This window comes from Qipengyuania sp. B-5 (genome assembly GCF_056857815.1).
The window spans coordinates 57,672-103,422 of record NZ_JBSXNU010000031.1 but is presented as its reverse complement, the minus strand read 5'-3'; the positions used below and the strand labels follow the sequence as shown (position 1 = coordinate 103,422).

The following is a 45,751-nucleotide window of genomic DNA, read 5'->3' as shown; positions in this document are numbered from 1 at the left end:
AGCGGATCGCCATCCCGGCTCAGCCGCTCCAGGTGCTCCGACAGCGAAAACAGGCTCGATGGCTGCATCAGCATTATCTCCTCGCGGAGCTTGAATCACATCATTGGCCAAAACGCGAGGGGTTATTGCGGGTGTCCAGCTGAGAAGTGGGTGGATGGAAGTAAGTCATAGACGTCGGGTCATCTATTGTAGCCCTAGCGGACAACTTAAAATTATTTATCAGATAAAATTGAAATTGAGTAAGTCGCCGGCTTTGCAAATGTTCCGACACCAAGCGAATCTCAAAGACCTACGTTGTCGAGAACTGCTAGACTGTGAAAGTGAAGGCATTCACATGGGGTTATTTACTACAAGAATATCTTAACGTCTGAGAGACCGGCGCAGGTATTCCAATTTGCTCTGCGATCAAACCGAGCCATTGAGCGACTTTCTCGATCTCTCCCATGCTCGTATTATCCATGTCATCGTCGCGAATCTCACCCCCCAATTTAGAATGTGAAGCAAAAACAGAGGTCGATAGCAGGGTGTCGACAGGAAGCGTTGCGTCGGCAGCATCGGAGAATCTCAGGATCGCTTCAATGGTCTCACCTCGGTTTTCATTGAAATAATCTCCGTCGAGCGTCCGGATTCTTTCCTTGAAAGGACTTGCGGCAAGCCGGGTGAAATAGTTCTGGTTCAACAGCCAAGCCAGCCCGGCTGCCTGGAGGTCGGTCATCGAGAACTGTTCTTCCGGCGACATTCCGAGATCTATGCCCGCATAGCTCTGCATTTCGAGATACAGGCGGCGGCCCCAGCGATGACCCATGAGGCCACGCTTGCGGACGCTCTGCAGGAATGGGGAGACCGGATTGGTCATCAGCACTGTGCGCGCATCGGGTTGTGCTCTCAGGAGAGCCGGAATCAGGCGATTGGCATGATTTGTCGGCTTAACGAAGACTGCATTGATGCCGGGCCTCTTCCTGCCCAGCAACTGCAGCAATGGCGCTATAAGCGGCTCGGCCTTGGCCCCACCGGATGCAAGGCTTGCAATAATACCGGGTTCGCTCATCCCTAGCGAAACGCCTGGAATGTTCAACGCCCGGGCCAGCAGTGTCGAACGACAGAACGCCGTGTGGAAAATGAAGTGAAGGGGCCCAGCCTCAACTTTCATTTCGATCACCTGATCGAACGATACCGACCTTCGGTCGGCGGGGTCTGTCGGTGCGTATTCAAAGAGGAACCCGGGTGCGGAATACCTTTCCTCGGGAACCCGGAGGAACTCTACGCTTCGAGTCTCCATATTGAGAGCGTGCGGTATCCATTCAGGATTGGACTCGATGTCTGAGGTCATAACTCGAGTGGGAGACCGTCCGTCGGAGCCATGAATTCAGAAGTCTGTTCGCGTGCAGGCCATAATCATCGTATGCGACTTGCCTTGACGCCGAGCGCCCCGTCCACACGCAGCCAATAAGAAGTCATTGCCGCCTTTTCCAGCTCGACTTCGTCCCCGACTTCCGGTCTGAATCGGCGCGGAGTATTTGTTGCTCTCCAGACACTGCCTTCCGCAATCTCGATTTCCCAGTGATCGCTGCGCAGGCGCCGCAAGCCAGTTATCCGCGACTGGAGAATCGTGTTCTCGTCCTCATCGTCCGAAGAGAAAATTCCGATTTTCGGAAGGCTGAATCCGAACAGGCCTCGGCGGGTCTTTTCAACGTCCTCACGATCGAGGACCTGCAGATCACCGCTGTCCTGACGGGCTATCACATTGTCAACTGCGGCATCGAAGCAGGCAAGGCGTTCTTCATCCTGTGCGATTGACCGGCAATCCCGCAGAGCCTGCAGGCGGTTTGCTCCCTCTCCATTATCTTGCGCATGCGCCGGGACGCTGAAGAAAGATCCCGCGGTCAAAAGGACAAGCCCCATCCGGGCCGCATGTGCGCTGATATATGTCACTGGGAAGCCTCTCCATCCTTTGTCGACAAGCGTATTGACCGGGAATTACGCCACAAAGTCAACTGTGACTCCATTGTCACACTCGCAAAATTCCATGTCGCTTGCTCGCATCGGAGATTGCAGTGGAACGTGTCGTTGAAGTACGCCCCGCATATTCAGAGTAGTTTCTGGATCAACTTTCTTATGGGACGTCGGTATGGCGTCCTCCTCAGAGGGGATAGAAATGTCTTACAAGTTTAACAAAGCCGCGTTGCTGACGGGCACCATCATGGCTGGTGCCATGATTGTCTCGCCGGCTTATGCGCAGGTCGATGAACAGGTAAACGAGCCTGCTACAGAGCCGGGTGCTGCCGATGTTGAAACCGCACCGATCGTCGTTACCGGTTCGCGTATTGCGCGCCGCAACGTCGAAACGGCTGCTCCGGTCGCAGTCGTCCAGGACGAAGAATTCGAACTGTCGGGTACGGTCAACGTTGAAAACGTCGTCAACACCCTGCCGCAGGTTGTTCCGGGCACGACCTCCTTCTCGAACAATCCGGGTGACGGCGCTGCAACGCTGAACCTTCGTGGCCTTGGCGCAGCACGTACGCTGGTTCTCGTCAACGGACGCCGCTGGATGTCCTACAACACGGCCCAGATCGTCGACCTCAACACCATCCCGTCCTTCCTGCTCGACAGCGTCGACGTGGTGACCGGCGGCGCTTCGGCAGTTTACGGATCGGACGCTATGGCCGGTGTTGTCAACTTCCGCCTCAAGAACGTCGAAGGCATCGAGATGGGCGGCCAGTACTCGATCACCGAGCGTGGTGATGGCGCTCGTTACGAAGTGCACGGTGCAATAGGTACCTCGTTTGACGATGGTCGCGGTAACGCAACCGTGTACGCCGAGTACTACAACCGTTCGTCGATCTTCCAGGGTGATCGCGAGTTCTCGAACTTCGCTCTGGGTGGCGAGAGCTTTGGTGCACCGTTGCAGCAGTTCGGTTCCTCGACCCTTCCGGAAGGCGTTATCCGTTATTTCGGTGATAGCGACACCACCGGCACCGATTTTGATGCCAATGGCGCGGTCGTATTCGATGAACCGGGTAACTTCCGTACGCGAGCTGGCGATCTCTACAACTATGCCCCGGCAAATTACCTGCAACTTCCGCAGGAGCGTTATCTGATCGGCGGTTATGCGGACTACGATATCGGCGGTGGTCACACGGCTTACACCGAAGTCGCTTTCGTCAACAACCGTGTCGCCCAGGAACTCGCCGCGACGCCGGTTACCGGTGATTTCGATGTATCGCTCGGCGCAATCGGTGATTTCCTAGATCCGGCCGATCTTGCCCAACTCCAGCAGTTGGAAGAGCAGGAAGGCGATGAAGATGATATCATCAACCTGTTCCTGCAGCGCCGTACTGTTGAAACCGGATCGCGTAACAGCCTTGACGAACGGAACGCATTCCGTGTCCTCGCCGGCCTTCGCGGCCCGATCAACGATTATCTGAGCTACGATGCCTATTACACGTATTCGCGTACGCGTAATGCCAACGTCCAGGCCGGTAACATCTCTCGCAGTGCTTTCCAGCGCGGACTTGATGGCACCGACTCGGCAATCAACATCTTCGGTCCGAACACGCTGACGCCGGAAATGGTCGATCAAATCTCGATCCTTGCCCAGAACGGTGACGTGTCGACCCAGGAAGTGGCCAACGCAGCCATCTCCGGGACTTTTGGCGATTTCGCCATCGGTGAGAATTCAGAGCCGGTCGCATTTGCGCTCGGTGGTGAGTATCGTAAGGTTGGTTCGGAATTCATCCCAGATACCGCCCTTTCCTCGGGTGACGTTATCGGCTTCAACGCCGGTAATCCGACCGCTGGTTCGTACAACGTCAAGGAGGTATTCGCCGAACTTAACGTTCCGATCGAATTCGGCAGTGCACGTCTCGAATTGACCGGCGCGGCTCGTTACTCCGACTACTCGCTTGAAGCAGTAGGCGGCGTGTGGACCTATGCCGGCGGCGTCGAATTCTCGCCGATCCCGGATATCACACTTCGCGGTCAGTACCAGCGCGCCGTTCGTGCACCCAACGTCGGCGAACTCTTCGGAGGTCAGTCCATCGGCTTCCCGGGTGCAACCGATCCTTGCGGCACTGCTGCTGCAACTTCGGGCGGACTGCGGGATATTTGTCTTGCCAATGGCGTTCCGGCCGGTTCGCTCGGAGATCCGTCGATCCAGCTGAACACGCAGATTCCTGCGACCTTCGGCGGCAATCCGGGTCTGCAGGAAGAAACCTCGACTAGCTGGACCGCAGGTGTAGTCTTCCAACCGACGTTCTTCCCGGGTTTCACGCTGACGGCTGACTATTTCGATATCGAAATCGAAGACGCCATCAGCACGATTTCGTTGCAGCAGTCGTTCGATCTCTGCTTCAACCAAGTCCAGGATCAGACCGCGAGCGTTTGTGCGCCGTTCTTCCCGAGCGATGGATCCTCGATCCGTAACCCTTCCGGTGTTATCACCACGGCTAACCCGCCGGCCCTTGGCGGTCAGAACATCGCAACGCTTAACGTGTCCGGTGTCGACCTTCAGGTGGCCTACAGCACGGTGCTTCCGTTCTCTCTGCTGACCGACACAGGCGAGCAGGATTTCAACATCTCGTTCCTCGGAACGTGGACGGAAGAAGCTAGCTTCCTCGCCTTCCCGGGGGCCGAACTTCTCGAGTGTGCCGGTGTCTTTGGCTTCAACTGCGGTGAACCGACGCCTTCGTTCAAATGGACGACGCGTGCTTCGTTCATTGACGGTCCGCTGACGACCTCAATCCGCTGGCGTCACCTTTCGGGTGTCGACGATGACGAGGATTCAGTCGATTTCGCTGAGTTCAATGGTGCGGAACGTATTCCTGCCTATGATCTCTTCGACCTTACCTTCTCCTATATGGCCAGCGAAGCGATGACTCTCACCTTCGGTGTTAACAACATCCTCGACAAACTGCCCATGACGCCGCGCTTCGATGGCATCATCGTTTCCAATCAGAACGATGGTACACTGCTCGGCGACAACCAGGAGCAGGCAAACACCTATCCGAGCACCTACGACGTACTCGGCCGCGACTTCTTCGTTTCGGTGAACTTCAAGTTCTAAGAAACGGCGAGTTACGAATGATTGAGGGCGGTGGACTTCGGTCCGCCGCCCTTTTTCTCTGCTTCAACGCAGCCGCTTCAAGGCGAGATCCGTCAAAGGGCCAGTGAGTTGATTCCGGTTAAAGGATAATCAGCTCGGCGAAGGCCGGTTCACCAGCTAGCCGTAGCGGGGCGATTTCGATCGGTTTACGGCCCCGCCTTTCAAAGCCTGCCAAGAGCCGCTCTCGATTGTCGGCTGTCGCACATGCTTCTGCAAGCGACGCTATCCGTCCCAGCTCGGCTTCTGCCTGCTCTGCGATCAATTCGAGAGTGGCCTTCAACTTCTCGAAGGTTCCGCCAGGTGCCAAGACCAGCGTACGCCGCACGGCTTCGGGCAGCTCCCACGCTACCGAGCCCTTGCCGAAACGCGTCGCTCCCTCATCCGCCAGATTCTGCGCGAAAGCTATTGCCTCCAGGAAAATCGCATTCTCTTGGCGAAGCATGCCCCTTATCTCGTCGAAAAAGGCCTTTTCGTCCTTAACCCAGAGAATCTGCTCTTGGCGCTTGAGATTATGAGCGAGAATAGGTCCATCGCCGAGGTGGACCATAAGGCCTATAGAGCCACCGGCTTTCACGACGCGGAGTATTTCCTCGGATATGACGGCCGTATTGCCATACTCGAAGCCGAACTGACTCACTGCCGCATCGAAATGGCCGTCGATGAAGGGTAGTTCTTCCATCGAGACACCGCCGATGAGTTCAATTCCTTCAGGCGAAGGAGGAAGGGGGGCAGCTCTATCAATCCCTACGATCGACAAGTCAGGGCGCGCCTGACGCAAGATCACTGGAAGTTTTCCGCCGCCCGTCCCGAGGTCGAGGACTCGCGAACCTTGTTCGAGTCGAGAGCAAAAGTCAGCCCAGGCATCGAATTGCGCCCGGGTGATCGGATCCGGTCCGGACGAGACCACCGATCCGCCTGGCGAGGTTTGCTGACGCTCCCAGAACGCTTTCCACGCCTTTTCCTTCTGATCCCTATCCATGGAGCTCAGGCCCAACGGGTATTACGTCGAAGGCCACTGTCATGCGCAGGCCGCTCCCGAAACTGGTGGTGCCGTGGTAAAGCGTGCTTGGAAACAGCGCGAGGTAGCCTTCCTGCGGGCGGATGGTGATGAGCGGTCCGAGGTCCAGCCCGAGGTCCGGCGGTGGGCGGCCGATTTCCAGCCATCCTCGCTGGTCCGCGGACTTCGCCTCGTCGGGAACGATAAGGTAGAGCGCGGAGCTCAACATGCCCTGGGGGTGGATATGCGAGGTATGGTAATCGCCTCCGCCATGCATCCTTACCGACCAGGAACCGGCCAGAGACCATGGCACCGCACGGTGGCGCAAAAGCGGATGCGTTTCGTCGAGGGCGGGTAAACCCGCACGATAATCCTCCAGCGTCGCCACGATGGCTTCACGCAGGCGGGCGAATTCCTCTTCATGACGATGAAACAGGATATGCCGCGTCTGCGTGCCTCCACGCAGGGATTGGCCGAGCGGCAACGGAGAGGTATCGTGCAGCCCGTGCAATGTCTCGATGGCAGGCGGAAGGACGTTGTCGCCGTTGCGCAGGGGCAACAACCGCACCAGCCCTTCCTGCCCATGTAACCAGGTTGCACGGGGATCGTCCTTTAGCCGCCAGACAAGGCCCAGTAGCGCATAGGCCGAATGCATCACTGCCTCCTCAGCGATGGCTGTATCGAGCAATGTCTCCGCACGGTCCAGCTCACCAAGCCTGATCCGGTGGCGGGCCTCGTGAATGGCGCGCTCACTGGTGTCGAGATCGAGATTGGCGAAGATTTCCTCGGCCCTTTCGTGCTGCCCGGCTGCGCCTGCATGAACAGCTTCGAGGAGAGCGAAATATGGGAGCGAACTGAATCGCTTGCGCGCTTCCGCTGCCACTTCGGCAGCCTCTTCGGCATAGTCCAGCCCTGCCAACACCGCCGCATGGGCGGAAGGGATGCCGGGGTCTGACGGAACGCGCTCTGCCGCTTCGCGATAGTGCCCGGCAAAATCCTGTTCTCCGGCCCCCAATCGCAGTTGAGAAAGGAATTTCAGTCCTTCCAGCCACTGTGGTGCCTGTGCGACGAGTTGCTGCGCAATATCCCGCGCGGCTGTGTGTTGTCCGGCTACATCAAGCGCCTGAGCCTTGCCCAGCCAAAGATCGGCCTCCGAACTGTTGACTGCCAACGCCGCATCAAAACGGGCAACGGCATCCGCTTCGCCCCGATCAAGTGCAGTGCGCGCTCGACCGTGCAAGCCCTTTGCGTGACGCGGTTCGATGGCAAGGCAGCGATCATATGCCGCCGCCGCTTCGGCGGGCTGGGCGGCGGATCGTGCAGTAGCTGCCCGGACCGACCAATAGCGGGCCTGCCTGGACCCTACTGCCTCATGTCGAACCAGCAGCGACAAAGCTTCGTCGTGCAGTCCCAACCGTCCGAGTGCTATGGCCCGGTTCACGACGAACTCGAGATTGTCCGGATCGCGTTCGAGTGCTCGGGAAAAAGCCGCTTCGGCACCTTCGGCATCTCCGTTGCGCATCGACATCGATCCCAGGGAATTGTGCAGTTGGGCATGGTTCGGATGCTCGGCCAATCCCTGCTCAAGCAGGCGGAGTCCCTTAGGCCGGTTACCCGACTGCTCGGCCGCTATTGCGTGAGCATGCCAGTCTTCCGGGGGCGTACTCACTTGTCGCGCAGCCATCCGACGATTGCGGTGCGGCCCATGGGGGCGAACGGCGGGACGTAGGAGACCATGTGACTGGTCGGCACAGCGAAGAGATTGAGCGCGTTGAACCGCGGGCGGAAGCCTTCGACTATATCGCCCTCTTCGTCGAGGAACAGCAGGTATCCGCCCCAGTCGGGATGCCAGTCCTCGGGCGCGAAGTTGAGCGTATAGGCAAAACGCCAGCCTTCGGCGACATGGCTGTCGATATGCCGTCCTAGATAATGGTTCGGTGCGTATAGCGATGCCTGTCCATCGGCCTTGGTCAGCGTAGGCGTTGCGGTGATATCGCGAACCAGATCGAGGAAGTCAGGGGCGTTGATATATTCGAGAATCAGCTCGTGAGGACCGCCAGGATCCCAGCCTTCCTGCACTGCTGTCAGGATCGGGTAATGCGCGAAGCGAAAGGCATAATCGCCTCTTGCAGACGCCTGATGCGCGGCCATTGCCGCAGCATTGACCCGTTCGGCGCCTCCGGGAGCCTGTACTTCCTCCTGTCGGAAACTTTGCGGTTTAATTCCCGGTCCGTCGCCCGCCTGTATCGCCATGCCCCATTTGGTTGCGCGCGCGAGGATCATCTGGATCTCGCGTGCAGTTTCTTCGGTAAGGACATCGCGCACCTGGACACGTCCGGTTTTCGCAAAGCGTTCGGCGAGCGCCTTGCGATCGAGGTCTGGGTTGAGTTCGAAAAGCTTCTTCTCGGCCATGCGCGCAGCCTTACGATGCGCTCTGCCTGCCCGCAAGCACGCCGGCCCGCTTGCGTTACCAAGCTCCACTTGACGTAAACGGAAAGCGGCCATAGTCCCGTATCAAATTGCAACGCAACTGGAGAGACCGATGCCCGAAGCCTATATCGTCGAAGCCGTACGCACTGCGGGTGGACGCCGGGGAGGGCGGCTTGCCGGGGTGCATCCGGTCGATCTGGCAGCGCGATCGTTGGATGCGGTTATGGAACGCTCGGGGCTTGAGGCAAAGGCGGTCGACGATGTCGTCATGGGTTGTGTCAGCCAGGGCGGCGAGCAGGCGATGCAGGTGGGACGGAATGCCGTTCTGGCCAGCAAGCGTCTTGGTGAGGGCGTGCCAGCCGTGACCATCGATCGTCAGTGCGGCTCCAGCCAGCAGGCGATCCAGTTTGCGGCGCAGGCGGTGATGAGCGGAACGCAGGATGTCGTCATCGCCAGCGGCGTGGAGAGCATGACGCGCGTGCCTATGGGTTCGACCGCGATGTTCCATATGAAAGAGGGGCTGGGAAACTACAAATCGCCTGGTCTCGAAGAGAAATATCCCGGTATCCAGTGGTCCCAGTTCATGGGCGCGGAGATGATCGTGAAGAAGCATGGCTTCACCAAGGACGATCTCGACCGCTTCGCCCTGTCGAGCCATGAGAAGGCAATCGAAGCAACCCGGTCCGGCGCATTCGAAGAGGAAATCGTGCCGATGGAGATCGAGACCGCCGAAGGTGCCGAGATGCACACGGTCGACGAAGGTATTCGCTTCGACGCCACGCTGGAAAGCATCGCGGGTGTGAAGCTGCTCAGCCCGGAAGGCACGATCACTGCCGCTTCCAGCAGCCAGATCTGCGACGGGTCGAGTGCGGTGCTGGTGGTTAGCGAAAAGGCACTGAAGGAATATGGCCTCACGCCGCTGGCGCGCATCCACAACCTCACCGTCACGGCGGGCGATCCGGTCATCATGCTGGAAGAGCCGCTCTTCGCGACGGACCGCGCACTGGAACGGGCAGGTATGAAGATTTCCGACATCGATCTGTTCGAAGTCAACGAAGCTTTCGCGCCGGTGCCGCTGGCATGGCTGAAGCACACCGGTGCGGATCCGGAAAAGCTGAACGTCAATGGCGGTGCTATTGCGCTGGGCCATCCGCTCGGTGCATCGGGAACCAAGCTCATGGCTACTCTGGTTCACGCCCTGAAAGCGCGCGGCAAGAAATACGGCCTGCAGACGATGTGCGAAGGCGGCGGTGTCGCCAATGTGACGATCGTTGAGGCGCTGTAAACGAACGCGACACGTAAATTATCCGTTCGTACTGAGCTTGTCGAAGCACCGCACTTTCTATTAGCGCTTCGTCACAAGTGAAATACGGCCCTTCGACAGGCTCAGGGCGAACGGGTTTCTGATCTTAGGAGAGAATGATGGAAGTTAGCAGCAATACACCTGCAGTCGTTACCGGCGGTGCATCGGGTCTCGGCGAAGCAACCGCGCGGGCGATCGCCGCCAAGGGCGCAAAGGTCGCAATTTTCGACATGAACGAGGAAAAGGGCGAAGCCGTTGCCAAGGATATCGGCGGCATCTTCTGCAAGGTGAACGTCACCAGTGACGACGATGTCGACGCCGGTTTCGCCAAGGCGCGAGAGGCGCACGGACAGGAACGTATCCTCGTCAACTGCGCAGGTATCGGGAATGCTATCAAGACTGCCAAGCGCGACAAGCAGACGGGCGAGATCAGCCACTTCCCGCTGCAGGCCTTCGATTTCGTGATCCAGGTGAACCTTGTCGGAACCTTCCGCTGCATTGCCAAATCGGCCGCCGGAATGATGACGCTCGATCCGCTGAGCGATGACGGCGACCGTGGCGCGATCGTCAATACCGCCTCGGTTGCAGGCGAAGACGGCCAGATGGGCCAGGCTGCCTATTCGGCATCCAAGGGCGGCGTGATCGGCATGACTCTGCCCATCGCGCGCGATCTGATGAGTGAGGGCATCCGGGTGAACACTATCCTGCCGGGTATCTTCAACACTCCGCTCATGAATGCAGCTCCGCCGCAGGTGAAGGATGCGCTGGCCGCCAGCGTCCCGTTCCCCAAACGCCTAGGCAATCCGGAAGAATACGCCATGCTTGCCATGACCATGATCGAGTGTGGCTATTTCAACGGCGAGGACGTCCGCCTCGACGGTGCGATCCGCATGGCTCCCCGTTGATGCAGCCTTTCGAATTTTCCTACTTGGCTGGCCTGTGATTGGTTTTGCCCGATGATGCTCCGCCGTGCCTCTCCGCACGCTTTTGCAGCTGCAATGGGAACGGCGGATTTTTTTCGCTTAGACTGTGTAACAAGCGGTCCAAGTGTTCTTTGATAGCGACGAATGGAGTGCCGAATCGATGACTGAATTCACCCAGATCAAGCTCGATATCGCCGATGGGATCGCCACCGTGACACTCCATCGCCCCGAGAAGATGAACGCGTTCACGCGGATCATGATGCAGGAATTTATCGACGCGCTCGACGTTACGGATGGCGACGACAGCGTGCGTGCGGTAATCGTTACGGGACACGGTGAGCGGGCATTCTGTGCCGGCGCGGACCTGACACCCGAGGGCGGCGGCCATGTATTCTCGGATCCCAACACTGTCGACGACCTCTCCGATGAGCGGGTGCGCGATGGGGGTGGGCGGCTGACCTTGCGGCTGTTCAATTCGAAAAAGCCGCTGATCGGTGCCTGCAACGGGGTTGCAGTGGGTGTGGGCGCGACGATGCAGCTGCCGTTCGACATCCGTCTTTGTAGCGAAAATGCGCGCTTCGGCTTCGTTTTCGCGCGGCGTGGGATTACGCCGGAGGCCGCCTCAAGCTGGTTCCTTCCCCGGCTCGTCGGGATGCAGACCGCACTCGAGTGGTGTATGACCGGACGCATTTTCGATGCGAATGAAGCGCTTGATCGGGGCCTGGTTCGTTCAATCCATCCGTCCGATGTTCTGATGGATGCCGCCGTGGGGCTTGCGCGCGAAATCGCCGACAACACCTCTGCAGTGTCGGTGGCAATGACGAGGGCGATGCTGTGGCGGCTTGGAGCGAGCGGGCACCCGATGGATGCGCACCGTATCGACAGCCGTTCGATCTATCGCCTAAGCCGCAGCGCCGATGCGAAAGAGGGTATTGCCAGCTTTCTCGAAAAACGCCCGCCCGCCTATCCGGATACCGTCGGCAAGAATATGCCCGATTTCTATCCCTGGTGGGATGAGCCGGAATATAGATAGTTGCACCTGTGATAGTCACGCCTGCAACCTTGTAAAACGGGGCGAGGGGACTAGACCTGTGGGCCATGTCCACTCGTAAACCAGCCAGACGTCTCGCCGAATTCCTGCCCTACCAGTTGTCGGTCGCCTCTAACGCTGTGTCGACCCGGATTGCCGAACAATATCGCAAGCGCTTTGCGCTGAAGACCACCGAATGGCGGGTCATGGCGGTACTGGGAGATAGCGGTCCCACCACCCAGCGCGAACTCACCCAGGCGACGCTGATGGACAAGGTGCCGGTGAATCGCGCGTGCAAGACGCTCGAGCAGCGCGGTCTCGCGACGCGCAAGCCTAATGCGAAAGATGGCCGATCGCATCTGCTCGAACTGACGGCGGAGGGCAGGGCGGTCCATGCCGGGATCATGCCGCTGGCGCTCAAGATCGAGGCGGAATTGTTCTCTGTCCTGAGCGAGGAAGAGCAGTCTGCTTTGCGCGATATGCTTTCCCGCTTGCGCGAAAATGCCGGAGATTTCGATGCGGAAAGCCTCGCCGACTAGCAAAGCCGGCGAGGCTTCGAGCTTTTCCGGTTTTCCCGGATCCTGTCAGTTCAAGAAGGAGTCCGAGATGTCGCAGGCTGCCGGGCCCAGAATCACGATGAAGAGGACCGGCAGGATGAACATAATGAGCGGCACGGTCATGATGGCCGGAAGACGGGCTGCCTTTTCTTCGGCACGCATCATGCGTTCGTTGCGGAATTCAGCGGAGAGAACCCGGAGCGCCGACGCGAGCGGAGTACCGTAGCGTTCGGTCTGAACCATCGTGGTGACTACGCCCTTCACCGCTTCCAGATTTACGCGATACGCAAGATTGTCGAAGGCTTTCTTGCGCTCGTTGAGGAACGACAGCTCGATGGCGGTCAGGGCGAATTCGTCGCCCAGTTCCGGGTATGCCCGGCCAAGTTCTCTTGCCACGCGATTGAAGGCGGCATCGACCGTCAGGCCTGCTTCGGCACAAATCACGAGCAGGTCCAGCGCATCGGGAAGGCCCTTGCGGATCGCATCGGTGCGCTTGCTGGCGATGTTGCTGAGATAGAGTTCGGGACCCTTGTAACTGAGGTACAAGGCGGCGCCGAGAGCGGCGACGCGCTTGAACTGCCAGTCGGGAAATATCTCGATGCCGTAGAGCAGGATCGCGGCGATCGTTCCGAACACCAGCGGCAGGACCATTCTCAGGCCGATCAGGATGACCGCGACTTCCTTGTTGCGAAAACCTGCCCAGGCAAGCTTCTGCTGCATTTCCTCGACCTGACTCTGCTGCAGAACCTTCATGTTCCCGAGGGTATCGCGGACCTTGTCGGTGGTGTTGGTCTTGCGGACCAAGCTTTGGCGCTTCTTAGCACTCGCCGCGACGAGGCCGAGTTTCAACTCCTCGCGGCGCCCTTCCAGTGCTTTCACCCGCTTGGTCATCGGGTCCTTGATCGTGATCGCAGTATAGATTGCGAACAGGACTGCCATGGCCGCCACACCCGCGAGGATCGAGCCGACGAGTATGACGTCGAAGCCTAGTAGAGTAGGGCCGGTTCCGGTTTCCATTGTATCTGTCCCTAGTCGCTTAGATTTCGAAGCTGACCATCTTGGCCATGATGAATCCGCCTATGCTCATCCAGACCAGGCCGCCCAGACCCGTGACGATGAGGCGCTCATCCACGAAGAACGCACCGACGTATTCGGGATTGATCCACCAGATCATGGTGAAGACGATGAACGGCAGAGCGCCCACGATATAGGCGGAAGCCTTCGATTCCGAGCTCATCGCCCTGATTTTGAGCTTCATCTGCGCACGCTTGCGAAGAACATCCGAAAGATTGGACAGCGTTTCGGCAAGATTGCCGCCGGTTTCGCGCTGGATCGCGAGGGTGATGCAGAAGAAGTTGAATTCCGGGATGTCCAGACGATCGGCCGTCTCCTGGAGCGCTTCCTCCATCGTGCGACCGATCTTTGTACGCTCCACGATAGCCTTAAACTCTTCCCCCACAGGACCGGGAACTTCCTGCGCGACTACGGCAAGCGTTTCGGTGACGGGTAGGCCCGAACGGAGGCCACGGACGAGCAATTCGATAGCATCGGGGAATTTCACATTGAACTGGGCCGTGCGGCGTTTGATCGCCTGGCCTACGATAAAGTGAGGTATTCCGGCGCCTGCGAAGAGACCTATGGCGAATGACAGCGGCAGAGAACCCGTGCGAATGAACAGAATGATCGCGATGAACAGCGTGATGCCGATCGATACGTAGGCATATTGGGAAAGCGTCCAGTTCTTGCCGCTACGGTCGAGACGCATGGCGAGCGCTTCGACACGCGAATTGGAACCGGCCCGCTTGAATTGCTTGGGCTTGCGAGCGGCAATCGCCTTCTTGAGTTGCGATTCCACTTTCGCATCGGTGCTTTCCGAGTGGCGGAAACGCACCTGCTGCAAACGGCGCTGACTGGCCTTGGCGGCATTCGAGCCGGATACGGCGACAAAACCAAGGATCAGGAGGGCGAAAACACCGCCGATCATTAGCACGAGCTGGATCGTGTTCATCTATCTACTCCGTCCCGTACGTTGATCGAGAGCAGGTGAGAGCGGGATGATTTTGCAACATCTCTTCGCTCGCTGCTGCCCGCCCCATCAGGCGTTCTCGCCTGCCTTGTCCTTCTTTGACATCAGCGACTTGAGGTCGAAATTGCCCAGTAGCGACTTCTTGCCGTCCGCAACGGCGGCCTCGTCGCCATCCTCTTCGGTTATACCGATGATCTTGCTTGCCACCTGCTTGATACCGGCGCTGACCTTGCTCGAAGCGTTTGCATCGATGAAGGTCTTTCCGAGTTTGGCTGCAACGCTGGAGCCTTTCTGATCGAAAGGAATGGTCACGTCGATCTTGCGCTCGATCGAGGCTTCGAAGTCGGCCTTGCTGATTTCAGCAGTGCCCGGCTGGACCTTGTTGGCGACGATCAGCGGAGTAACATGACCGGCGTTGGCCTTGAGCCAGGACAGCACGCGGATCGTGTCGCGCGCCGAAGCGAGCGTCATTTCGCACACGATCGTGGCGACGTTCACGTCGTTGAGGACATGCGGGAAATTGATCAGCATGTTGCGGGGCAGGTCGACCAGCGTCATCTCGAAAGCGTGACGGAATTCCTCCTGCAATTGCAGGAAGGCCGCACCGTCGGTCATGAGCGGCGTATTGATCGGGGCCTCGGCCGAAAGAATGGCGAGATTGTCGTTCGCACGGATCATGGCGCGTTCGATGAACAGGCCGTCGATACGGCTGGGATTGTCGATCGCGTCTGTCAGGCCGCGGCCAGGCTCGAGATCGAGGGTGAGGGCACCGGTGCCGAAATGCACGTCGAGGTCGAGCAATGCGGTCGGCATTCTCCTGTCGGCACTGTAATGCCAGGCCAGCGAAGTCGCGATTGTGGAGGCGCCAACTCCGCCGCGGGTTCCAATGACTGCGGTCGAGATGTGCCGGGTGATCTGCTCACCCTCGCCGGCGCGCGGAGCGGCGAAGACCGCCTGTGCTGAGTTGAGGGAATCCCGCAGCACCGGAGCGGACAGAGGCTTGAGTAGATAATCGTGGATCCCGCTTGCGAGCAGGTCGCGATAGAGCCTAACGTCGTTGACCTGGCCGATGGCGATAACCACAGTGCCCGGCTCGCAGACTTCGGCGAGACCATTGATGTCGTTGAGCGGATCGCCGCTTTCCGACAGGTCGACCATCAGTATGTTCGGGCTGGCCGATACCGAAAGCGACTGGACCGCATTGCGCAGGCCACCCTTGTTGCACTTTTCCGGCTGCCAGCCGAGCTCGATCACGACCGGACGCAGGACATCCAGCGCAGTCTCGTCGCAAATATAAGCCGCAAAGGGATCGCGATTACCGGGCATACCGCCGGATTTCGGAAAAGCGCTCATGGCTCAGTTGCCTCCTTCAGTGCTGCTTACTTCGGGCAGGCCGCCGGCACCCGACGGAGCCATGTCCCGATAGGCCTGAATGGCCTTGGTCGAAGTGGTTACGATGGTTTCGCCTGTTCCCTGCTGACCCTGGACCAGGTCTTCCGGATTGGCGATCATGGCTGCAAGATTTCCGTTGATGGCGCAGCCGTAGTTCGGATTGGTGGAGTTGAGCTCGTTGGATTCGTCGGTATGCGACCAGTCCGGACACCCGGGCACGGAAGCGCTGGTGCGCGTGATCACGATGCGCGCCTGTCCCGGACCGGCGGGACCGGCAGTGACCGGTGCGCCTTCGGCGACCAGCAGGCCATAGCGACCGGCAATTTCCGCGACATCGTCGCGCAAGGCAAGGCTGTTGCTGCCATCGTCGATCGACACGCGATCACCGTAGCGCAGGTCCATACTGTCGAACCAGCCGGCCAGACGTTGCTGTTCGGAAACCGGCAGGCCTTCGGAGGTCGTGTTGAGGTCGAACACATAATTCGAGCGTTCCACCACCGGTTGCTTCACGCTGTAAAGCGTCCGGTTGGACATATTGGATGGACCGCAGGCGCCAAGGGCGAGGGCCAGCGAGGCCACCATCGGAGCTGCTAGAGCGCGAGTGCTGAATTTGCTCATGGTTCTCGTGTCCCTTATTCGAAGCTGAAGCCGGGCGTGGCCGCCGCGGTTTTCTCGTTACGGCGTGCCTCGGTGGGCATCGCCACCTGCTCGGCCGGCTCGGCCGGGCCTTGCGACACTTGCGGAGCCGCATCGGTGGCCCTCGCGCCCGGAGTGGGGCGCGTGCCGCCTGACACACCGTCTGCCTCGCGCAGTTCCAGCAGGCGCTGGTACTCGGTCGGCTTGAGGAAGCCGTCCGTCGGCAGTCGGATGTCATTGGCGTTGGTCGGCTTCACCAGATACGGCGTAACCACGATCACCAGTTCGGTTTCGCCCTTGCGATAGGTGGTCGACCGGAACAGATTGCCGATGATCGGGATGTCACCGAGACCCGGCGCCTTTTCGAGCGCATTCTGTGCATTGTTCTGCAGCAGACCTGCGATCATGAAGCTCTGGCCCGAGCCGAGTTCCACCGTCGTTTCTGCGCGGCGCGTGGTCAAAGCGGGGACCTGGAAGCCATCAATCTCGATAGCTCCCTGACTGGACAATTCCGAAACTTCCGGACGCACCCGGATCGAAATGCGGCCGTTGGCCAGAACGGTCGGCGTATAGGCGAGGCTGACACCGTAGTTTTTGTACTCGATGCTGGTTGTCCCGAGACCGCCACTGGCCGGGATTGGGAATTCCCCGCCGGCAAGAAACTCGGCTGTCTCACCCGAGAGCGCGGTCAGGTTCGGCTGCGACAGCGTCGTTACCAAGCCCTGCGTTTCGGCAAGATCGAGCGCCGACAGGATATCGAGGCCCAGGAGCTTTCCAGCAAAGCCGAGCGTCGAGCCCTGTCCGCTGCTGGGAACATTGGTACCGCCTTCGACGGCGTTCGTGAATCCGACGCCCAGACCGCCCGGGCCGCCAGGCGTATAGCTGGGAATGCCCCTGGAAAAACCCTGGCCGATACCGAAGCGGAAACCGCCGGTTGCATCGACCGTAGCGAGGTTTACACCGATTGTCTTGACGACGGAGCGGCTGACTTCGGCGATACGGACCTGCAGATTGACCTGCAGGGGGGTCGCCATGCGCAACCGGCTAATGACATTGGTGCCTTCGCCGACATAGGCTTCGACCAGTGCCTGTGCATCGGCCGCATCTTCCGGTGCCGCAACGGTTCCGGTCAGGAGTACCGTGTTGTTGCCCATTGTCGCCACGTTCACCTTCGCCTCCGGCATCGCGAGGGCAAGCATCTGGTCGATGCTGGAGATGTTCGATCCGACGCGGACGTTCGCCGCCCAGACGATATCGCCTGCAGCATTGCTGGCATAGACGGTGGTTTCCCCGCCCGACTTGCCGAACAGGTATAGCTGGCGCTGGGACTTGACCTGCACGTCGGCGACATTGTCGTCCGAGATGAAGACGTCGGACATGGTGCCGGGCACATTGACCAGTTCACCACGACCGATCGAGAGGACGATCTCCTGGCTCGGGCGGACGACCGACTGGGCCGTGGCCGTGGTCGTCGGTGCAGCGGCCAGCGGTGCGAGCGCAATACTGGCAAGCAGCAATTTTGTAGTAAGACGACGTTTCATGGAATTGCCCCCTGAATGGCTTCCTGTCTGTTCTTTTCTCAACGAAGTGTGCTCAGTGCGGACGGCACGGTTTGCGCGGCCCTGCCGGTACCTTCCGCGACCGAGGCTGCAATGCCGCCGGTACGGCCGACGGGTACGGCCTGGGTATTCTTGCCCCGGGTCACGGTCACAGTCGGGCCGGTGCGTACCGGAGCAGTCGCTCCGCCAACATTGGCTGAAGCAGCGGTGTTACGAGGCGCACCTTGTGCCGGCATCGAGCTACGCTGGAAGCGCGAGACGTCGCCGCCGGTGACATAGGTGCTCTTGCTGTCGTCCGGACGACCGGCGACTTCACGAAGAAGGCGTTCTTCCTCTTCGGGGCTGGCGCCTTCGGGAATTACCAGATCGCCAGCTGCGATAGCTTTTTCCAGCTCGCCTTGGCTGTCGGCCAGCGGACGCAGTGCGAGGCTGAGTGTGCCGAGCGTCTGCGCGACTGCTACCTTTTCGGCAATGGTCGGCGTGACTTCGAGCGTCACTGTGCGGAATGCTCGAACCTGGGTCTTTCCGTCGACCGTGTTCTGTGTGGTCGTCTGGTCGGTTGCCAGTACGCGAAGGTTACGAAGGATGGTTTCCGAGGCTTTCAGCGCCTGGCCCTCGTTGCCGTTCACGGCCTGGGTCAGGACCATGTCCACGCGATCACCCGGGAAGACGAAGCCGGCAACGCCGCTTTTCGCGTCCACGGGGACGGTGATGGCCCGCATGCCAGGCGTCAGGGCGGCTGCCAGAAATCCGCGATCTCCCGGACTTACCAGCGAACCCTGCGTCACGGGCTCCCCGGCAGTGACCGGATGGCGAACCACCGTGCCGATCAGCTTGGCTACATCTGCCTCTCCATCGAGGAAGTAGGCATCCTGTACCAGTTCTTCGGGCCACAGCTGATATCCAATGGCATCCGCCGTGATGATGGTGCCGACGGGCAGAGCGCGCTGCGCGACAAGAACCTTCGGCCCCTGCGGTTCGACCGCCGCGGCCTCTGCCTGCGGAGCCGAAGCTCCCGCGAACATGCTGCGGGCAACGAGTGCGGTACCGATCGCAACGATCAGCGCGCCTACCAGCAGAACCAGCTTCTTCCTATCCATGGCCTTTAAGCCCCCTCGTATGGCCCGCGCAGATTCGGATGCGGGCAGCTATGGTTTCCATCACTAAGCGCTGAGTGGTTAAAATCGGGTTTCAGCCGCCTACTAGCGAAGGCATGCCTGAAATCAGTCCGCCGCCGACTATCCACAATCCCGCCATGGAGATGGCGAGACCGTAGGGCACACGCGGTTGGTGTTCGTGGCGGCGAATGATGCGAATCGACGCAATCGTGACGATGGCCAAAACCGCTATCGGAAGCATTGCGACAGCGATGGCAGTATTGGGGTTCGAGCCGAGCGCGTCGACAAGGTCCGGAGGAATCATCAGCTTCGGTCCACCCAGCACGGCGCTGGCGAAATTGGCCGCGATCAGCGTACAAGCTATGAGAAGTGCGGTATCGCGCACGGGCTTGGCACCCACAATTCGCGAATGCGCCACGCCCCAGATGCCCATGACCAGAGTCAGAACCCAACCGAGCATGGCCATGATCAGTATCAGTCCAAGGAAATTGGTCGGCGGAAACCACAGTGCCAGTGCGGTGAGCAGTTTGACATCGCCGCCGCCCATCTGCCGAATGGCGAAGAACAGGCAGCACACCGCGAAAGTTGCAGCGGCGATACCCAACTGGATCGCCACGCCGGGCCACAGGTCGAGACCGCTGGCCCACCAGAACAACGGTGCACCGGCGGCAATCGCCAGATTGAGCTTGTTTCCGATGGTACGGCTCTTGAGGTCGGTAAAGGCCGCAACCAGCAGCGCCATTGCCAAGGCGCCGAGCAGAACATAGGTGAAAATCTGTTGGTCCATTACCCGCCCCGAAAATGCTTCGGGCGGAGAGTTACAGAAACATGCTTACCAAACAGTAACCATGGCCGAGACGGCAACGGAGGAACCCATTTCCGATATCCATCAATCCGGGGCCGCCGCACCCATCGATCGCCGGTCCATCCCGGCGCATGCGGTGGAAAGCCTGTGGCAGGCTGCCGACGGCCATGAACTGCGCCGGATCGACTGGCCTGGTGCAATCGAGGGCAAGCGCGGATCTATCCTGTTCCTTCCGGGACGCGGCGATTTTTACGAAAAGTACCTCGAGAGCCTAGAGGAATGGCATCGCGCCGGATGGAAAGTTACAGCGGTCGATTGGCGGGGACAGGCAGGATCGGGTCGGCTGGGTGACGACAAACTCACGGGCCATGTCGAGGATTTTGACGACTGGGTGTCGGACCTGGAATACTTCTGGTCGGCATGGAAGTCGGACTCACCTGCCCCTCATGTCGTCATCGCTCACTCGATGGGCGGTCACATCGTTGCAAGGGCATTGGTCGACAGAGCGGTCGATCCGGATGCCGTAGTCCTTTCTGCTCCCATGCTGGGCATGGCTGGCCCCCCGCTGCCGCTTGCCGTGCTACATTCGGTTGCACGGGTCATGACGCGGATCGGTTCGCCGAAACGACCCGCGTGGAAGTGGAGCGAGAAGCCGGGCGAGATGCCGGCGCACCGCCGCGACTTGTTGACGCATGACGACGATCGCTATGCTGACGAACTCTGGTGGCGTGAAAACCGGCCTGAATTGGCGATGGGACCGGGTAGCTGGCGCTGGGTCGAGCGCGCCTATGCCTCGATCCGGAAGCTGGAGGCGCAGGGTGCGATGGAAAAGGTCGACATTCCTGTGCTGGTCGTCTCGACTTCCAACGACAGGCTGGTGAAGCACGAATCCGCCGTAAGGGCATCGGAGCGGTTTCCGAAGGGCGAACTGGTCGAATTCGGCGAGGAAGCACACCACGAAGTCCTGCGTGAAGTATCGGAAGTGCGTTCCCGTGCGATGCGCGCTATTGCCGAATTCCTCGACCGGGTGGCACCCCCGGGATCGTGACTATCTACGATTTCGCCATAGTCGGCGCCGGGATCGCCGGGGCCAGCCTTGCCGCCGAGCTGGGCGAGGGCGGTGCGCGCGTGCTGTTGCTGGAAGCCGAAGACCAGCCCGGCTATCACGCCACCGGACGCTCTGCAGCATTCTGGGAGGAATGCTATGGTGGGCCCGAACTGGTCCCGCTGACTCTCGCTTCGGGCGACTATCTGCGCGAGAACGGTTTCCTGACGCAGCGGGGAGCGCTCTACATCGGACGCGAAAGGGATGCTCCTGCACTTGATGCCTTCATGGAGAGATTCGGACCGACCGGCGCAACCATCCAGCGGATCGCAAGAGAACCCTTGCGCGAACTGATACCGGGATTGCGAGAAGGCTGGACGGGTGCGGTTTGGGAACCGGCTTGCGCAGATATCGACGTTGCTTCCCTCCATGCCCACTATCTTGCCCGTGCGAAGGCCGCGCAAGCAGTGCTCGAATGCCGGGCGCGTCTCGGCGAGGCTGTCCGGCGAGAGGGCATATGGTCCTTGGCATGCTCCGACGGGCGAGTTTTCGCTGCCAAGGTACTCATTAATTCGGCAGGGGCTTGGGCCGATGAGGTGGCAGGGATGGCGGGAGCGGGTCCGCTGGGGATCCAGCCGCTACGCCGTACTGTGGTCCAATTGCGCACCGATCCAGCACCGAGGCCGGACCAGCCGCTCGTGCTGGATATTTCCGGAAGGTTCTATTTCAAGCCGGAGGCAGGCCGCCTGTGGTTGAGCCCACATGACGAAGAACCGAGCGTTCCTTGCGATGCGGCACCCGAGGAACTGGCCGTGGCGGAAGCCATCGACCGGCTGGAGCAGGTGGTCGATTGGAAAATCGCGGCAGTGGAACGCCGCTGGGCCGGATTGCGCAGTTTCGCTCCCGATCGGCTACCCATCTATGGCTATGACCCACGCGTCGAGGGTTTCGCATGGTTTGCGGGGCAGGGCGGCTATGGAATCCAGACTTCGCCGGCCGCCGCACGCTTGGCTGCGCAACTACTGCTCGGGCGAACGCGCGATTGCATGACGCAAAATCTGGATGCCTCGCTGTATGATCCGGCACGATTCGGCTAGCCATGCGCTTATCATTTGTTAGGTTGCAGGCTCTTTAAGCAAGAATCGGAGAAGCTTTGCGATGGCGCACCACTTCAAGATCAAGAAGAATAAGGGCGGCGAGTTTGTGGCCTATTTCATGTATAATTCGGAGCCGATATTCTGGACCGAAGGCTACAGTTCGAAGGCCAGTGCGAAGAATGCCATAGAATCGATCAAGAAGAATGGTCCGGGCGCAGAAACCGTCGACGAGAGCTGATTGCTAGCTAGCCGCCAGCGACGACCGCTTCGGCGGCGTCGCTGGCAAGCTGATCCACACGTTCGTTTTCCGCGTGGCCCGAGTGGCCCCTGACCCAGTGCCACGTCACCTTATGCTTTCCTGCGATCGTATCGAGCTCACGCCATAAATCCTCGTTCACTACAGGCTTTTTGGCGGCGTTCTTCCAACCTTTCTTCTTCCACCCGTGTATCCACTTGGTGATACCGTCGATAAGATACTTGCTGTCGGTGTGCAGGCTGACTTCGCAAGGCTCCCTCAGTGCTTCCAGTGCACGGATGGCGGCGGTCATTTCCATACGATTGTTGGTAGTATGGGCTTCGCCTCCCGAAAGTTCCTTTTCGTTCACGCCCATGCGCAGCAATGCGCCCCAGCCGCCTGGCCCGGGATTTCCCTTGCACGCACCGTCGGTAAAGATTTCGACCTGTTTCATCGCGCCAGCCTCTAGCGAGTGATCGCTTTCAGGCAAATGCGGCAGCGCCCTTGTCGGCGTAGAAATCCCATCGCCGGACGAAATCCATGGGGTTCTTGCGCAGTACCTGGGCATCGGGAGGGGTGTCGAGCCAGTCCTCTGCCCGGCTGGCGATGAAACGGAGACACGCGCCTTGCGCCAGCACGGGCAGCGCAGCTTGCTCTTCGGGATCGAGCGGGCGTATCGATTCGTATCCCTCGATCAGCGCTTTTCCGACGGGTGCCTCGAAATTTGCGCCCAACCTGTCGAAACACCAGGCAGCATGCGTGACGGCCAGATCATAGGCCATCATGTCGTGCGCAGCGAAATAGAAGTCGATCATCCCGGAAACCCTGTCGCCCACCATCAGGACATTGTCGGGAAACAGGTCGGAGTGAATGATGGAACGCGCGAGGTGGCTCGGCCATCGTGCGACAAGTTCATGTGCCCTGTCGAGTATGGCGGGCAGGCGCTGATCGATCTCGTGCAGAGCGTCCCTGTCGCAGCTTTCGAGAATGGCCGCCGTTTGCTCAGGGGCGAGATCGTTCTCGCGCCGGGGCGTGAAATCCTTTGCTGCCAGATGCATCCGCGCAAGTTCTGCACCAACCGAACGGGCTTGGGCCGCCGTGGGCCGGGTAGGAGATACACCCGGTAAAAACTCGATCAGGGCGACCGCCTTGCCCTCGATCTGCCGGAATGCAGCGCCCGACCGATCATGGATCGTCGCCGGAACGGCGCAGCCATGGGCCGCCAAATGGTCGAGCAGGCCAAGAAAGAAAGGCAGTTGCCGGATATCTATCCGGCGTTCGTACATGGTAAGAATGAACCGGCCGGTCGTCGTTTCGATTAGCCAGTTCGAATTGGAGACGCCCTCGGCGATACCCTTTGCCGAAACCAGTTCGCCTACGTCGTACTCCGCGAGCAAACGCGCGAGATCTTCCGCACCGAGATGGGTGTAGACAGCCACTTATTCCGTCAGTTGGCGCGGCAGTTTGAAGATCATGTTCTCTTCGGCCGAGATCACCGGTTCTTCCTCTACCAGCCGCCATTCGGAAAGGCGGTCCACAACTTCGCGGACCAGTTTCTCCGGTGCAGACGCGCCTGCGGTAAGGCCGAGGGTTCCCACGCCTTCCAGCCATTCGGGCTCGATTTCATCCGCTCGTTGGATCAATTTCGCATCGGTGCCGAGCCGTTGGGCGACCTCGACCAGCCGCAACGAGTTCGAGGAATTGGGCGCACCGATCACCAGAACGAGGTCGCTGGCAGGAGCGATGATCTTCACCGCCGCCTGGCGGTTGCTCGTGGCATAGCAGATATCCTCCGCCTTGGGCGCGACGATCTGGGGATATCGTTCTTCCAGGGCAGCAGTAATCTGCGCCGTATCGTCGACGGAAAGCGTCGTCTGGGTGAGATATGACAGATTGTCGTCCTGGGTAAACGGCAACGAGGCTACATCCTCGACCGTCTCGACCAGAGTGATCTGCCCTTCGGGAACCTGTCCCATCGTACCGATCACTTCGGGATGCCCCGCGTGCCCGATGAACAGGATGTGCTGGCCCTTCTCGATCTGGCGTTCCGCCTGACGATGAACCTTGCTGACCAGAGGGCAGGTGGCATCGACATAAAGCAGCTTTCGCCGCTCGGCTTCGGCGGGGACGCTCTTGGGTACGCCGTGGGCGGAGAAAACCACCGGCGCGTCGTCGGGCACTTCATCCAGCCCTTCGACGAAAATCGCGCCCTTCGCCTTCAGCGAGTCGACAACATAACGATTATGGACGATTTCGTGCCGGACATAGATCGGCGCACCATATTTCTCGAGCGCGCGTTCGACGATCTCGATCGCCCGGTCCACGCCGGCGCAAAACCCGCGCGGAGCCGCGATCAGGAGCTTGAGCGGCAGCCGAGGATCGTGACCGCGCGAGCCTTCGCTCGGGGATTGAAAGGGAGCGTTCATGCGCGCCCCTCTAGCGCTTTGCATCGCGTCAAGCTAGGGGACGCAACGCCCGCACCGGGGTATGCATACGAACACACGAGGAATGCCGCCAAGATGACCACTCGCTATCGTCTCCTTACCGTGTTTGGACTTGGTCTTGCGCTGGCAGGATGCAGCTCTCCCGGTGAACTGGTAGTTGACGGCGGTGCTGCAGGTATCACGGCAGTGCGTACCGCGTGTCCCGCGGTCGGCATTCCCGATTACACCGGCGACGTAACCCTGTTCAGCAGCCCCACGTCGAAAACGCTGGCGGACCTCGATGTCACCGCCGCGATGACCGACCTCACTTCGACCTGCAACGAAGAGGGCGAACGGGTTTATTCGGAAGCGACCTTCAACGTGGTCGCCCGGCGCAGCGATGTAAGCGGCGCGCGGAGCGTGCAGCTGCCCTATTTCACGACCGTGCTGAGAGGCGGCAGTTCAGTCGTGACCAAGCGGGTCGGAACCGTCACTCTCAACTTCGCTGATGGCGAAGAGCGCGCCATGACGAGTGCCAGGGCCGGCGCTTATGTGAATCGTTCCGAAGCAACACTGCCTGCCGATATTCGCGAAAGGATCACTCGCAAGCGTGAAGCTGGCGACCCCGATGCCGCGCTCGATCCGCTGGCCGATCCCGAAGTGCGCGCCGCTGTTCAGCGGGCGACCTTCGAATTGCTCGTCGGCTTCCAGCTGACCGAGGATCAGCTGCGCTACAACGTCACGCGGTGATACGCTGACATCTTGCCATTTCGCGCCATTCGTCTAGGCGCGCGGGCATGTCGGACATCCAGACCCTGCACGCTGCTTTCGCGGCAAAAATCGACGCCGTTCTCAATGCTCTCGAGATGGAAGGCCACCTTCCGCCAGAGGCGAACCGATCGGGTGTCACAGTGGAGCCGCCCCGGGATCCCTCGCATGGCGATCTTGCGACCAATGCCGCCATGGTGCTGGCCAAGCAGGCGAAAACCAATCCGCGCGCCCTTGCCGAACTGATCGTGGAGCATCTGCAGCGCGAGCCCGAGATTACCGAGGCGAGCATTGCCGGTCCCGGATTTATCAACCTGCGCCTGTCGGAACAGGCATGGCTGCGCGAACTGAAGGCGATTGCAGCACTCGGTAATGATTACGGCCGTTCGCGGCTGGGTAACGGGCAGACGGTTAATATCGAATATGTCTCGGCCAACCCGACCGGTCCGATGCATATGGGCCATTGCCGGGGAGCGGTTGTCGGCGATGCGCTTGCCGGGCTGCTCGAATTTTCCGGCCACGAGGTCATTCGCGAATATTATGTCAACGACGCGGGGGGGCAGGTCGATGTGCTCGCGCGCTCGGCGCATCTGCGTTACCGCGAGGCGCTGGGAGAGGACATCGGAGCAATTCCAGAAGGTCTTTATCCGGGCGATTATCTGAAGCCCATCGGTGAGAAGCTCGCGCAGGAATTCGGCCCGGCCTATCGTGGCGCACCCGAAAGCGAATGGCTCGAGATGTTTCGCGAGCGTGCGGTTGCCGCAATGATGGATATGATCCGCGAGGATCTCGCGCTGCTGGGCATCCATCATGATCTGTTTTCCTCCGAAGCCAAATTGCAGGCCGCGAAGAAACCCGAAGAGGCAGAGGCATGGCTGCGCGAACACGGTTTCGTCTATGACGGCGTACTCGAAGCGCCGAAAGGCAAGGCGCCCCCAGAGGATTGGGAGCCGGTCGAACTGCCGCTATTTCGCTCGACCGAGTTCGGCGATGACCAGGACCGTCCGATCAAGAAGTCGAACGGAGCGTGGACCTATTTCGGGGCCGATCTCGCCTATCATTTCCAGAAAGCCGAAAACGCGGACGCACTGATTGATATCTGGGGTGCCGACCATGCCGGGACGGTCAAGCGCATCAAGGCCGCCGTCGCCGCGTTGACGAAGGGTGCAGGACGCGATGTGCCTTTCGACGTCAAGCTGGTGCAGATGGTCAATCTGGTGCGCAATGGCGAGCCGGTGAAGATGTCGAAGCGCGCCGGGACCTTCGTCACGCTGGCCGATGTGGTTGATGAAGTGGGCAAGGATGTGGTTCGCTTCACCATGCTGACCCGCAAGCCCGAAGCGCAGATGGAGTTCGATTTCGCCAAGGTGGTCGAGGCCTCCAAAGACAACCCGGTTTTCTATCTGCAGTATGCCCATGCGCGCATCCGTTCGACGCTGCGGAAGGCTAGGGTGGAACCGTCCGCGGAGCATCTCGATCGGCTCGGGGTCGATGAACTGGCGCTGGTGCGCGAGGCCGCGCAATTTCCGCGCATGGTCGAAGCCTCTGCCAAGGCGCGCGAACCGCACCGGATTGCCTTCTTCCTCGGCGATCTGGCGGCTGCGTTCCACAGTTTCTGGAACGCAGGTAACGACGATCCCGCAAAGCGGATCATCCAGGAAGCCGATGCCGAACTGACCGCCGCACGCCTATTCGTCGCAGCGCAAGTGGGGCAGGTGATTCGCAACGGTCTCGGCATATTGGGTGTCGAGGCAGTCGAGGAGATGTGAGCGATGGCGCGTTCGCCTTACGAACATGACGGAGACCGTGAAGACGCTCTCGAACTGATCAGCGATGACGAGCATCTGCCCTGGCTCGATGCCGATGATGCAGTGGATGAACGCGACGCGGGCTTTGCGACGTCGCGGCTGGTCATGCTGGGCGTGCTTTCGCTGCTGGTGGTAGGGGCGTTAGTGGGCATAGCCTGGTTTGCCATGGGCGCTGCGAGCGATGAGCCGCCCGCTGACGGCAGTCTCGTCGAAGCGCCCGAAGGACCGTACAAGACGAAGCCCGAGAACGCAGGCGGGAAGACCTATGCTGGTACCGGCGATACGAGCTTTGCCGTCGGCGAGGGGCAGACGCGCGAAGGCCGTCTTGCAGACAAGCCTGCTCCTGCCGTTCGAGAGCCTGTATCAGACGGGGAGATTGCACAGCCCTCGCTCGCCACGACTTTAAATGAAGGGCCTCGGACCTCACAATCGACGGGAACAGCCGTACAGGTCGGCGCCTTTCCGAAGCGCAGCGATGCGGAAGAGGCGTGGGGCAGGCTGATTAGGCAGACGGAAGCCCTCAATGGCGTTCGGCACCGCGTGGTGGAAGCGCAGGTAGATATCGGCACGGTCTACAGGCTTCAGGCCATGGCCGGCGATCGCGCCTCGGCAAACGCGCTATGCAACCGCCTCAAGTCCGATGGACTGGCCTGTTTCGTCAAATAGATACCCGGCAATGCTCGGCTGGGCTTGATTTCCACACCTCACGACTCCGCCGCGCTTGGCAAGTCGGACGAAAAGCAGCACTTTCAGACCCATGATACCTGCCATTTTCGGCATTTCCGGCCTCGAACTCACGGCCGACGAACGCGCATTCTTCAAGGATGCGGATCCCGCGGGCTACATCCTGTTCGCCCGCAATTGCGGAACCCGCGAACAGTTGCGTCGTCTCACCGATGATTTGCGGGAAATCCATGGTCGCGATCGCCTGATCGTGTCGATCGACCAGGAGGGTGGGCGAGTTGCACGGATGAAGCCGCCCGAATGGCCTGAATATCCTGCGGGTGAGGCATTCGCAAAGCTGTATGAAATCGCCCCGGCTTCGGCCATCGAGGCCGCGCGCGTCAATGCGGAAGCCATAGCGCGCGAGCTGGCGATGGTCGGCATCAGCGTCGATTATCATGCACCTTTCGATGTGCGCCGCCCCGAAACCGATGATGTGATTGGCGACCGTGCCTTGGGCAGCGAGCCTATGCAGGTCGCCGCGCTGGGCAGGGCGATTCTCGACGGAATGGCCCGCGCGGGTGTGGTCGGCTGTCTCAAGCATATGCCGGGCCATGGGCGCGCCACTTGTGATACGCACAAGGAGCTTCCTGTCGTGACCGCGAGCGATGAGGAGCTAGAGATCGATATCGAGCCTTTTCGCACGCTATCTGCGCATCCCCTCGGAATGAGCGCACATATCGTTTTCAGCGCCTGGGACCCGGACAATCCGGCGACGCTTTCCGAGACGGTCGTCAGGGATATTATCCGCGGCGAAATCGGCTTTGACGGGCTATTGTTGTCGGACGATATCGATATGCAGGCGCTTAAGGGCAGCATTCCCGACCGCGGCGCTGCGGCCTTGGCTGCAGGTTGCGATATCATCCTCAACTGCTGGGCCAAGATGGACGACCAGAGGGCGATCGCCGAACGCAGCCCGAGCATGTCCGAAAAGACAAAACTGCGGCTTGATCGAGTGCATGACGCCATGGGCGACGCGCCCGACGATATCGAAACGGGAGAGTTGCTCGCCAAGCGCGATGCGCTGCTCGCCATTCCGGAGCAGGCCGCGTGAGCGACGGCCTGCTGTTCGCCTCGCAGGAGGACACTGAAGACTGGGAGGGCATTGCCGCCGAAGGCGCGGTGGACAAGGACGCGCTTTACCTCGATCTCGACGGATGGGAAGGTCCGCTCGACCTTTTGCTCGATCTTGCGCGGCGCCAGAAAGTGGATTTGCGCGAAATCTCGATCCTCGCTCTGGTCGAGCAATACCTGACCTATATCGAGCAGGCCGAAGCATTGAAGCTCGAACTGGCGGCTGATTATCTCGTCATGGCCGCGTGGCTCGCCTATCTCAAATCAGCCATGCTCCTGCCGAAGGAAGAGCAGGAAGATCCGAGCCCCGAAGAACTGGCGCTGAAGCTGCAGCTCCGTCTCCAGCGTCTGGGAGCAATGCGCGAGGCGGCAGGGCGTCTCATGGGCGGTGACAGGATCGGACGGGACGTATTCCTGCGGGGGAGGCCGGAGGGCCTCGACATCGTCCGCAAGACTCAGTGGCAATGTGACCAGTTCTCCCTGATCGAGGCCTATGGCCGCGTGAAAGCGCGCACTGCGCCTGCAGTACACATGGTGCGCGAACGACCGGTCATGACACTGGAATCGGCGCTCGACCGCGTGTCGAACATGCTTGGCGTGACACTTGAATGGATGGAATTGCGCGATTTTCTCCCTCCGCATGCCGAACCGCGCTTGCGCCGGTCGGCTCTCGCCTCCAGCTTCGTCGCCGCGCTCGAACTTGCCCGGCTCGGCAAAGCGGAGATCGCACAGGAAGAAGTTTTTGGCCCTATGCGGTTGAGGCGGGTGGCGTGAACCAGCTTGGACGCGCTATCGAAGCGGCGCTGTTCGCGGCGGAAGAACCAATGAGCGTGGAGGCACTGGCCGGTTTCCTCGGCGATGCAGATAAATCGGAAGTCCGCGAAACGTTGAAAGAGCTCGCGCAGACATATGAGAAGCGCGGAATACACCTCGTGGAGCGCGGGAAGCGCTGGCATTTCGAGACTGCGCCCGACCTTGCTCACCTGTTGCGCAAGGAACGTGAGCAGGTCCGCCGCCTGAGCCGCGCGGCGACCGAGGTACTGGCCATCATCGCCTATCACGAGCCGGTCAGCCGGGCGGAGATCGAATCGATCCGCGGCGTGCAGACCAGCGGAGGCACTCTCGACGTGCTGATGGAAGCAGGCTGGGTGAAAATCGCCGGACGACGGGAGGTCCCCGGACGGCCGACCATCTATGCTACCACACCCGAATTCCTCGATCATTTCGGCTTGGCCAGTCGGCGTGACCTTCCAGGTATTGCGGAATTGCGTGCCACAGGCCTGCTGGACCCGGTAGACGACGTATATGAAGAACTGGTGGGCGAGGGCGAACAGCCTTCGGATGAGACCGACGAGCATGGCGGTTCGGTCTGACTCGCTATTGCGTACTCGAACGCCTATAATGAACCGAAGACCATACGCTTAGAAGGTATTCCCCATGTCGCTTGGCCCCTGGCAGCTCGTAATCATCGCCATCCTCATCCTCGTCCTGTTCGGGCGGGGCAGAATTTCCGAAATGATGGGCGATTTCGGAAAGGGTATCAAAAGCTTCAAGCAGGGCATGAACGAAGACGATACCAAGCCCGCGAAGCAGATTTCCCACGAGGCCAAGCCGGCCGAGGACGGGTTGAAGGACGAACAGGTCAAATCGACCTCCGACCCCAAGTAATCCGCTAAGGCGCGGAGACCGCTTTCATGTTCGATATCGGCGCTGCCGAATTGCTGGTGATCGTCGTCGTGGCGATCCTCGTGATCGGCCCGAAGGACATGCCGAAGGCCATGCGCACCGCGGGGCGATGGATCGGCAAGCTGCGCCGCATGTCCTCGCATTTCCGCTCCGGCCTCGACGAAATGGTCCGGCAGGCAGAGATCGAGGAGATGGAAGAAAAGTGGTCACAGCGAAACAAGGAAATCATGGCCAAATACCCGACCGGAAGCGAGCCGGAGGGTGGAGCGCCGGAGAACCTCTTGCCCTCCGATGAAGGGATGGAACCGCTTGCCTCTGCTGACGAGGTGGTCGATCCCGATGCCGCAGCCGAGGCTGCCATAAAGCGGGCGGCGCCTAAGAAAGCGCCCGAGCACGGTGGGGAAGTGCCAAGCGACGAGCCAGGCCTACCCTTCGGCGAGCGGGACAAGGACCGCTGAGATGGCATTCGAGGTCAAGGACATCGACGATTCGCAGGCGCCTCTGCTCGATCACCTGATCGAGCTTCGATCGCGCTTGGTGCGTTGCGTTGCCGCCCTGGTCGTGGCGTTCGGCGTGTGCCTCTATTTTGCCGATCAGATCCTTGGCTTCCTGATCCAGCCGTTGAAGAGAGCTTTTGCTGGGGGCGAAGGGCAATTGATCTTCACCAAGCTCTACGAAGTCTTTTTCGTCGAGTTGAAGGTGGCCCTCTTTGCAGGCTTCTGCATTTCCTTTCCCTACATCGCCAACCAGCTGTGGGCATTTGTAGCTCCGGGTCTGTACGCGAAGGAAAAGAAAGCCTTTTTGCCGTTCCTTATCGCGACGCCGTTCCTGTTCCTCGCCGGGGCCTCGCTGGCATATTATGTGGTAATGCCGACAGCGTTCGAATGGTTTCTCGGTTTCGAGGGTATGGCTGGCGGACTGGAGATACAGGCGCTGCCAACGGCGAACGAATATCTGGGCCTTGTGATGCAGTTCATCCTGGCCTTTGGGCTGAGTTTCCTGCTTCCCGTCCTGCTCCTGCTGTTGCACCGGGCAGGTATCGTGACCCGGGCCCAGCTCGTTGCTGCGCGGCGTTATGTAATCGTGCTGGTGGTGGCAGTGGCGGCGATCATCACGCCGCCCGATCCGGGATCGCAACTTCTGCTCGCAGTGCCGCTCCTGCTGCTGTTCGAAGGCTCGCTTATATTGATGCGTCTTTTCGACAGCCGGGATGCCAAAGCGGACGCCGCGTCCGCCGCCAAAGCCGAAGGTGATCAGTCCGCGTCATAAACCTTGCGGCCACCGACCCAGGTTTCGAGCACTTGAGTGGACCGAATTTCCTCCGGTGTGGCGATTAGCGGATCGGTATCGACAAGTACGAAGTCGGCGCGTTCGCCCGGCAATAGCCGTCCGAAGCGCCCCTCCGCAAACCCTGCATAGGCCGCTTCGGAAGTGAAGCCTGCCAACGCCTGTTCCCGCGTCACGCGCTCATTGGCCCGCCAGCCGCCGAAAGGTTCACCGGCTTCATTGCTGCGGGTGATCGCGACGGCAAAACCGGCGAAGGGATCGGGCGATTCTACCGGCGCGTCCGATCCGAAAACCAGCCGGCCGCCGAGGCCGAGAATTGTATTCCAGGCATAGGCTCCCTGCAAACGATCCTCACCCATGCGGGCCTCGGCCATGAACATGTCGCTCGTCTGGTGGACAGGCTGCATGCTGGCGATGATGCCATCCTGCGCAAATTTCGGCAGGTCGACAGGGTCGACGATCTGAGCGTGCTCGATGCGCCAGCGGAGATCCTGCGGGAAGCTGTCGGCGATTTCGGTGATCGCATTCAGCGCTTCGGCATTGGCGGCATCGCCGATGGCATGCACGGCGGGCTGGAAGCCGCCCTGCGCCGAGCGAACGAGGATATTGCGGAGTTGAGCGGGTGCCATCAGTGGCAGTCCGGTATTCCCGGGATCATCGGCATAGGGCGCCTTGAGCCAGGCTCCGCGGCTGCCGAGCGCACCGTCGAGATAGAGCTTCACGCCGTTCAGGCGCAGCTTGTCATCGTACAGCCAGGGTGAGGGATTGGCGCCCGCTATCAAGGTCGCCTCATCGATGCCTGCTGCATAGGACATAATGCGCAAAGTCAGAGAACCCTTGTCGCCAGCCCGGCGATAGGCCTGCCAGTCCTCGATGGTAGTGCCCATATCGGCCACCGCGGTAATGCCATGGCGGTGCAACACCTTCTGCGCTTCGGCAAAGGCAAGGTCTCGTTCATTCGGACGAGGGGCAGGGAGTGCGGTGTTCATCAGTTCTTCCGCTGCATCGATGAAGATGCCCGAAGGCGTCTTGCCGTCGGATAGCTTCTCGATGCGTCCGCCACTCGGGGCCTTGGTGCTGGCCGTAATGCCTGCTGCCTGCAAGGCGAGCGTGTTGGCCCAGCCGGCGTGACCATCGACTCGCTGGAGATAGACGGGCCGATCGCTAACCGCGCTATCGAGCTCTGCTGCGGTCGGGAAGCGGCCGAGCCCCCATTTCTCCTGATTCCAGCCGCGCCCGAGAATCCACGGGCGACTTTCGTTCTCAGCAGCAAAAGCGCGAATTTTCTGCAGCGCTTCGTCGAGCGAATTGGTGTCCGACAAATCGAGCGTCAGTGCGCCAAATCCTACGCCCATGACATGAGCATGTGCATCGATCATGCCGGGGATCATCACACGGCCTTCGCCGTCTTCGCGGTAATCGGTGCGCGGCCGTTCCTGACCGCGCGTGAGGATCTGCGCGATACGCCCGTCATCATCGATCACCAGCGCTTCGAAACGCTTCACCTGGCCTTCTTCGTCCATGGTGATGCCAATGACATTGTCGACCAGGACGTCGGCACTCGCCGGCATGGCAAGTGCGGTGGCGAGGAGGGCGGCAACAATCTTCAGTTTCATCAGGCGATCCCGTGTCTGCATTCGGGCTTTGCGATAAGGCATAGCTTGACGCAGGCAAACCCTTTCGGAGATTGCGTGCACACGCCCGGCGACGTAGGGGCACTCTCGATGACACAGGCTTCTTCCTTACGCGCCGATAAGAGCGCGACCGACCTTCTGACCCTTGCCGATGTGCGCGCTGCGGCGCAGCGTATCGACGGTGCGGTAGTCAAGACGCCTATGATGCGGTCGATTACCTTGTCGGAGATTACCGGCGCGGACATCTGGCTGAAGTTCGAAAATCACCAGTTCACTGCAGCTTACAAGGAACGCGGCGCGCTCAATGCGCTGCTTCAGCTGTCCGATGAACAGAAAACGAAGGGCGTAATTGCCGCTTCGGCTGGGAATCACTCTCAGGGTCTTTCCTATCACGGACGGCGGCTCGGCGTTCCGGTCACTATCGTCATGCCTTCGACAACGCCGAGCGTGAAGGTCATGCAGACCGAGAGCGTCGGTGGCAATGTGGTGCTGAAGGGCGAGACTTTCGACGAGGCGTATGCGCATGCGCGCGAACTGGAGAAGGAGCGCGGCCTCACTTTCGTCCATCCCTTCGACGATCCGAAAGTGGCTGCGGGTCAGGGCACGGTCGCTCTCGAAATGCTGGAAGATAAGCTGGATTTCGATTGTCTGGTTGTGCCGATTGGCGGTGGCGGCTTGATGAGCGGAATGGCCACCGTGGCCAAGGCTCTCAATCCCGATATCCATATGATCGGCGTCCAGGCAAAGCTCTATCCTTCGATGTACTCTGCGGTCACCGGAGACGAGCGTCCCTGCGGCGGCGACACGCTTGCGGAAGGGATTGCTGTCAAGGAACCGGGCGCATTTACGCGCCAGATTATCTCCGTACTCGTCGACGAAGTGCTGCTCGTTGACGAGCCCGAACTCGAACACGCTGTTTCTCTTTTACTGCAGATCGAGAAGACTGTGGTCGAAGGCGCTGGCGCTGCGGGCCTGGCTGCGGTGCTTTCAAATCCGGATAAGTTCGCTGGCAAGACTGTGGGCCTCGTACTTTGCGGCGGCAATATCGACACGCGCCTGCTTGCCAATGTGCTGGTGCGCGATCTGGCCCGATCGGGCAGACTGGCGCGGCTGCGCATCACGCTCCAGGATCGCCCCGGCGCACTTTACAAGGTGATGCGCGAATTCAACGAGCACAACGTCAACATCATCGAGATCTATCATCAGCGTATCTTTACGACGCTGCCTGCCAAGGGGCTGATAACCGAAATCGAATGCGAGGCGCGCGACGCGGCGCAGATCGATGGACTCGTGGAAGGCCTGAGGCAAGAAGGCTACACGGTCGAACTCGTCGAACTGGCTTAGTTGCAGTAGAAAATCCGCCTTTGCGGGCGGTTACAGCTCGCGAATTAACCCTCACTATCGAGCGACTCGCGGGGCGAGCCGATTTTTCATGGTTAAGAGTCTTTTAACGAAGGCGCTCGTCATGCATAAAGGAGTTGTTAACGAATAGAGCGTCGCATCAGAGAGGACTCGACCGCCGTGACGGCACCCATTCGCTTCCCCCGGTTTTTCGTGACCAGCCCTGCGCCGTGTCCGTACCTGCCCGGACGAAGCGAGCGGAAGGTGTTTACCGAGCTGCGCGGTGAATCGGCCGATGAATTGAACGAAGCTCTGGGGCGTATCGGGTTTCGCCGTAGTCAGACGGTTGCTTATCGTCCTTCCTGTCTCGATTGCCAGGCCTGCGTCTCGGTTCGAGTTGTCGCTAAAGAGTTCAAACCCTCGTCGAGCCAGAAGCGTACTCTGAAGGCAAATGACGATCTGATTACCTCTGAATGCCGACCTTGGGCAACCGAAGAGCAATACGAATTGCTACGCAGATATCTTGCTGCCCGCCACCCTGGTGGAGGCATGGCGGAGATGGACGAAAGCGATTTTGCGGATATGGTGGAACATACGCCCGTATCCAGCTATGTCATTGAATATCGGGAGCCGGGAGTGGGTGCCGAGCCGGGTCGTCTGGTCGGAGCTTGTCTTACGGACCTGCAGGGTGATGGGCTGTCGATGATATACAGCTTCTACGACCCCGAGATTGAGGATCGAGCCGGGCTTGGGAACTACATTATTCTCGATCATATCAGGCGCGCTGCCGGAAACGGCTTGCCGTATGTGTACCTCGGCTATTGGGTCGAAGGTTCGGATCGTATGCAGTACAAGGTCCGGTATCGCCCACTCGAACGCCTCACCCGGAGCGGATGGGAACGCATGCCCCAGGCCGAACAGAAGCGGCTCATCGCCACGGCAACTGCACCGCGGCGTAAATATGATGGCGGACCGCTGCCTGCGAAGGACGGTAGCCATCTCGAATACAAGCTCGCCGATTGAGCGGTTTCGTTTCGGTTTGAAGTTCTGTGCCAGCGCGCTTGCGTTGGTCTCGGCGCCACTTGCGGCGCAGGATGACGGGCCACCGCAAAGCCTTGAAGACCTGATTCCGGATTCGGCGGTCGAAAACCCGGAGGCCTGGGCACAGCAGGATTCCGCCGAAGACAGCTCTGCCCTCGATTCCACGACGCCCGATCCCGACACTCCCATAGTCGAACCAATGAGGCTCGATCTTCCCTGGCCGGACGATATCGCGATCGAGGGATTCGAGCCGCTCGAACCCGAGGAAGATATTGAGTTCGCCGATCTCGATCTCGGGCAAACAGAGGTGGTTTTCGAAGGAGCGGAGACCGAACGGGTCTCGGAAAACCTTGTCCTCGGTTTTCCCCAAACCGAACCGCCATTTACCGATCGCGGCGATTTCGTCGAACGCTATCGCGCCCTGTCGACGATCGAAGAGCTGGACGATGCGGATACGGATACTGCCCAGCTGGCGGCGCGAGCCCGCGAAGACGAAGAGCTGCTGGCAAACCTGCTGCGGGTCTATGGCTATTACGATGCACAGGTTATCCAGTCGGTTGGAGCGGTCGAAGCGGGTGAGGATACGGCTGATCAGTCTCCTACGGTCCGGTTCGACATCGTGCCGGGAGAACGTTACCGTTACGGTGCGGTAGAGCTCGGTGATCTGCAGGCAGCGCAGGATTACGAGGCGCTGCGCGAAGCTTTCGGCATCTACCCTGGAGATTATCTGCAGAGCGATACGATCGTGCAGGAGCAGTTCGATCTCGATAGGGCGCTTGGCGAAACCGGCTATCCTTTCGCCGAAATCGGCGAACCGCAATTGCTGATCGATCACGAGCGGGTCGAAGGCGACCTGACCCTGAATGTCGAACCGAACGGTAAATATGTATTCGGCGAAGTTGTCAGCAACGATCCCGGGTTCCTTTCAGGGAGGCATCTCGCCACCATCGCACGGTTCGAGCCGGGCGATACCTTCAAGCGCAGCCTTTCTATGGATCTTAGGCGTGCGGTAACCGCGACGGGCCTCGTTTCGACGGTCGAAGTAACGCCAAGGGAAGTCACTCCTCCGCAGGCCGGCGAACCCGGCGTAGTCGCGATGGATGTCGCACTGAGGCGCGCAAAACTTCGCACCATCGCGGGCGCAATCGGCTATGGATCGGAGGAAGGCGTCCGCGTCCAAGCCAGTTGGGAGCATCGCAACCTCTTCCCCCCCGAGGGTTCGCTACGCCTTCGCGGCATCGTTGGAACACAGGAACAGCTGGCAGGGGTTACCTTCCGCAAGAACAATTTCGGAGGGCGCGACCGTGTTCTCACGCTGGATGCCTATGCAAACACCATCGATAGTCCGGCGTTCGAGGCACGCACAGTCGCGCTGACGGGAATTTACGAACGCAAGTCGACGCTTCTGTTCCAGAAGGAAATCAGCTGGTCGGGCGGCATCGAACTGATCGCTACCCAGGAACGCCCGCCCAAGATCGACGGCATCACGCAGCCTCGACAGACATATTTCGTCGCGGCACTACCGGCCACGATACTGCTGGACGAAACCGACGATCTACTCGATCCCACGAGAGGTTTCCGCCTCGGTGCGCGTCTTTCGCCAGAAGCGTCCACCACGAACGGGGTCGAGAGTTTCTATCTGCGAAGCCAGATCGATGGAAGCTATTACCAGTCGATCAGAGACGATCTCGTTGTGGCCGGGCGCGCGACCTTTGGTTCCATTCCCGGTGCAGATCTGCTCGATATTGCACCTTCGCGCCGTTTCTATGCGGGCGGTGGCGGCTCGGTGCGCGGTTACGGCTTCCGCAAGATCGGTCCTAGCAACGAGCTGGATGAACCCACGGGTGGACGCAGCTTGGTGGAACTTGCAGTGGAAGCGCGCATTCGCACCGGCTTCATGGATGGCGCAGTTTCGATCGTACCGTTTGTCGATGCAGGCTCGGTAGGTACCGGCCCGACGCCTGATTTCGAAGAGATCAAGATCGGTGCAGGCGTCGGCCTTCGCTATCACACCGGCTTCGGTCCGATCCGGGTCGATGTTGGTGTGCCGCTTAATCCGGATGAGGATGATGCGCCCGTCGCGGTTTATGTATCGCTGGGGCAGGCCTTCTGATGACCGGACCCGAGATGCACGAGGTCGCCGATACCCAAGGGCAGAGCTGGAAGCGCCGGGCGGGCAAGTGGACACTTGTCCTGATCGGTGCACCGATCCTGTTGGTGATCGCTGCCCTTGTCCTGCTCAACACGCCACTGGGCGAGCGCTTCCTGGCCAGCCAGATAGCGAAACAGACCTTTCCCAACGGCCTCGTTATCGGCATCGGCAGAATCCAGGGCAATATCTATGGCGAGGCGGTGCTGCACGATGTCACCTTGTCCGACCCTCAAGGCGTGTTTCTCACGATCCCGCGCGCGGAAATCGACTGGAACCCCCGGGCCTGGCTGAACAATCGGCTGGATATCGATAGCTTTGCCGCCCGCCGGGCGAACATGGCCCGTTTGCCCGAATTCCTGCCGAGCGAGGAAGAAGGTCCTATCCTGCCGGGGTTCGACATTTCGATCGACGAATTGACGATCGACAATCTCACACTCGCGCCGGGAATTGCCGGAGATGATCCGCAGCGCGTGGATCTGGTCGCAGAGGTACAGGTCGAGGACCGCAGGCTGCTCGTGGATGGCGATGCACAGCTTGGCGAGCGGGATAGTCTGGCTCTGTTACTGAACGCGGAGCCGGATGGCGATGAGTTCGATATTGCCGCAGAGATGCAGGCTTTCGATGATGGGCCTTTGGCGGAAATGCTGGGTTTGCCCGATGGTTATACCGCGAGGGTCCAAGGTGCGGGCGATTGGTCCAACTGGCAGGGTGGGCTTCTGGTGCGATCGCAAGCCGAGCGCGTTGCAGCATTGCGGATCACCAACAGGTCCGGCACCTTCGGCTTGCTCGGGAAGGTTGACGCGAGCGATTTTCTGTCCGGCACCCTTGCCAGAGCATTGGGCGATGATGTTGCCATCCGCTCGCGAACGACCATCGACAACCGCACCTTCGATGGAGACATACACGTTGTCGGACGCGGCATAAGCCTTGCCGGACAAGGCCTGGTCGACCTGGCCGAGAATCGGGTCGAAGATTTCGAACTTGAAGCGTTTTTGCGAGATGCCGGGCTGTTCGGCCCTGATCTACGGTTGGAGAACGCGCGCGCTACTGCCACGATCGATGGCTCTTTTTCCGATCTTGCCATAGTGCATGATGTCGCAATCGGCCAGCTTGTGTCCGGTACCACAAGGGTATTTGCGCTCAATCAGGAAGGAACGGCCCGTTATGACGGGTCGGATTGGATCCTTCCGCTATCGCTGCGTGTCGCCCGCATAGAGACCGGCAACCCGCTGGTCGATCCGAGGTTGGTCAACGGGACCGGCAGGGGACGTATCCTATTGTCGGGCAACAATCTCGCAGGAGAAGATCTGCAGATTGCATTCCGCGGACTTGCTGCCGATCTGGCCCTGCGCGGCGACCTTGCGTCGGGTCGCTACCAGATCCGGGGGCCGGTACGCGCGGATCGTCTGGCGCTGGACAATGTCGGAACAGCAGGCGGCACCGCAATTATCGATTTCGACCTGCTGCCGTCGGGCTGGAGGCTCGGTGCCGATCTCGACGCACGCATCTCGCCGGTTACCAACGACACCTTGGCCAATCTTGCGGGCCCCGCCATTCGTGTAAGAGGTGGTATTGCCACGAGCAGCGGGGCAGGGATCGATTTTAATCGGCTGAGGGTCTCCTCTGCGAAACTTGCTCTCGCGATGGACGGTTCGATCAGCGGAAGCACGACCACGCTTGCAGGTAATGGCGAACATACCGACTACGGCCCGTTCACCGTGCAGGGGAGGATAGAGGACGGAGCGCCGACTGCGGAACTGGTGTTCGCTCGTCCCGTCACTGGGCTCGAGGACGTCCGACTGGCAATCGCCCCCACCGAAGAAGGCTTTTCGATCGATACCGAGGGCGGATCGATACTGGGGCCGTTTGCCGGTGTACTGGGTCTCCATGCGCCCGAATCCGGACCGACCAGGATCGAGATCGAGCGACTGACCGTTTCCGAAACAGATGTTTCGGGGGATTTGACGCTGGTCGATGGCGGTGTGCAGGGAGCCGTCGCCTTGGGAGGCGGCGGTCTCGATGGGGCCGTTGCGCTCGTACCGCGATCGGGCGGGCAGGGCGTGGACATCGACGTGACTGCGCGAAACGCCAGCTTTGGCGGTGCAACCCCGCTCACCATCGCCCGTGCCCAGATCGATGCGACGGGTGTGATCGGCGATGGTGCATACGACTTTTCGGGCTCTGCCACTGCTCAGGGCCTGCAATACGGAACCTTGTTTATCGGCAGGATGGCCGCGCGGGGCGAAGTAGAAAACGGTATCGGCTCGCTCGATGCCGCGATCTCCGGCAGACGCGGCAATCGCTTTGCGCTGGATCTTAATGCACAATTCCGTCCTGAACGCATTGCGGTGGCAGCGGATGGGCAATTTGCCGGGCGTGCCATCACCATGCCACGCCGGGCCGTGCTGACGGCACTGGACGGCGGTGGCTGGCGACTTGCACCTACGCAGGTAAACTATGGCGACGGTGGAGCCATTGCTTCCGGACTGTTCGCCACGGATGAAACCGCGCTGGAACTCAAGCTTGCGCGCATGCCGCTTTCACTGGTCGATGTCGCGGTCGCCGAGCTCGGCATGGGGGGAACTATTTCCGGCAATATCGACTTCCGCGCGCCGAAGGGTGGACTGCCGACCGGGACCGCGCGCGTGAAGGTCGACGATCTCACCAGGTCGGGGCTGGTCCTGTCGTCCAAACCGGTCGATCTTTCGCTGGTGGCGCGCTTGAGCGCGGACAGGCTCGAGGCGCGTGCCGTACTCGCCAATGAGGATATCCGGCGCGGGAGGGTTCAGGCGCTGATCGACAATTTGCCCGGCTCGGGTGACCTCACGCAGCGGTTGAGGGCCGGAAGTCTCGACGGTCAATTGCGGTACCAGGGCGCTGCGGAAAGCCTCTGGAGGCTCGCTGCGATCGATGCTTTCGACCTCACCGGACCCGTTGCGATTGCCGCCAATGCCACCGGTACGCTCGCCAATCCTCGCGTGCAGGGGCGCGTCGCGAGCGATAATCTGAGAGTGCGCAGTTCATTGTCGGGGACAGATATTCGCGACGTCACCGTGCGCGGCAATTTCGCCGGATCACGGCTCAATCTCACCCGTTTCGCAGGCAGAACTGCCAACGGGGGCACGGTAACGGGCAGCGGCATCGTTGATTTGGAAGGCCTGGGCGAGCGGGTGGAAGGTCGGTTCCTCGAGATTCGCGGACCCACGCTGGATCTGCGCGCTGCGGCAAGCAACGCCCGCTTGCTCGACGCAAACGGCCTGAGTGCGACGATCAGCGGACCGCTGCGTATCGTCTCGGATGGTCTGGGCGGCACGATCGCCGGACGTGTGCAGATCGACCGCGCAAGCTGGACACTTGGGACAGCCGCCGAGGACCTTCGTCTTCCAAGGATTTCGACCCGTGAGATAAACGCTCCTGCCGATCGTGCTGAGCAAGTAGCTCCCGGACGACCTTGGCGTTACCTCATCAACGCCCGCGGACCCAGCAGGATCGATGTCGATGGCATGGGTCTCGACAGCGAATGGGGTGCGGATATCATATTGCGCGGAACCACCGAAGACCCTCGAATCGGCGGGTCGGCCACCGTGGTTCGCGGTGACTATACCTTCGCGGGAACTCGTTTCGAACTTACCCGCGGAGAGATCGACTTCGACGCAGATGGGCCGATCGACCCGACGCTGGATATTCGTGCCGAGACCGAGCGTGACGGGATCGATGTCATCGTCACCGTGACCGGAACCGTCAGCCAGACCGAAATTGCCTTCACGTCCGATCCTGCCTTGCCCGAAGAAGAGATCCTGGCCCGGCTTTTGTTCGGAGGTTCGATTACCACGCTGTCCGCTACCGACGCCCTCCAGCTGGGTGCGGCTGTTGCCAGCCTTCGTGGCGGGGGCGGGCTGGACCCGATCAACCAGTTGCGGAGCGCGATCGGTCTCGACCGGCTGCGCATAGTTTCAGCCGATCCGGCCCTTGGCCGCGAAACGGGGGTCGCGTTGGGCAAGAATTTCGGCCGACGCTTTTACGTGGAGATCATAACCGACGGGCGCGGATACAGTGCGACCGAGGTCGAATTCCGCGTCACGAGCTGGCTTTCGCTCCTCGCAAGCGTATCGACCATCGGTCGCGAAAGCGTAGTCGCGGAAATCAGCCGCGACTACTGACCTCCTCGTGTATCAATCCTCGGGTGGTTGACCGGGTACGAGAACGGCGTCGAGCGGGATGATCACTCCATTCGTTGCCGCCGTGGCACCATTGATGAGCCGAGCGGTCGATCCGCCGTTGTTTGTTACCGTGATCGTTTCGTCCTCTCTCGAAAAAGTGACCTCGCCGCCTCCGAGCGTCGTCATGATGACTTCGCCATCCTGTTCATCCAGGGCCTGAGTGATACTTTCGGGCGTCAGATGTCCCGGCAGGATATGCTCGCGCAGAAGCCCGACGAGGACCGGCCGTTGCTCTTCGGTTAGGAGTGCTTCTCCTTCTTGGCCAAGTGCTTCGAAGGCTGCATCGTTCGGAGCCAGCAGCGTGTAGCTTGCGGGCCCATCGAAGATAGAGCCGAGCTGCGATTCCGAGATTGCTCTGTTGAAGCTGGTCGTTTCCGGCAGGCCGTTCAGTGCCGCTGCAACCGTCCGGTTCGCCTCTTGCTGGGTTGCGGCAGCATCTGCCTCTGCCGTATCTGAAGCGTCAGAGCAGGCAGAGAGCAGTGGCAAACCTGCAATAGCCCCGAGCAGCAGGAGGGGTTTCGTGAATTGTTTCATCGTGTCTCTCCGGATCAGGTCAGCAGGTCGATGGCGGCAGCTACCAGACGGGTCTCGGGATCGACCTGGTAGATATAACCATCCGAGTAGCGATACATGTATTCCGGCGTATCGTAATACCTGTCGCGATAAGCGTAAGGCACGTTGTAAACGTCATAGCCCATCGGCATCTGCTGGCCGACGGTGAACTCGTCGCCGGTAATCAGTGCCGCGATCGACGTAATTGCCGCATCTTCGGGACTGACCCGATAAATCACATTGTCGGCATAGCGATATCGATCCGGTCCGCCGAGGTCGTAGTAGTCGACATAATAGTCCGGCACGCGGTAGCTTTGATAACCGCTTGGCCAGGAATTGCCGATGCCCAGCGCCCCGCCGAGCAGGGGGAGCCAACTGGCGATGCCACCACTGTCGCCATAGCGGACCAGGTAGCCGTCGTTATAGTAATAATCACCGCGGCGCTCATAATTGTTCAATCCGAACAGGCTCGGACGGTAATTAAAGCCAAACAGGCTACGTTGATAACGATCGCGGACCTGTCCCGGCGGATTGCAACCGTTGCGCTTCTTCGCCAGCCCCGGAGGACACCCGGCGACAAGACCGCGGTTTCGATCCTGTGTGAGCCAGCGAGTGTCCCGTTGACTATGAATTATGCGGTCATCGACACGGTCTCGGCGATCATCGTAGCGAACACGTAATTCGCGACGATCATCGCGATTTATACCACGTTCCGCAGCCCGGCGCTCGTTGGTATTACCTCGATCATTGCCATTCCCGCGGTTGGGCTGCTGGGCCTGCATCGGACGTTCGTTGCCGCGATCGGGCTTGGCATTGCCATTGCCCTTACCCTGGCTGCCGTTGCCCTGGCCGCGCTGTCCCTGGGCCACGCGTTGAGGCCCCCGATCGGCTTTCTGACCGCCATTGTTCCCATTGCCCTTGTTCTGGGCAGCGGCGGGCTGGTTACCCCTACCGTCGCTATTACCGTTTCCGTTGCCCTTGCCTTGAGCATAGGCACCGCTGGCGGCTAGCGCGATGGCTGCCGCACCTGCCATGAAAACACGCATTTGTTATACTCCTTTGACCCAAGCAACGGGATCGAGTGGGACTCGGTTCCGGTTAATCGAGCGGCAAGGTTTACATCTGCTACCTGCCTGAACGGTACAACTCTGCTTCTTCGCGCCTCCGTCGGACCAGCCCTTCGAGTACCCGCCCGCCGGCGTACCGCCATTTGCCGAATTCTGCGGCGGCAAGATCGAATTCTCCACGACAATGCAGTTTCGTCAAAGTTGCACGGCCGATGGCTCCGGTGTTGAAGTGGAAGCTGACAAGAGCGTCGAATTGCTCCTGTGAAGTTTGACAGTCGCCCAAAGCACGTTTGACGTCCAATGCATGGCGGGCGATGTCTTCTTCCAGCCTTTGATCGCATTGCTGCCTGGTCCATACTGTGCCGGGACGGACATCGTTTCCCGTTGCGCCCCAGCCGATGGTCCATGGTTCGCCGCCCGTGCCGGGATCGGGATAGGCCTAGTAAAGCCCATCAGGCCGTCGCCGCGCGCAGCCCTCGAACCGCTTGATCAGTGCCATTGCTGCAGATGACACCCTGAGACATGGACCGCATGTTACACTGTCCTGGGCAGAAAAATCCGCCCCGTTTAAAGCGCGGTCAAGCGCCTCCACTTCGGACTGGCGAAAGCTGCGTCCCATCAGGCGACGGACAAGATCGAAAACGGCTTTGCGGTTCATCGGCGGGTACCTCGTGTGTGTTGAGAGGCACCCCGATTAGGTAGGATGGTAGGCTGTAGGAAATCCAGTTTTGCCTTCGGCAGCACGCAAAATAGGATTTCCCGGCTTAAATCCGGCAACCGTGTGGAGCGAAGTTTCGGTACGTCTGCAATCAGCGCCCGCGAGACGGTCGATCTCGTCCTGTCTCAGGCGCAGGAAGCGATCCGCGTTTTTCTAGAGAATGCCCCGTTTCTGCTGTTCGCTCGGAAATTGCGCGCCGGTTCTGCTGCTGATGGCGGCAGCAATATCAGTTTTCGCATTTCCCGCGAAAAAGGCGTCCGGATTTCTCCGGACGCCCACTTCGCGAATGCAATGTTCTGGCGGATAAGCTCGATCGTTGATTCAGCGCGCCCAATCAGGCGCTGTAATACATGTCGAATTCCGCCGGACATGGCGTAGTTTCGACACGCAGGACTTCGTCCCATTTCAGCTCGCAATAGGCGTCGATCTGGTCCTTGGTGAAGACCTCGCCCTTGAGCAAGAAGTCGTGATCGGCTTCCAGCGCTTCGAGAGCTTCGCGCAAACTGCCGCACACGGTCGGCACGTCGGCAAGCTCGGCCGGAGGCAGATCGTAGAGGTTCTTGTCCATCGCCTCGCCCGGATGGATCTTGTTCTGGATCCCGTCGAGACCTGCCATGAGCAGTGCTGCATAGGCGAGATAGGGGTTCGCCATCGCGTCGGGGAAGCGGAATTCCACGCGCTTCGCCTTGTCGCCCGCACCATAGGGAATGCGGCACGAAGCCGAACGGTTGCGCGCCGAATAGGCGAGCAACACCGGTGCCTCGAAGCCCGGCACCAGGCGCTTGTAGCTATTGGTGGTCGGATTGGTGAAAGCGTTCAGCGCCTTGGCGTGCTTGATGACGCCGCCGATGTAATAGAGGCAGTTTTCGCTGAGACCGCCATACTGGTTGCCTGCGAAGGTCGGCTTGCCGCTGTCCCAGATGGACATGTGGGTGTGCATGCCCGACCCATTATCGTCCTTGATCGGCTTGGGCATGAAGGTCGCTGTCTTGCCGTAAATATG

The 45,751-nt window shown here is 60.1% G+C and carries 40 protein-coding genes and 1 pseudogene (1 of these 41 running past the window's edge); 21 read left to right on the top strand and 20 right to left on the bottom strand.

All coding sequences use genetic code 11. From position 1 onward, the window contains the following. Positions 1-340 precede the first annotated feature (340 nt). Both AC13CE_RS03825 and AC13CE_RS03820 read right to left on the bottom strand, forming a co-directional pair. Positions 341-1,330, bottom strand: a complete 990-nt coding sequence (locus AC13CE_RS03825) for a hypothetical protein (protein WP_482971540.1) — start codon at positions 1,328-1,330, stop codon at positions 341-343. A 65-nt stretch (positions 1,331-1,395) separates the two neighbouring features. Beyond that, a complete protein-coding gene (locus AC13CE_RS03820) occupies positions 1,396-1,932 on the bottom strand; it encodes a hypothetical protein (protein WP_482971539.1) in 537 nt (178 codons plus the stop codon). Between the two features lie 223 nt (positions 1,933-2,155). On the opposite strand from AC13CE_RS03820, the gene AC13CE_RS03815 reads away from it, so the two are divergent. Further along, positions 2,156-5,062 carry a TonB-dependent receptor domain-containing protein gene (locus AC13CE_RS03815; protein ID WP_482971538.1) on the top strand — a complete coding sequence of 969 codons (2,907 nt, stop codon included), beginning with the start codon at positions 2,156-2,158 and terminating at the stop codon, positions 5,060-5,062. Positions 5,063-5,180: 118 nt separating this feature from the next. Here the strand turns inward: AC13CE_RS03815 and AC13CE_RS03810 are convergent, their stop codons facing one another. The 3 genes from AC13CE_RS03810 to AC13CE_RS03800 are packed head-to-tail and all read right to left on the bottom strand — an operon-like array spanning position 5,181 to position 8,510. Next, a complete protein-coding gene (locus tag AC13CE_RS03810; protein ID WP_482971537.1) occupies positions 5,181-6,080 on the bottom strand; it encodes a class I SAM-dependent methyltransferase in 900 nt (299 codons plus the stop codon). Then, positions 6,073-7,767: a 2OG-Fe(II) oxygenase family protein gene (locus AC13CE_RS03805; protein ID WP_482971536.1), complete on the bottom strand. Its 1,695-nt coding sequence runs from the start codon at positions 7,765-7,767 to the stop codon at positions 6,073-6,075. The genes AC13CE_RS03810 and AC13CE_RS03805 overlap by 8 nt, the downstream gene beginning before the upstream one ends. Then, positions 7,764-8,510: a 2OG-Fe(II) oxygenase gene (locus tag AC13CE_RS03800; RefSeq protein ID WP_221537695.1), complete on the bottom strand. Its 747-nt coding sequence runs from the start codon at positions 8,508-8,510 to the stop codon at positions 7,764-7,766. Before AC13CE_RS03800 ends, AC13CE_RS03805 begins: the two co-directional genes overlap by 4 nt. A 130-nt stretch (positions 8,511-8,640) precedes the next feature. On the opposite strand from AC13CE_RS03800, the gene AC13CE_RS03795 reads away from it, so the two are divergent. The 4 genes from AC13CE_RS03795 (at position 8,641) to AC13CE_RS03780 (ending at position 12,323) form a co-directional block, all read left to right on the top strand. After that, a complete protein-coding gene (locus tag AC13CE_RS03795; protein ID WP_482971535.1) occupies positions 8,641-9,813 on the top strand; it encodes an acetyl-CoA C-acetyltransferase in 1,173 nt (390 codons plus the stop codon). A gap of 137 nt (positions 9,814-9,950) precedes the next feature. Further along, positions 9,951-10,736: an SDR family NAD(P)-dependent oxidoreductase gene (locus AC13CE_RS03790; protein ID WP_482971544.1), complete on the top strand. Its 786-nt coding sequence runs from the start codon at positions 9,951-9,953 to the stop codon at positions 10,734-10,736. Between the two features lie 178 nt (positions 10,737-10,914). Beyond that, complete coding sequence (locus tag AC13CE_RS03785) at positions 10,915-11,787, top strand: crotonase/enoyl-CoA hydratase family protein (RefSeq protein ID WP_482971534.1); 873 nt, start codon at positions 10,915-10,917, stop codon at positions 11,785-11,787. Between the two features lie 65 nt (positions 11,788-11,852). Then, positions 11,853-12,323 carry a MarR family winged helix-turn-helix transcriptional regulator gene (locus AC13CE_RS03780; RefSeq protein WP_473820459.1) on the top strand — a complete coding sequence of 157 codons (471 nt, stop codon included), beginning with the start codon at positions 11,853-11,855 and terminating at the stop codon, positions 12,321-12,323. A 45-nt stretch (positions 12,324-12,368) separates the two neighbouring features. Here AC13CE_RS03780 and AC13CE_RS03775 read toward each other — a convergent pair whose 3' ends face one another. The 7 genes from AC13CE_RS03775 to AC13CE_RS03745 all read right to left on the bottom strand — a co-directional run bounded on the left by AC13CE_RS03775 (position 12,369) and on the right by AC13CE_RS03745 (position 19,859). Beyond that, complete coding sequence (locus tag AC13CE_RS03775) at positions 12,369-13,358, bottom strand: type II secretion system F family protein (RefSeq protein WP_221537691.1); 990 nt, start codon at positions 13,356-13,358, stop codon at positions 12,369-12,371. 19 nt (positions 13,359-13,377) lie between these two features. After that, complete coding sequence (locus AC13CE_RS03770; protein WP_473820460.1) at positions 13,378-14,349, bottom strand: type II secretion system F family protein; 972 nt, start codon at positions 14,347-14,349, stop codon at positions 13,378-13,380. An 87-nt stretch (positions 14,350-14,436) separates the two neighbouring features. Beyond that, positions 14,437-15,720 carry a CpaE/TadZ family protein gene (locus AC13CE_RS03765; RefSeq protein WP_482971533.1) on the bottom strand — a complete coding sequence of 428 codons (1,284 nt, stop codon included), beginning with the start codon at positions 15,718-15,720 and terminating at the stop codon, positions 14,437-14,439. Between the two features lie 3 nt (positions 15,721-15,723). Next, positions 15,724-16,377, bottom strand: coding sequence for a CpaD family pilus assembly protein (locus AC13CE_RS03760; RefSeq protein WP_221537688.1), 654 nt, complete (start codon positions 16,375-16,377; stop codon positions 15,724-15,726). Between the two features lie 14 nt (positions 16,378-16,391). Continuing rightward, complete coding sequence (locus tag AC13CE_RS03755; RefSeq protein WP_473820463.1) at positions 16,392-17,936, bottom strand: type II and III secretion system protein family protein; 1,545 nt, start codon at positions 17,934-17,936, stop codon at positions 16,392-16,394. Between the two features lie 38 nt (positions 17,937-17,974). Next, positions 17,975-19,054 (bottom strand): Flp pilus assembly protein CpaB, encoded by a 1,080-nt coding sequence (gene cpaB, locus AC13CE_RS03750; RefSeq protein WP_482971532.1) that lies wholly within the window; start codon positions 19,052-19,054, stop codon positions 17,975-17,977. A 91-nt stretch (positions 19,055-19,145) separates the two neighbouring features. Then, positions 19,146-19,859 (bottom strand): A24 family peptidase, encoded by a 714-nt coding sequence (locus AC13CE_RS03745; RefSeq protein ID WP_482971531.1) that lies wholly within the window; start codon positions 19,857-19,859, stop codon positions 19,146-19,148. A gap of 61 nt (positions 19,860-19,920) precedes the next feature. On the opposite strand from AC13CE_RS03745, the gene AC13CE_RS03740 reads away from it, so the two are divergent. From AC13CE_RS03740 to AC13CE_RS03730, 3 genes are all read left to right on the top strand, one after another. Further along, positions 19,921-20,925, top strand: a complete 1,005-nt coding sequence (locus tag AC13CE_RS03740; protein ID WP_482971530.1) for an alpha/beta fold hydrolase — start codon at positions 19,921-19,923, stop codon at positions 20,923-20,925. Beyond that, positions 20,922-22,019 carry an NAD(P)/FAD-dependent oxidoreductase gene (locus AC13CE_RS03735; RefSeq protein ID WP_482971529.1) on the top strand — a complete coding sequence of 366 codons (1,098 nt, stop codon included), beginning with the start codon at positions 20,922-20,924 and terminating at the stop codon, positions 22,017-22,019. The genes AC13CE_RS03740 and AC13CE_RS03735 overlap by 4 nt, the downstream gene beginning before the upstream one ends. A gap of 61 nt (positions 22,020-22,080) precedes the next feature. Beyond that, positions 22,081-22,257, top strand: a complete 177-nt coding sequence (locus tag AC13CE_RS03730) for a YegP family protein (RefSeq protein WP_221537682.1) — start codon at positions 22,081-22,083, stop codon at positions 22,255-22,257. Between the two features lie 7 nt (positions 22,258-22,264). Here AC13CE_RS03730 and rnhA read toward each other — a convergent pair whose 3' ends face one another. From rnhA to ispH, 3 genes are read right to left on the bottom strand one after another with little or no spacing between them, the layout of a single operon-like run. Further along, a complete protein-coding gene (gene rnhA, locus AC13CE_RS03725) occupies positions 22,265-22,708 on the bottom strand; it encodes a ribonuclease HI (RefSeq protein WP_221537681.1) in 444 nt (147 codons plus the stop codon). Between the two features lie 28 nt (positions 22,709-22,736). Beyond that, the gene (gene thrB, locus AC13CE_RS03720; RefSeq protein WP_482971528.1) at positions 22,737-23,693 is read right to left on the bottom strand and encodes a homoserine kinase; all 957 of its coding nucleotides are present in this window, start codon (positions 23,691-23,693) and stop codon (positions 22,737-22,739) included. Beyond that, positions 23,694-24,680, bottom strand: a complete 987-nt coding sequence (gene ispH / locus AC13CE_RS03715; RefSeq protein ID WP_482971527.1) for a 4-hydroxy-3-methylbut-2-enyl diphosphate reductase — start codon at positions 24,678-24,680, stop codon at positions 23,694-23,696. Positions 24,681-24,773: 93 nt separating this feature from the next. Between ispH and AC13CE_RS03710 the strand changes: the two genes are divergently transcribed. From AC13CE_RS03710 to tatC, 9 genes are all read left to right on the top strand, one after another. Beyond that, positions 24,774-25,427, top strand: coding sequence for a hypothetical protein (locus AC13CE_RS03710; protein ID WP_221537678.1), 654 nt, complete (start codon positions 24,774-24,776; stop codon positions 25,425-25,427). A gap of 47 nt (positions 25,428-25,474) precedes the next feature. Further along, positions 25,475-27,214 (top strand): arginine--tRNA ligase, encoded by a 1,740-nt coding sequence (gene argS / locus AC13CE_RS03705; RefSeq protein WP_482971526.1) that lies wholly within the window; start codon positions 25,475-25,477, stop codon positions 27,212-27,214. A 3-nt stretch (positions 27,215-27,217) separates the two neighbouring features. Next, positions 27,218-27,919, top strand: a complete 702-nt coding sequence (locus tag AC13CE_RS03700) for an SPOR domain-containing protein (RefSeq protein WP_221537676.1) — start codon at positions 27,218-27,220, stop codon at positions 27,917-27,919. Between the two features lie 91 nt (positions 27,920-28,010). Beyond that, on the top strand, positions 28,011-29,030 hold the full coding sequence (gene nagZ / locus AC13CE_RS03695; protein ID WP_221537675.1) for a beta-N-acetylhexosaminidase: 1,020 nt from the start codon (positions 28,011-28,013) through the stop codon (positions 29,028-29,030). Continuing rightward, entirely contained in the window at positions 29,027-29,824 is a 798-nt protein-coding gene (locus AC13CE_RS03690) for a segregation and condensation protein A (protein ID WP_482971525.1), read from the top strand. The genes nagZ and AC13CE_RS03690 overlap by 4 nt, the downstream gene beginning before the upstream one ends. Further along, a complete protein-coding gene (scpB, locus tag AC13CE_RS03685; RefSeq protein ID WP_482971524.1) occupies positions 29,821-30,423 on the top strand; it encodes an SMC-Scp complex subunit ScpB in 603 nt (200 codons plus the stop codon). The genes AC13CE_RS03690 and scpB overlap by 4 nt, the downstream gene beginning before the upstream one ends. A gap of 64 nt (positions 30,424-30,487) precedes the next feature. Then, positions 30,488-30,718: a twin-arginine translocase TatA/TatE family subunit gene (gene tatA, locus AC13CE_RS03680; RefSeq protein ID WP_482971523.1), complete on the top strand. Its 231-nt coding sequence runs from the start codon at positions 30,488-30,490 to the stop codon at positions 30,716-30,718. Between the two features lie 26 nt (positions 30,719-30,744). Then, entirely contained in the window at positions 30,745-31,194 is a 450-nt protein-coding gene (gene tatB, locus AC13CE_RS03675; protein WP_482971522.1) for a Sec-independent protein translocase protein TatB, read from the top strand. Position 31,195: 1 nt separating this feature from the next. Continuing rightward, positions 31,196-32,005, top strand: a complete 810-nt coding sequence (gene tatC / locus AC13CE_RS03670; RefSeq protein WP_221537670.1) for a twin-arginine translocase subunit TatC — start codon at positions 31,196-31,198, stop codon at positions 32,003-32,005. Here tatC and AC13CE_RS03665 read toward each other — a convergent pair. Then, the gene (locus AC13CE_RS03665; RefSeq protein WP_482971521.1) at positions 31,990-33,639 is read right to left on the bottom strand and encodes an amidohydrolase; all 1,650 of its coding nucleotides are present in this window, start codon (positions 33,637-33,639) and stop codon (positions 31,990-31,992) included. The two genes, tatC and AC13CE_RS03665, sit on opposite strands and share 16 nt — an antisense overlap. A gap of 108 nt (positions 33,640-33,747) precedes the next feature. On the opposite strand from AC13CE_RS03665, the gene AC13CE_RS03660 reads away from it, so the two are divergent. The 4 genes from AC13CE_RS03660 (at position 33,748) to AC13CE_RS03645 (ending at position 42,351) form a co-directional block, all read left to right on the top strand. Further along, entirely contained in the window at positions 33,748-35,001 is a 1,254-nt protein-coding gene (locus AC13CE_RS03660; protein WP_482971543.1) for a threonine ammonia-lyase, read from the top strand. Positions 35,002-35,178: 177 nt separating this feature from the next. Next, positions 35,179-36,021, top strand: a complete 843-nt coding sequence (locus tag AC13CE_RS03655) for an arginyltransferase (protein ID WP_482971520.1) — start codon at positions 35,179-35,181, stop codon at positions 36,019-36,021. A gap of 16 nt (positions 36,022-36,037) precedes the next feature. Beyond that, positions 36,038-38,152 carry an autotransporter assembly complex protein TamA gene (locus tag AC13CE_RS03650; RefSeq protein ID WP_482971519.1) on the top strand — a complete coding sequence of 705 codons (2,115 nt, stop codon included), beginning with the start codon at positions 36,038-36,040 and terminating at the stop codon, positions 38,150-38,152. Beyond that, the gene (locus tag AC13CE_RS03645) at positions 38,152-42,351 is read left to right on the top strand and encodes a translocation/assembly module TamB domain-containing protein (protein WP_482971518.1); all 4,200 of its coding nucleotides are present in this window, start codon (positions 38,152-38,154) and stop codon (positions 42,349-42,351) included. Before AC13CE_RS03650 ends, AC13CE_RS03645 begins: the two co-directional genes overlap by 1 nt. A gap of 12 nt (positions 42,352-42,363) precedes the next feature. Here the strand turns inward: AC13CE_RS03645 and AC13CE_RS03640 are convergent, their stop codons facing one another. From AC13CE_RS03640 to glnA, 4 genes and pseudogenes are all read right to left on the bottom strand, one after another. After that, positions 42,364-42,945, bottom strand: coding sequence for a fasciclin domain-containing protein (locus tag AC13CE_RS03640; protein WP_482971517.1), 582 nt, complete (start codon positions 42,943-42,945; stop codon positions 42,364-42,366). A 14-nt stretch (positions 42,946-42,959) separates the two neighbouring features. Continuing rightward, positions 42,960-44,009: a hypothetical protein gene (locus tag AC13CE_RS03635; protein WP_482971516.1), complete on the bottom strand. Its 1,050-nt coding sequence runs from the start codon at positions 44,007-44,009 to the stop codon at positions 42,960-42,962. A 79-nt stretch (positions 44,010-44,088) separates the two neighbouring features. Continuing rightward, a pseudogene (locus tag AC13CE_RS03630) lies at positions 44,089-44,457 on the bottom strand (lysozyme); the annotation flags it as partial. Positions 44,458-45,082: 625 nt separating this feature from the next. Next, on the bottom strand, positions 45,083-45,751 hold the 3' portion of the coding sequence (gene glnA, locus AC13CE_RS03625; RefSeq protein ID WP_473822589.1) for a type I glutamate--ammonia ligase. 741 nt of this gene lie beyond the right edge of the window; 669 of the gene's 1,410 nt are visible here — the last part of the coding sequence; its start codon lies beyond the right edge, outside the window; its stop codon occupies positions 45,083-45,085.

Bases quoted from the DNA above. Each gene is read 5' to 3' on its own strand.
- tatC (WP_221537670.1), top strand. From the start codon at position 31,196: ATGGCATTCGAGGTCAAGGACATCGACGATTCGCAGGCGCCTCTGCTC.
- cpaB (WP_482971532.1), bottom strand. From the start codon at position 19,054: ATGGATAGGAAGAAGCTGGTTCTGCTGGTAGGCGCGCTGATCGTTGCG.
- AC13CE_RS03640 (WP_482971517.1), bottom strand. From the start codon at position 42,945: ATGAAACAATTCACGAAACCCCTCCTGCTGCTCGGGGCTATTGCAGGT.
- AC13CE_RS03635 (WP_482971516.1), bottom strand. From the start codon at position 44,009: ATGCGTGTTTTCATGGCAGGTGCGGCAGCCATCGCGCTAGCCGCCAGC.
- AC13CE_RS03825 (WP_482971540.1), bottom strand. From the start codon at position 1,330: ATGACCTCAGACATCGAGTCCAATCCTGAATGGATACCGCACGCTCTC.
- AC13CE_RS03775 (WP_221537691.1), bottom strand. From the start codon at position 13,358: ATGGAAACCGGAACCGGCCCTACTCTACTAGGCTTCGACGTCATACTC.
- AC13CE_RS03800 (WP_221537695.1), bottom strand. From the start codon at position 8,510: ATGGCCGAGAAGAAGCTTTTCGAACTCAACCCAGACCTCGATCGCAAG.
- rnhA (WP_221537681.1), bottom strand. From the start codon at position 22,708: ATGAAACAGGTCGAAATCTTTACCGACGGTGCGTGCAAGGGAAATCCC.
- argS (WP_482971526.1), top strand. From the start codon at position 25,475: ATGTCGGACATCCAGACCCTGCACGCTGCTTTCGCGGCAAAAATCGAC.
- AC13CE_RS03665 (WP_482971521.1), bottom strand. From the start codon at position 33,639: ATGAAACTGAAGATTGTTGCCGCCCTCCTCGCCACCGCACTTGCCATG.
- AC13CE_RS03740 (WP_482971530.1), top strand. From the start codon at position 19,921: ATGGCCGAGACGGCAACGGAGGAACCCATTTCCGATATCCATCAATCC.
- AC13CE_RS03765 (WP_482971533.1), bottom strand. From the start codon at position 15,720: ATGAGCGCTTTTCCGAAATCCGGCGGTATGCCCGGTAATCGCGATCCC.
- AC13CE_RS03770 (WP_473820460.1), bottom strand. From the start codon at position 14,349: ATGAACACGATCCAGCTCGTGCTAATGATCGGCGGTGTTTTCGCCCTC.
- AC13CE_RS03795 (WP_482971535.1), top strand. From the start codon at position 8,641: ATGCCCGAAGCCTATATCGTCGAAGCCGTACGCACTGCGGGTGGACGC.
- AC13CE_RS03745 (WP_482971531.1), bottom strand. From the start codon at position 19,859: ATGGACCAACAGATTTTCACCTATGTTCTGCTCGGCGCCTTGGCAATG.
- AC13CE_RS03755 (WP_473820463.1), bottom strand. From the start codon at position 17,936: ATGAAACGTCGTCTTACTACAAAATTGCTGCTTGCCAGTATTGCGCTC.
- AC13CE_RS03815 (WP_482971538.1), top strand. From the start codon at position 2,156: ATGTCTTACAAGTTTAACAAAGCCGCGTTGCTGACGGGCACCATCATG.
- AC13CE_RS03700 (WP_221537676.1), top strand. From the start codon at position 27,218: ATGGCGCGTTCGCCTTACGAACATGACGGAGACCGTGAAGACGCTCTC.
- AC13CE_RS03810 (WP_482971537.1), bottom strand. From the start codon at position 6,080: ATGGATAGGGATCAGAAGGAAAAGGCGTGGAAAGCGTTCTGGGAGCGT.
- AC13CE_RS03780 (WP_473820459.1), top strand. From the start codon at position 11,853: ATGTCCACTCGTAAACCAGCCAGACGTCTCGCCGAATTCCTGCCCTAC.
- tatA (WP_482971523.1), top strand. From the start codon at position 30,488: ATGTCGCTTGGCCCCTGGCAGCTCGTAATCATCGCCATCCTCATCCTC.
- AC13CE_RS03660 (WP_482971543.1), top strand. From the start codon at position 33,748: ATGACACAGGCTTCTTCCTTACGCGCCGATAAGAGCGCGACCGACCTT.
- AC13CE_RS03730 (WP_221537682.1), top strand. From the start codon at position 22,081: ATGGCGCACCACTTCAAGATCAAGAAGAATAAGGGCGGCGAGTTTGTG.
- AC13CE_RS03790 (WP_482971544.1), top strand. From the start codon at position 9,951: ATGGAAGTTAGCAGCAATACACCTGCAGTCGTTACCGGCGGTGCATCG.
- AC13CE_RS03785 (WP_482971534.1), top strand. From the start codon at position 10,915: ATGACTGAATTCACCCAGATCAAGCTCGATATCGCCGATGGGATCGCC.
- nagZ (WP_221537675.1), top strand. From the start codon at position 28,011: ATGATACCTGCCATTTTCGGCATTTCCGGCCTCGAACTCACGGCCGAC.
- AC13CE_RS03760 (WP_221537688.1), bottom strand. From the start codon at position 16,377: ATGAGCAAATTCAGCACTCGCGCTCTAGCAGCTCCGATGGTGGCCTCG.
- AC13CE_RS03645 (WP_482971518.1), top strand. From the start codon at position 38,152: ATGACCGGACCCGAGATGCACGAGGTCGCCGATACCCAAGGGCAGAGC.
- AC13CE_RS03710 (WP_221537678.1), top strand. From the start codon at position 24,774: ATGACCACTCGCTATCGTCTCCTTACCGTGTTTGGACTTGGTCTTGCG.
- ispH (WP_482971527.1), bottom strand. From the start codon at position 24,680: ATGAACGCTCCCTTTCAATCCCCGAGCGAAGGCTCGCGCGGTCACGAT.
- tatB (WP_482971522.1), top strand. From the start codon at position 30,745: ATGTTCGATATCGGCGCTGCCGAATTGCTGGTGATCGTCGTCGTGGCG.